43 protein-coding genes and 1 pseudogene (1 of these 44 cut by a window edge) are annotated in these 50,462 nt (G+C 73.1%); 22 read left to right on the plus strand and 22 right to left on the minus strand.

All coding sequences use genetic code 11. The features are described 5' to 3' along the window. The 6 genes from BMY61_RS23490 to ctaC all read right to left on the minus strand — a co-directional run. Positions 1–1,229 carry the 5' portion of an NCS1 family nucleobase:cation symporter-1 gene (locus BMY61_RS23490; RefSeq protein WP_042458699.1) on the minus strand. 301 nt of this gene lie to the left of the window's left edge, so the window shows 1,229 of its 1,530 coding nt (coding positions 1–1,229); the start codon lies at positions 1,227–1,229; its stop codon lies beyond the left edge, outside the window. An 81-nt stretch (positions 1,230–1,310) separates the two neighbouring features. Beyond that, positions 1,311–3,236, minus strand: a complete 1,926-nt coding sequence (locus tag BMY61_RS23495) for an MFS transporter (protein ID WP_052439452.1) — start codon at positions 3,234–3,236, stop codon at positions 1,311–1,313. Between the two features lie 70 nt (positions 3,237–3,306). Then, positions 3,307–4,587, minus strand: coding sequence for a L,D-transpeptidase (locus tag BMY61_RS23500; RefSeq protein WP_052439453.1), 1,281 nt, complete (start codon positions 4,585–4,587; stop codon positions 3,307–3,309). Between the two features lie 157 nt (positions 4,588–4,744). Next, the gene (locus tag BMY61_RS23505; protein WP_042458702.1) at positions 4,745–5,143 is read right to left on the minus strand and encodes a cytochrome c oxidase subunit 4; all 399 of its coding nucleotides are present in this window, start codon (positions 5,141–5,143) and stop codon (positions 4,745–4,747) included. After that, positions 5,140–6,879, minus strand: a complete 1,740-nt coding sequence (ctaD, locus tag BMY61_RS23510) for an aa3-type cytochrome oxidase subunit I (protein ID WP_042458705.1) — start codon at positions 6,877–6,879, stop codon at positions 5,140–5,142. The genes BMY61_RS23505 and ctaD overlap by 4 nt, the downstream gene beginning before the upstream one ends. Further along, positions 6,876–7,748: an aa3-type cytochrome oxidase subunit II gene (ctaC, locus tag BMY61_RS23515; RefSeq protein WP_042458710.1), complete on the minus strand. Its 873-nt coding sequence runs from the start codon at positions 7,746–7,748 to the stop codon at positions 6,876–6,878. The genes ctaD and ctaC overlap by 4 nt, the downstream gene beginning before the upstream one ends. A 394-nt stretch (positions 7,749–8,142) precedes the next feature. Here ctaC and BMY61_RS23520 point away from each other — a divergent pair, with 394 nt between their 5' ends. Continuing rightward, entirely contained in the window at positions 8,143–9,552 is a 1,410-nt protein-coding gene (locus BMY61_RS23520) for a cysteine desulfurase/sulfurtransferase TusA family protein (protein WP_042458714.1), read from the plus strand. A 141-nt stretch (positions 9,553–9,693) separates the two neighbouring features. Here the strand turns inward: BMY61_RS23520 and BMY61_RS23525 are convergent, their stop codons facing one another. Then, positions 9,694–10,668 carry a carbohydrate kinase family protein gene (locus tag BMY61_RS23525; RefSeq protein ID WP_042458717.1) on the minus strand — a complete coding sequence of 325 codons (975 nt, stop codon included), beginning with the start codon at positions 10,666–10,668 and terminating at the stop codon, positions 9,694–9,696. Between the two features lie 169 nt (positions 10,669–10,837). On the opposite strand from BMY61_RS23525, the gene BMY61_RS23530 reads away from it, so the two are divergent. Both BMY61_RS23530 and BMY61_RS46415 read left to right on the plus strand, forming a co-directional pair. After that, positions 10,838–11,056, plus strand: a complete 219-nt coding sequence (locus tag BMY61_RS23530; protein WP_042458720.1) for a hypothetical protein — start codon at positions 10,838–10,840, stop codon at positions 11,054–11,056. Between the two features lie 81 nt (positions 11,057–11,137). Further along, the gene (locus tag BMY61_RS46415) at positions 11,138–11,710 is read left to right on the plus strand and encodes a hypothetical protein (protein ID WP_042458723.1); all 573 of its coding nucleotides are present in this window, start codon (positions 11,138–11,140) and stop codon (positions 11,708–11,710) included. A 64-nt stretch (positions 11,711–11,774) separates the two neighbouring features. Here BMY61_RS46415 and erpA read toward each other — a convergent pair whose 3' ends face one another. Both erpA and BMY61_RS23545 read right to left on the minus strand, forming a co-directional pair. Further along, entirely contained in the window at positions 11,775–12,128 is a 354-nt protein-coding gene (gene erpA, locus BMY61_RS23540; RefSeq protein ID WP_042458726.1) for an iron-sulfur cluster insertion protein ErpA, read from the minus strand. Then, positions 12,125–12,772 carry a PadR family transcriptional regulator gene (locus BMY61_RS23545; protein ID WP_082015603.1) on the minus strand — a complete coding sequence of 216 codons (648 nt, stop codon included), beginning with the start codon at positions 12,770–12,772 and terminating at the stop codon, positions 12,125–12,127. Before BMY61_RS23545 ends, erpA begins: the two co-directional genes overlap by 4 nt. 88 nt (positions 12,773–12,860) lie before the next feature. Here BMY61_RS23545 and BMY61_RS23550 point away from each other — a divergent pair, with 88 nt between their 5' ends. The 3 genes from BMY61_RS23550 to BMY61_RS23560 are packed head-to-tail and all read left to right on the plus strand — an operon-like array spanning position 12,861 to position 17,229. Continuing rightward, the gene (locus tag BMY61_RS23550; RefSeq protein WP_042458793.1) at positions 12,861–13,559 is read left to right on the plus strand and encodes an ABC transporter ATP-binding protein; all 699 of its coding nucleotides are present in this window, start codon (positions 12,861–12,863) and stop codon (positions 13,557–13,559) included. Beyond that, entirely contained in the window at positions 13,556–16,348 is a 2,793-nt protein-coding gene (locus BMY61_RS23555; RefSeq protein ID WP_042458728.1) for an FtsX-like permease family protein, read from the plus strand. The genes BMY61_RS23550 and BMY61_RS23555 overlap by 4 nt, the downstream gene beginning before the upstream one ends. A gap of 32 nt (positions 16,349–16,380) precedes the next feature. Then, positions 16,381–17,229 carry a GNAT family N-acetyltransferase gene (locus BMY61_RS23560; protein WP_042458731.1) on the plus strand — a complete coding sequence of 283 codons (849 nt, stop codon included), beginning with the start codon at positions 16,381–16,383 and terminating at the stop codon, positions 17,227–17,229. Positions 17,230–17,245: 16 nt separating this feature from the next. Here BMY61_RS23560 and BMY61_RS23565 read toward each other — a convergent pair whose 3' ends face one another. From BMY61_RS23565 to BMY61_RS23575, 3 genes are all read right to left on the minus strand, one after another. Beyond that, complete coding sequence (locus tag BMY61_RS23565; protein ID WP_236656631.1) at positions 17,246–18,619, minus strand: pyridoxal phosphate-dependent decarboxylase family protein; 1,374 nt, start codon at positions 18,617–18,619, stop codon at positions 17,246–17,248. Between the two features lie 137 nt (positions 18,620–18,756). Continuing rightward, positions 18,757–19,221 carry an Lrp/AsnC family transcriptional regulator gene (locus BMY61_RS23570; RefSeq protein ID WP_236656632.1) on the minus strand — a complete coding sequence of 155 codons (465 nt, stop codon included), beginning with the start codon at positions 19,219–19,221 and terminating at the stop codon, positions 18,757–18,759. Positions 19,222–19,248: 27 nt separating this feature from the next. Continuing rightward, positions 19,249–20,418, minus strand: a complete 1,170-nt coding sequence (locus BMY61_RS23575; RefSeq protein WP_042458733.1) for a low temperature requirement protein A — start codon at positions 20,416–20,418, stop codon at positions 19,249–19,251. 196 nt (positions 20,419–20,614) lie between these two features. On the opposite strand from BMY61_RS23575, the gene nadA reads away from it, so the two are divergent. Beyond that, on the plus strand, positions 20,615–21,808 hold the full coding sequence (gene nadA, locus BMY61_RS23580) for a quinolinate synthase NadA (protein WP_042458736.1): 1,194 nt from the start codon (positions 20,615–20,617) through the stop codon (positions 21,806–21,808). A 90-nt stretch (positions 21,809–21,898) separates the two neighbouring features. Here the strand turns inward: nadA and pspAA are convergent, their stop codons facing one another. After that, the gene (pspAA, locus tag BMY61_RS23585) at positions 21,899–22,177 is read right to left on the minus strand and encodes a PspA-associated protein PspAA (RefSeq protein WP_042458739.1); all 279 of its coding nucleotides are present in this window, start codon (positions 22,175–22,177) and stop codon (positions 21,899–21,901) included. Positions 22,178–22,188: 11 nt separating this feature from the next. Further along, entirely contained in the window at positions 22,189–22,992 is an 804-nt protein-coding gene (locus BMY61_RS23590) for a PspA/IM30 family protein (protein WP_042458741.1), read from the minus strand. 266 nt (positions 22,993–23,258) lie between these two features. Between BMY61_RS23590 and BMY61_RS23595 the strand changes: the two genes are divergently transcribed. The 3 genes from BMY61_RS23595 (at position 23,259) to BMY61_RS23605 (ending at position 25,820) form a co-directional block, all read left to right on the plus strand. After that, positions 23,259–23,870: a DUF3043 domain-containing protein gene (locus BMY61_RS23595; protein WP_042458744.1), complete on the plus strand. Its 612-nt coding sequence runs from the start codon at positions 23,259–23,261 to the stop codon at positions 23,868–23,870. Positions 23,871–23,941: 71 nt separating this feature from the next. Further along, positions 23,942–24,775: a class I SAM-dependent methyltransferase gene (locus tag BMY61_RS23600; protein ID WP_174514573.1), complete on the plus strand. Its 834-nt coding sequence runs from the start codon at positions 23,942–23,944 to the stop codon at positions 24,773–24,775. 37 nt (positions 24,776–24,812) lie between these two features. Beyond that, positions 24,813–25,820: an aldo/keto reductase family protein gene (locus BMY61_RS23605; RefSeq protein WP_042458749.1), complete on the plus strand. Its 1,008-nt coding sequence runs from the start codon at positions 24,813–24,815 to the stop codon at positions 25,818–25,820. Between the two features lie 72 nt (positions 25,821–25,892). Here the strand turns inward: BMY61_RS23605 and BMY61_RS23610 are convergent, their stop codons facing one another. Further along, on the minus strand, positions 25,893–26,096 hold the full coding sequence (locus tag BMY61_RS23610; RefSeq protein ID WP_042458752.1) for a hypothetical protein: 204 nt from the start codon (positions 26,094–26,096) through the stop codon (positions 25,893–25,895). A 95-nt stretch (positions 26,097–26,191) separates the two neighbouring features. Here BMY61_RS23610 and cobU point away from each other — a divergent pair. The 7 genes and pseudogenes from cobU to BMY61_RS23645 form a co-directional block, all read left to right on the plus strand. Continuing rightward, a pseudogene (gene cobU / locus BMY61_RS23615) lies at positions 26,192–26,734 on the plus strand (bifunctional adenosylcobinamide kinase/adenosylcobinamide-phosphate guanylyltransferase); the annotation flags it as partial. Positions 26,735–26,750: 16 nt separating this feature from the next. Continuing rightward, positions 26,751–27,830: a nicotinate-nucleotide--dimethylbenzimidazole phosphoribosyltransferase gene (gene cobT, locus BMY61_RS23620; protein WP_042458755.1), complete on the plus strand. Its 1,080-nt coding sequence runs from the start codon at positions 26,751–26,753 to the stop codon at positions 27,828–27,830. Next, positions 27,831–28,655, plus strand: coding sequence for an adenosylcobinamide-GDP ribazoletransferase (locus tag BMY61_RS23625; RefSeq protein WP_236656633.1), 825 nt, complete (start codon positions 27,831–27,833; stop codon positions 28,653–28,655). It begins immediately after the preceding gene. A gap of 178 nt (positions 28,656–28,833) precedes the next feature. Further along, positions 28,834–30,342, plus strand: a complete 1,509-nt coding sequence (locus tag BMY61_RS23630; protein ID WP_042458758.1) for a leucyl aminopeptidase — start codon at positions 28,834–28,836, stop codon at positions 30,340–30,342. 350 nt (positions 30,343–30,692) lie between these two features. Next, positions 30,693–32,081 (plus strand): dihydrolipoyl dehydrogenase, encoded by a 1,389-nt coding sequence (lpdA, locus tag BMY61_RS23635; RefSeq protein ID WP_042458761.1) that lies wholly within the window; start codon positions 30,693–30,695, stop codon positions 32,079–32,081. Positions 32,082–32,136: 55 nt separating this feature from the next. Next, a complete protein-coding gene (gene sucB / locus BMY61_RS23640) occupies positions 32,137–33,918 on the plus strand; it encodes a 2-oxoglutarate dehydrogenase, E2 component, dihydrolipoamide succinyltransferase (RefSeq protein WP_075004032.1) in 1,782 nt (593 codons plus the stop codon). Positions 33,919–34,076: 158 nt separating this feature from the next. Continuing rightward, complete coding sequence (locus BMY61_RS23645; RefSeq protein WP_042460126.1) at positions 34,077–34,589, plus strand: DUF4240 domain-containing protein; 513 nt, start codon at positions 34,077–34,079, stop codon at positions 34,587–34,589. Between the two features lie 5 nt (positions 34,590–34,594). Here BMY61_RS23645 and BMY61_RS23650 read toward each other — a convergent pair whose 3' ends face one another. Beyond that, complete coding sequence (locus tag BMY61_RS23650) at positions 34,595–35,179, minus strand: GNAT family N-acetyltransferase (RefSeq protein WP_042460074.1); 585 nt, start codon at positions 35,177–35,179, stop codon at positions 34,595–34,597. 40 nt (positions 35,180–35,219) lie between these two features. On the opposite strand from BMY61_RS23650, the gene BMY61_RS23655 reads away from it, so the two are divergent. Beyond that, on the plus strand, positions 35,220–36,128 hold the full coding sequence (locus tag BMY61_RS23655) for a TIGR01777 family oxidoreductase (RefSeq protein ID WP_042460076.1): 909 nt from the start codon (positions 35,220–35,222) through the stop codon (positions 36,126–36,128). Positions 36,129–36,143: 15 nt separating this feature from the next. On the opposite strand, the gene BMY61_RS23660 is transcribed toward BMY61_RS23655, so the two are convergent. From BMY61_RS23660 to BMY61_RS23680, 5 genes are read right to left on the minus strand one after another with little or no spacing between them, the layout of a single operon-like run. After that, a complete protein-coding gene (locus BMY61_RS23660) occupies positions 36,144–37,481 on the minus strand; it encodes a nitrate/nitrite transporter (protein ID WP_042460079.1) in 1,338 nt (445 codons plus the stop codon). Continuing rightward, entirely contained in the window at positions 37,478–37,885 is a 408-nt protein-coding gene (gene nirD, locus BMY61_RS23665) for a nitrite reductase small subunit NirD (RefSeq protein WP_042460129.1), read from the minus strand. The genes BMY61_RS23660 and nirD overlap by 4 nt, the downstream gene beginning before the upstream one ends. A gap of 5 nt (positions 37,886–37,890) precedes the next feature. After that, a complete protein-coding gene (gene nirB / locus BMY61_RS23670) occupies positions 37,891–40,572 on the minus strand; it encodes a nitrite reductase large subunit NirB (RefSeq protein ID WP_042460082.1) in 2,682 nt (893 codons plus the stop codon). Further along, positions 40,572–41,804, minus strand: a complete 1,233-nt coding sequence (locus tag BMY61_RS23675; protein ID WP_075004033.1) for an NAD(P)/FAD-dependent oxidoreductase — start codon at positions 41,802–41,804, stop codon at positions 40,572–40,574. Before BMY61_RS23675 ends, nirB begins: the two co-directional genes overlap by 1 nt. Next, on the minus strand, positions 41,801–43,963 hold the full coding sequence (locus BMY61_RS23680; RefSeq protein WP_236656662.1) for a molybdopterin oxidoreductase family protein: 2,163 nt from the start codon (positions 43,961–43,963) through the stop codon (positions 41,801–41,803). Before BMY61_RS23680 ends, BMY61_RS23675 begins: the two co-directional genes overlap by 4 nt. A 305-nt stretch (positions 43,964–44,268) precedes the next feature. Between BMY61_RS23680 and BMY61_RS23685 the strand changes: the two genes are divergently transcribed. The 3 genes from BMY61_RS23685 (at position 44,269) to BMY61_RS23695 (ending at position 47,687) form a co-directional block, all read left to right on the plus strand. Then, positions 44,269–45,441 (plus strand): uroporphyrinogen-III synthase, encoded by a 1,173-nt coding sequence (locus BMY61_RS23685; protein WP_082015664.1) that lies wholly within the window; start codon positions 44,269–44,271, stop codon positions 45,439–45,441. Continuing rightward, positions 45,438–46,256, plus strand: a complete 819-nt coding sequence (locus BMY61_RS23690) for a sirohydrochlorin chelatase (RefSeq protein ID WP_042460085.1) — start codon at positions 45,438–45,440, stop codon at positions 46,254–46,256. Before BMY61_RS23685 ends, BMY61_RS23690 begins: the two co-directional genes overlap by 4 nt. A 153-nt stretch (positions 46,257–46,409) precedes the next feature. Beyond that, the gene (locus BMY61_RS23695) at positions 46,410–47,687 is read left to right on the plus strand and encodes an NAD(P)/FAD-dependent oxidoreductase (protein WP_042460088.1); all 1,278 of its coding nucleotides are present in this window, start codon (positions 46,410–46,412) and stop codon (positions 47,685–47,687) included. 28 nt (positions 47,688–47,715) lie between these two features. On the opposite strand, the gene BMY61_RS23700 is transcribed toward BMY61_RS23695, so the two are convergent. Further along, on the minus strand, positions 47,716–49,311 hold the full coding sequence (locus BMY61_RS23700) for an NsdA family TPR-like regulatory protein (RefSeq protein ID WP_236656660.1): 1,596 nt from the start codon (positions 49,309–49,311) through the stop codon (positions 47,716–47,718). Between the two features lie 426 nt (positions 49,312–49,737). Between BMY61_RS23700 and BMY61_RS23705 the strand changes: the two genes are divergently transcribed. Further along, on the plus strand, positions 49,738–50,462 hold a 725-nt coding region (locus tag BMY61_RS23705), incomplete at its 3' end, for a 3-hydroxybutyrate dehydrogenase (RefSeq protein WP_075004036.1).

The following is a 50,462-nucleotide window of genomic DNA, read 5'->3' on the forward strand; positions in this document are numbered from 1 at the left end:
TAGTCGGCGATGAGGATGCCGGCCACGGTGCCCAGCAGGCCACCCACCACGCCCAACCAGGTGAAGATGTAGACGTGCGGGTTGGCGATCAGCTTCCACGGCATGACGGCGATCCCGACCACACCCGTGATCAGCGCGCCGGTGCGGAAGTTCACGTACTTCGGCACCAGGTTGGACAGGTCGTAGGCGGGCGAGACGACATTGGCGGCGATGTTCACCGACAGGGTCGCCACCATGACGACCAGCAGCGCGAACAGCGCGCCCGCGACGTCGCTCATCCTGGCCGCCAGCGCGATCGGGTCCCAGATCGGCGCCCCGTAGACGGCCTGCGAGCCGGAGGTGACCAGCACCGACAGGACCGCGAAGAGCGTCATCGTGGTCGGCAGGCCCAGGGTCTGTCCCCACAGCTGCGCCTTCTGGCTGCCGCCGAACCGGGTGAAGTCCGGGATGTTCAGCGACAGAGTCGACCAGAAACCGATCATGCCCATCAGGGCGGGGAAGAAGACCTTCCAGAAGTCGGCGCCCCAGCCCAGCTTCGACGGCTGGTCCAGCAGCGGACCGAGGCCGCCCGCCTTGTCGACCATGAAGCCGAGCAGCACCAGCGCGCCGAGGATCACCAGCGGCGCCGCCCAGTTCTCCACCTTGCGCAGGGTCTCCATGCCGCGGGTGATCACGGCGATCTCGATCAGCCAGAACAGCAGGAACGAGAGCCACTGCGTCCACGGCGCGCCCAGCACCTCGCCCGCCGTCAGCCAGCCGTGGCCCGGGCCCTGTCCCAGCACCTTGCCGACCAGCAGGTAGATGCCCTCGCCGCCGATCCAGGTCTGGATGCCGAACCAGCAGCAGGCCACCGCCGCGCGGATCAGCGCCGGCAGGTTGGCGCCGCGCACCCCGAACGAGGCCCGCGCGAAGACCGGGAACGGAATGCCGTACTTGGTGCCCGCATGCCCGGTCAGCAGCATCGGCACCAGCACGATCACGTTGGCCAGCGCGATCGTCAGCACGGCCTGTTTCCAGTCCATGCCGAGCGCCACCAGCCCGGAGGCCAGCGTCCAGGAGGGGATGCAGTGGGCCATGCCGACCCACAGGGCCAGGTAGTTGTAGGTCCGCCAGGTGCGCCGCTCGACGGGGACGGGGGCCAGGTCGCCGTTGGTGAACCGGGGGTCGTCCAGGACGACCCCCTCGGCCAGGGCGACCCGGCCGTCCGGGTAGGTCTGCTGAAGGGACATCGCACGCCACCTCGCTTCGCTGCGCGGAGAGGCCGGAAACCGTCAGTAGAGCAGAGCCCTTGTCTCCGCGCATAGACAGCGTCAGCGAGGTTCGTGCACGGTCTCCAGGTGGGCGCCGACCCGGCCCAGGAACTCCTCCCAGCGCGCCACGAACTCCGGGTCGTGCGGGGAGAGCCCCGTCGCCATCCGGGTGACCTGTGGCAGCAGCGTCGGGTAGCTGGCCAGGCCGAAGCACATCAGTCGGAAGAGGGCCGGGTCCAGCTCCGGGTCGAGCCGACCGGCCGCCTGACGGCGGGCGATCTCGGCGATCTGGGCCTGGATGACGGGCGTGCGGTCCTCCTCGTGCGGGATCGGCCGGTCTCCGTAGGCGAGGGCCTCACGCTGCAGGTAGGCCAGCCACGTCGCGTCGGCCTCCTCCTGGTGGCGGTAGTGGAACGCGAGGAACTCCCCGAACGGCTCCGGCGCCTGCCCGGCCCGGTCCAGACGCTGGCCGCGCACCTTGGCCAGCAGCTCGTTGAAGAGCTGGTCCCCCACCCGGCCGCCGGTGGCCAGGAACATCGACCAGGCGAAGCCGCCCGCCCAGCCCGGCAGCCGCTCGATGAGCGCGTTCGCGGGCTGCCCCGGCGCCTGCGGCATCCGGTACACCAGAACGGCCGCCGCCAGCAGCAGCACCGCGCTGAGCGGCATCAGCTCGCCGAACGCGGTGGAGTAGGCGGCGCCGTGGGCCGCCCGGCCGACGAGGGTGAAGTAGCTCAGCCCGAACAGGGCGACGCCGAGCACGTTGCCCGTCTGCATCGAGGTGGTGACCACCCCGGAGGCGCCGCCCGCGTCCTTCGGCGGCACGCTGGACAGGATCGTGCCGACCAGCGGGCTCATGCCCAGGCCCTGCCCGACACCGGTCAGCAGCATGGTCGGCGCCAGCGCCCACACCGACAGCGTGGTGCCGGCCGCGGCGGCCGTCGCGGCCGTGCCCAGCAGCCCGAAGGCGGCCAGCACGTAGCCGATCGCCAGCACGTGCCGACCGAGCACCGGCACCAGTCGGGGCGCCAGCAGCGAGGTGCAGAAGAAGCCCACCGCGCTCGGGGTGTAGACCAGCGCCGACCTCAGCGGCGAGAAGTCCAGCCCCGTCTGCAGGTAGACGGCGAGGGTGAACAGGAAGCCCGCGTAGGACAGCTGGAACAGCACCGCGATCGGCACGCCGCTCGCGAAGCCCCGGTTGCGGAACAGGTCCAGCCGCACCAGCGGCTGCCCGCCCCGGGCCGCCACCGCCTTCTCCCAGCGCAGGAAGCCCCAGCCCACCGGGAGCGCCGCGACGAGCATCAGCACCAGCCAGAGCGGCCAGCCCAGGTCCCGGCCGAGCAGCAGCGGCACCGAGAGCAGCAGAAGCAGGGTCGTCACCAGGCCCGCTCCGCCGAGGTCCAGCCGGGTCCGCGACTCGTCGCGGTCGTCCGGCAGCCAGACCAGGGCGGCCACCGCCGCCACGATCCCGACCGGGACGTTGACCAGGAACACCGGCCGCCAGGTCCAGCCGAACAGGTCCAGCGCCAGCAGCGCACCGCCGATCAGCTGCCCCGCGATGGCCGCGATCCCGATCACCGCGCCGAAGGCGCCGAGTGCCCGGCCGCGCGCCTCGCCCTGGTAGCTGGTCTGGATGATGGCCAGCACCTGCGGGTAGAGCATCGCCCCGCCGACGCCCTGCAGCACGCGCGCGACCACCAGCACGGTGGTGTCCGGGGCCGCCCCGCACAGGGCCGAGGCGGCGGTGAACACCAGCAGCCCCGCGACGAACATCCGCTTGCGCCCGAGGATGTCCCCGAGCCGCCCTCCGGTCACCAGCAGCGAGGCGTAGGCGATGGTGTACGCGGACACCACCAGCTCCACCGCGCCGAAACCGGCGTTCAGGCCGGAGCTTATGGACGGGATCGCCACGTTGACGATCGCCACGTCCAGGATCGCCATGAACGTGCCGACCAGCACGATCGGCAGGACGAATTTTCTGCGCTCCACGCGCCCTCCCCCAAGATCAGGCCAAAGTGCCTATTCTTACCGGGAGTTGTGCGCGGGCGCAGAGATTTTCTCAGGCCCTGGGACGCAGGTACCCGACCGAGGACGCGACGCTCGCGGCGGCGCCGGCGGCGGGCGCGTTCGCGGGGTCCGTCGTGGCCGGCTGCGTGGTGACCGTCCTGCCGAGCGCGCTGCCCTTGATCCAGTCGGACCAGGCCAGGTTCCAGTCGCCGAAGCCGTTGCCGAACGGCTCCATCTGGTGGCCCAGGCTGTTGACGACCTGGACGATGTCGCCGCGCCGGAAGTTGTCGTAGAACCACTCCGCGTTGCCGGTGCTCATGCCGGTGCAGCCGTGGCTGACGTTGGACACGCCCTGCGAACCCTCCGACCACGGGGCGGCGTGCACGTACTCGCCGCTCCAGGTGACCCGGGTGTCCCAGTAGACGTCGAGGTGGTAGGCGTTGGGGCTGTCGGCGGCGATGCCGACGGTGGAGGAGTTCATGAACACCTCCTGCTGCTGCTCCAGGACGACCTTGATGCCGTTGCGGGTGGAGAAGCCGGGCTTGCCGGTGGTGATCGGGATCGAGCGGATCTTCTCGCCGTTGCGGTAGACCGACATGTAGTCGCTGCCCGCGTCGGTGAGGGCGAACATCTTGTCGCCCGTCCTGAACCCGACCGCGGCGGGGGCGCCGCCGTAGAGGCCGTCCTGCACCTTGGCGCCGCCGAGGTCGAAGGAGGCCTGGACCGTGGCGTGGGTCGGCCAGTAGTCCTTGGGCCGGAAGTGCAGGGTCGAGTCGTCCACCCAGTACCACGAGCCGGTGACGGACGGCGTGGAGCGGACGGACAGCCCGCGCTCGACGACCTGCCGGGCGGCCTGGTCGTGCACGGGGTGGCTGAGCGCCACCGTGATCGGCTCACCGACGCCGTACACGGCCTTGTCGCCGGGCGTCAGCGTCGCGGTGAGGGTCGCAGCCGCGGTGAGGGTCGTGAAGCCCTTCTGGACCCCGCCACGGCCCGTCCCGTCCCCGTCGGCCGCCTGCACCTTGACGGTGTAGTGCGTGCCGGCCGCCAGCGGGCCGGTGGAGCGCCAGGAGGCGCCGTCGGCGGCCAGCTTCCCGGCCACCTGGCGTCCGCCGTCGGCGACGACGGTGACGTCGGTCAGGTGCCCGCCGTGCTGGGCGGTGATCACGACCGGCAGCGCCGGGTCGACGTTCGTGCTGCCCGCCGGGGTGACCTGCACCAGCGCGCTCGCGTCGACCTGCTGCTCGGGCCCGACGTCGCCACCGCCGCTGCAGGCCGTCAGCGGAGCGGCGCTCAGGACCGCGCCCGCGACCAGAATCCTTGCCGACTTCATGTGCAGCCTCTCCGAAGAACCGACGCTCCGTCACATCGTAGGAAAGCTGCACATTCGGCACGCGCTACGTCACCCACCCGAGTGAGCCGGGCACGCCGAAGGGCCGAGTACCACGCCCGTAGGCGGGTACTCGGCCCCTCGTGCGGTCCGACTCAGATCACTGGGTCTGGTTCTCGCCGCGGTAGTACTCGAACGTCCAACCGAAGAGCCCCATGAGGATCACCGGCATGGCGAACATCATCAGCCACCAGCCGAAGATGACACCCAGGAAGGCGAGCGTGCCGCCGAGGCCCAGGGCCAGCGGCTGCCAGCTGTGCGGGCTGAAGAAGCCCTGCACGCCCGCGTCGTCCGAGACCTCGGCCTGCGGGTTGTCGCCCGCGCCCGTGTCCACGCGCTTGGCGGTGAACAGCAGGTAGAAGGCGATGAACGAGCCCAGGGCGAAGGCCAGGAACAGGCAGGTGGTGCCCGTCGGGTCCTTCGACCAGATGCCGTACCAGATCGCCATGCCCAGGACGAAGACCGCGAAGCCGGCGAAGATCTTGCCTTGCTCCCTCATCGGTCACCCGCCTCCTTCTTCTCCAGTGCGGCCTGCAGGTGGGCCGGCACCTCGCCGTGGTTCTCCAGGTAGTCGCGCGCCGCGATCTCCGGGTGGTGCAGGTCGAACGCCGGGGATTCGCTACGGATGCGCGGCAGCGTGAGGAAGTTGTGCCGCGGCGGCGGGCAGGAGGTCGCCCACTCCAGCGAGCGGCCGTAGCCCCACGGGTCGTCGACCTCGACCTTCTTGCCGTACTTGGCGGTCTTCCAGACGTTGTAGAGGAACGGCAGGATCGACGCGCCCAGGATGAAGGAGCCGATGGTCGAGATCAGGTTCAGCGTGGTGAAGCCGTCGGTGGGCAGGTACGTCGCGTAGCGGCGCGGCATGCCCTCCGCACCCAGCCAGTGCTGGACCAGGAAGGTGGTGTGGAAGCCGACGAACAGCAGCCAGAAGCAGATCTTGCCCAGGCGCTCGTCCAGCATCTTGCCGGTCATCTTGGGCCACCAGAAGTGGAAGCCCGCGAACATCGCGAAGACGACGGTGCCGAAGACCACGTAGTGGAAGTGGGCGACGACGAAGTACGAGTCCGAGACGTGGAAGTCGATCGGCGGGGAGGCGAGCAGAACGCCCGTCAGACCACCGAAGACGAAGGTGACCAGGAAGCCGACGGTCCACAGCATCGGGGTCTCGAAGCTGAGCGAGCCCCGCCACATGGTGCCGATCCAGTTGAAGAACTTGACGCCGGTCGGAACGGCGATCAGGAACGTCATGAAGGAGAAGAACGGCAGCAGGACCGCGCCGGTGACGTACATGTGGTGGGCCCACACCGTCACGGACAGACCGGCGATCGCGATGGTCGCCGCGATCAGCGAGGAGTAACCGAACATCGGCTTGCGCGAGAAGACCGGCACGACCTCGGAGATGATCCCGAAGAACGGCAGCGCGATGATGTACACCTCGGGGTGACCGAAGAACCAGAACAGGTGCTGCCACAGGATGGCGCCACCGTTGGCCGGGTCGAAGACGTGCGCACCGAACTTGCGGTCGGCCTCCAGCGCGAGAAGCGCGGCGGCGAGGACCGGGAACGCGAGCAGGACCAGGACGGCCGTCAGCAGGACGTTCCACACGAAGATCGGCATCCGGAACATGGTCATGCCCGGGGCACGCATGCACAGGATGGTGGTGATGAAGTTCACCGAGCCGAGGATGGTGCCGAAGCCCGAGAGGGCCAGACCCATGATCCACATGTCGCCGCCGACACCGGGGCTGTGGATCGCGTCGGACAGCGGCGCGTAGGCGAACCAGCCGAAGTCGGCCGCACCCTGGGGGGTGAGGAAGCCGCCGACGGCGATCAGCGAGCCGAACAGGTACAGCCAGTAGGCGAACATGTTCAGACGCGGGAAGGCCACGTCGGGGGCGCCGATCTGGAGCGGCATGATCCAGTTCGTGAAGCCGGCGAAGAGCGGCGTCGCGAACATCAGCAGCATGATCGTGCCGTGCATCGTGAACGCCTGGTTGAACTGCTCGTTCGTCAGGACGCCCGCGTTGGGCTGCGCCAGCTGGGCACGCATGGTCAGCGCCAGGATGCCGCCGACCAGGAAGAAGGCGAACGACGTGACCAGGTACAGGGTACCGATGGTCTTGTGGTCGGTCGTCGTCATCCACTTGATGATCGACGTACCGGCCTTCGTCTCCTTGGCCGGCCGGGCCGCGGCGGTACCCCCGCTGAGCCCATGGGGTTCATTGAGGATGGTCATTTCTGGAGGTTCCCCGCTCCCGTGGTAACGATGCCGGACGGAACGTTGCCGCCCTGACCCATGGCGCGAAGAGCCGCCAGGTGGGCCTGGTAATCCGCCGGAGAGACCACCTTGACGTTGAAGAGCATCTGCGAGTGGTCGACGCCGCAGAGCTCGGTGCACTTCCCGCGGAACGTGCCCAGCTCGGTCGGGGTGACCTCGAAGTGGTTCACCACGCCCGGGATGACGTCCATCTTCATGAGGAAGTCCACCGGCCAGAAGCCGTGGATCACGTCACGCGAGGTCAGGTCGAACTCCGTGGTCACACCCTCGGGCAGCCACAGCGTGGGCGGCTGGCCCGGCGTGCCGACGTCGTAGGCGCCGGGGCCGTTGGGGTTGTCCGCGGTCTGGTTGTGCGGGTCGACCTGGAAGCCGTAGTTGAACGCCCAGCTCCACTGGAAACCGACCACGTTGACGTGGTTGGTCGCGTTGTTGGTCTTGAGCAGGTAGTTCTCGTCACGCGCCGTGTAGAAGAAGAAGACCGACACCATGATCAGCGGGACCACGGTGAACAGTGCCTCGAGCGGCATGTTGTACCGGAACTGCGGAGGCACCTCGACCTTGGTGCGGCTGCGCCGGTAGAAGACGACAGCCCACAGGATCAGCCCCCAGACCAGCGCCCCGACCGCCAGCGCGGCGATCCAGGAGCCCTGCCACAGGAAGAGGACCGTGCGGCCCTCCACGTCCCGAGGGGTGGGCAGGCCGAGGCGCGGCAGGTCGTCGGACGAGCAACCTGTGGCGGTGGCAAGGACGAGGCCCAGCGTCAGCGCTGAAAGCAGCTTCCGCCGCATCGAGCGCCGCGGCGAGCGGTCGGAGCCGTTGGGACTCACTTAGCGCCTTCCCGAAGTCTCGCCCGCTCACCAGCCGACCGAAGAGCCGGAGAGCTCTCCGGGATTTCCAGTGGCATGGTCACGGGCAGGGTTTGGATGTTTATGCGGCCCAAACCCTACTCCAGCCCGATCGACGGTTCGCGGGCAGGTCCCACTAACGCGCCGATCATCACCCCGCACTGCGCTCGTTCGGGCGATTTCGCAGGTCAGAAGGGGTGCACGCGAGCCCGCCCGGGCACCTGCGACACGCCGGACGACGACCCCGGGGGGCGCCTCCTGACGCCGCATGAGGACGTAATACGATCAGGGGGCCGGACGGGCGACCGACGGCGCCACCGGCCGGCCGGCCCCGCAGCTGACATGCTGCCATCTCCGGTCTGGTTACCGTGGGGCCGTGCCGAATTTCGACGTCGCGTCCACCGCACCGCTGCACCCGCTGGCCAGGCAGGCCCTGCTCGCCGCGCTCGACGAGGGCTGGGCGGACCCGGCGCGGCTCTACCGTGACGCGCGCCAGGCCCGCCTGCTGCTGGACTCGGCCCGCGAGAGCCTCGCCGGCGACCTCGGCGTCCGTGCGGACGAGCTCGCCTTCACCGCGTCAGGAACGCAGGCGAACCATCTGGCGGTGCTCGGACTGCTCGCCGGAAATCACCGGAAAGGGCATCATCTCGTCCATTCCGCCGTCGAACACTCCTCGGTGCTCCACGCGGCCGAGCGATTCGAGGCCGACGGCGGCTCCGTGACGGTCGTCCCCGTCGACGCCGGCGGCCGCGTCGCACTGGACGCGTTCGAGGACGCCCTCCACTCCCCCGGCACGGCCGTGGCCTGCCTCCAGTCGGCCAACCACGAGGTCGGCACCGTGCAGCCGGTCGTCCGGGCGGCGGAGCTGGCGGCGGAGGCGAACGTGCCGCTCTTCGTGGACGCCGCCCAGTCCGTCTCCTGGGGCCCCGTCGAGGGCCCCTGGTCGGCGCTGGCCGCCTCCGCGCACAAGTGGGGCGGTCCCGCCGGCGTCGGCGTCCTCGCGGTCCGCAAGGGCGTCCGCTACCGCAGCCCGCTTCCCGCGGACGAGCGGGAGGGCGGCCGCGTCCCCGGCTACGTCAACGTCCCCGCGATCGTCGCCGCGGCGGTCGCGCTGCGCGCCGCCCGCCAGGAGGCCGCGGCGGCGTCCGCACGACTGCGGCCCCTGGTCCGCCTCCTGCACGAACGCGTCCCCGCGCTGGTCCCGGACGTCTCGGTGCTGGGCGACCCGGCGATCGACGACCCGAGCCGGCGGCTGCCGCACCTGCTGACGTTCTCCTGCCTGTACGTGGACGGCGAGTCGCTGCTGGGCGCCCTGGACCGGGCCGGCTTCGCGGTCTCCTCCGGCTCCTCCTGCACCTCCAGCACCCTGACGCCGAGCCACGTGCTGGCCGCGATGGGGGCGCTGACGGAGGGGAACGTGCGCGTGTCGCTCGGGCGCGAGGCCACGCGGGAGCAGGTCGAGGAGTTCCTCCGGGTCCTGCCCGCGGCCGTCGCCGAGGTCCGGGCATCCCTGAACCCGACGGCTGCCAGCCACACCGCTCAGGGTGCCATCGTCGTGGACGTCCTCGGCACGCTGTGCCCCGTCCCGGTCATCGAGCTCGCGAAGGCCTTCGAGGGCGTCCCCGTGGGCGGCCTGGTCGCCGTGCTCAGCGACGACGAGGTGGCGGCGGTCGACATCCCCGCCTGGTGCCACCTGCAGCATCAGTCCTACGAGGGAACGGCTCCGGCGAGTGAGTACCTCGCGGGAGCGCACGGAACCGCCTATCTGGTACGGCGGGAGGCATAGCAAGGGGCGCGAGGAACTGCGCGGGAAACCACCGGCGTGCGGACGGCCCTGCGCGTTGCGGACCATCCGCTCATCAGTGGCTGGTCGCGCCCGCGCGGCGGAGCCGCATATGGGCAGAGCCTCGCGCCCCTGACCGTGCGACTAGCCCAGGTGCGAACGGATCTCCGTCACCGCGTCCTCGCCGTAGGCCTGCGCGAAGCGCTCCAGGAAGTGGCCGCGGCGCAGTTCGTACTCCTGGGTCCCGAGCGTCTCGATGACCAGAGTCGCCAGCATCGCGCCCGTCTGGGCCGCGCGCTCCAGGGACACGCCCCAGGTCAGGCCCGCCAGGAAGCCGGCACGGAACGCGTCGCCGACACCGGTCGGGTCGACCTTCGCGGTCTCCGCCGCGCAGGAGACGTAGATCGTCGGCTCGCCCTTGCGGTCGATGCGCGCGCCCTTCGCGCCCAGCGTGGTGATCCGGACGCCGACGCGGTCGAGGACGTCCTCCTCGGACCAGCCGGTCTTCGTCTCGATCAGGGCCTTCTCGTACTCGTTCGAGAACAGGTACGCAGCGCCGTCCACCAGCGCGCGGATCGACTCGCCGTCCAGGCGGGCCAGCTGCTGGGAGGGGTCGGCCGCGAAGGCGTAGCCGCGGCTGCGGCACTCCTCGGTGTGGCGGACCATCGCCTCGGGGTCGTCGGCCCCGATCAGCACCAGGTCCAGGCCGCCGACCCGGTCCGCGACCGGCTGCAGCTCGATGCTGCGGGCCTCGCTCATCGCGCCGGTGTAGAACGACGCGATCTGGTTGTGGTCCTGGTCCGTGGTGCAGACGAAACGCGCGGTGTGGCGGGTCTCGGAGATGTGCACCGAGGAGGTGTCCACGCCGTGGCGGTCCAGCCACGAGCGGTACTCGGCGAAGTCGGCACCGGCCGCGCCGACCAGCACCGGGCGCAGGCCCAGCACACCCATGCCGAAACAGATGTTCGGCGCCACTCCGCCGCGCCGGACGTCGAGGGTGTCGACCAGGAAGGAGAGCGACACCGTGTGCAGCTGTTCGGCGACGAACTGCTCCGCGAAACGGCCGGGGAAGGTCATCAGGTGGTCGGTGGCGATGGAGCCGGTGACAGCGATACGCACGACGGCGTGCTCCTCGAGAGGACGGGGGCGGACGACGTTCTACCGTACCGGCCGTCGCCGCCGACGACACGCCCGCGTTACCGCGAGGTAGGGCTGGCCGGGCGACCATCGGGGTTCTAGTGTCGACGGTGTGACCGCCATGTGATGCGAGTCACGAGGAGGCCCGGAGATGATGCCCGAGCACAACCCCGTCCACGTTCCCGCATACCTGCGCGGTGAGGCGGATGTCGACACGCTGGCGGGTCTGGTGGAGCGCGGGCGCAGACTCGGCCGGTTCTGGCCGCAGCTCGCGGTGGAGCCCCCGAAGCACCCCGAGCCCCTGCGGCGGCACCCGGTGTTCCGGATCGGGGCCCGCGAAGCCCGCCTCTTCGGCGACGTCTCGGACTGAGACGCAGCGCCCCGGGGAACCGGTCGGGCTCCCTCCGCGTCCCATGCACGCACTGCAAGGGACAGACCAGGAGGCCGCACCGTGCACACCCATCGTCGTACCCGCGTCCGCGTCCGCGTTCTCGGCGCGCTGGCCGTGCTGGCGGTAGGCGCCGCCGGGCTGACCGCCTGCTCCTCCGGCTCGGTGGCGACCGGCACGCCGGCGAGCAGCGTGGCGAGCGGGTCCCCGTCCGGCGGGATCACCCCCGGCGGACCGATCCTGCACCCGTCGCCGACCTCGCCGACCTCGCCGACCTCGCCGACCGGCACGGCCTCGCACCCGGCGCCGGGCCACGGCGTCCCCGTCTCCGGCTACAGCACCCGCGGCACGGAGCTGACCGTCTACTACTTCGCCGGCGTCTGCGACAAGTACGGCGTGACGGCGGACCAGTCGCAGCCGGGCGAGGTGCGGGTCACCGTGGTGGTCACCCAGCACGCGCCGGTCGGGCAGATGTGCCCGCAGGTGATCACCGCCCAGCACGCCACCGTGGACCTGGGGCAGCCCCTGGGCGGCCGCAAGGTGATCGACACCAGCAACGGCCAGCCGGTGCCGGTGTCGACCGGCAACACCTACTCCGGGATGGAGTCCCACGGCCCGGTCGGCAACCAGAACTGAGCCAGGACAACGACGACGCCCCGGCCGTCGGCCGGGGCGTCGTCGTTCACGCGGGCGCGGGCGCTCAGCTGAAGGAGTCGCCGCAGGCGCAGGAGCCGGTCGCGTTCGGGTTGTCGATGGTGAAGCCCTGCTTCTCGATCGTGTCCACGAAGTCGACGGTGGCGCCGGAGAGGTACGGGGCGCTCATACGGTCGGTGACGACGTTCACGCCGTCGAAGTCGGCCACGACGTCGCCGTCGAGCGAGCGCTCGTCGAAGAAGAGCTGGTAGCGCAGGCCCGAGCAGCCGCCGGGCTGCACGGCGACGCGCAGCGCGAGGTCGTCGCGGCCTTCCTGCTCCAGCAGGCTCTTGACCTTCGCCGCGGCGGTGTCGGTGAGGATGATCCCGCTCTCGACGGTGGTCTCGTCCTGGACGGTCATCTGCTTACTCCCGGGTTTGACGACGTACTTCCACCGGCGGAAACCGCCGACGCCCCGGAGGTATTCCGGGAAAGGTCCGTAGCGTCCATGCTCGCACACTCGGCACCACGCATCACCGCTGCGTTCGCCACATCAGCCAGCCGCGCCTCGGCGCTGTCCACGATGGCCAGATCGGCCTTGGTGTGCGCGACCGCGGCGTCGATCAGCAGCGCGACCAGCGGCTCCTCGCCACGCTCGCGCCGCAACCGGGTGAGCGCGCCGATCTCGGCGAGGTAGGTCTCGCGCTGCGCGGCGACGAGCGCCGCCAGGGACTGCGGGCCGAGCCGGGCGGCGCCGAGCAGCTTGAGGAAGAGCTCGTCGCGGAAGCCGGAGGTGCGCACCCACGGACTGGTGGCCCACTCCTCCAGCTCCTGCCGGCCCTGCCCGGTGAGCTGGTAGGCGTTCTTGTCGGGCCGGTCGGACTGCGCCACATGGACCCGGGTGACGTGGCCGTCGCGGACGAGGCGGTCCAGTACCTGGTAGAGGTGCCCGATGTTCAGGCCACCCCACTGCGGGCCGATGGCCTCCTCGAAGCGTCCCTTGAGCTCGTAGCCGTGGCTGGGGCCGTCGGCCAGCAGCGCCAGCACCGCGTGGTGAAGCGGCATTTACACACCTCCTAGCTTGTGACAATGTACTCCTGCATTGTCACAATGCATGGCCGTGCACGGGGTGAGCCAGGGCAAGGGGGAGCAGATGCCGATCGGTCTGCGCGGCGTCAGCCGCGGCTATCCGGGGCTGACCGCGCTCGACGCGGTGGACCTGGAGATCGCGGACGGCACCGCCGTCGCCCTGACCGGGCCCTCCGGCGCCGGCAAGTCCACGGTGCTGCACCTGCTCGGCGGGATGGACACCCCCACCGCCGGCTCCGTCGAGATCGACGGAAAGCCGCTGACGGCCAAGGACCTGGACGCGCACCGGCGCCGGGTCGGCTTCGTCTTCCAGCGCTTCCACCTGCTGCCCGCGCTGACCGTGCTGGACAACGTGCTCGCACCGGTACTGCCGCGCCGGGTGGACTACGACCGCCGGGCCAGGGCGGCAGAGGTGCTGGAGGCGGTGGGCCTCGCCGCCCGGGCGCAGGCGCTGCCGGCCGAGCTCTCCGGCGGCCAGCAGCAGCGCGTCGCCATCGCCCGCGCCCTGGTCGCGCGCCCCCGACTGCTTCTCGCCGACGAGCCCACCGGCAACCTCGACAGCGTCACCGGCCGCGAGATCGTCGAGCTGCTGCTCTCGCTGCGCGAGCGCTACGGCACCACGCTGGTCCTGGCCACCCACGACGCCGAGGTCGCGGCGAGCTGCGACCGGGTGCTGCGGCTGCAGGACGGCCGGATCACCGCCGACACCACGATCGAGCCCGCCGGCGACGTGCTCGACCGGCTCGGAGGGCTGCGGCCGTGATCACGATCATCCTCGCCCAGCTGCGCCGCCGACGGGGCCGCGCGCTCGCCCTGGCCGCCGGCATCCTGGTCGCCGCCACCAGCTTCTCGCTGCTGACCGCGGCGGTGACCACCAGCCGCGCCGAGACCGTGGGCACGGTCTCCGCCAACGCCCGCTCCGCCTACGACCTGCTGGTCCGCCCGCCGGGCACGCGCACCGCACTGGAACGGCAGCGCGGCCTGGTCGAGGCGGACTTCCTGTCCGGCGTCTTCGGCGGCATCACCCTGGCCCAGTACCACCGGATCGCGGGCCTGGCCGGGGTGGACACGGCCGCGCCGGTCGCCAACCTCGGCTACCTCACGGTCAACAGCCACCTGCGGCTCGACCTGACCGGCCTGCTCGCCCCGGGCGTGCGCAACCAGCTGCTCCGCGTCCGCCCGGTGCTGACCGCCGGACCGAACCGGTTCACCCTGGCCGACCAGTACCTCTACGTCACCCGCGACCCGCTCACCGACGTCGACGCCCGCCCCCGGGGCGGCATCGAGCCGTCCGTCCAGGTGCAGCGGACCGCCACCGGCGAGCGGCCGGTGTGCTGGTACTACGACGAGGACTCCGCCGGGGTGCCCAGCACCGGCCCGTTCAGCCAGTGGGACCCGGCGGCCCAGGAGGGCACCTCCGGCACCCCGTTCACGATGCCCGCGCGGACCATGCTGAGCTGCGCCTCCGCGGGCGGCCGGACCTACGCGGACCTGCCGGTCGCCTTCCCGGTGATGCTCTCCGCGATCGACCCGGCCGCCGAGGCCCGGCTGGTCGGCCTGGACCGGGCGGTCACCTCCGGCCGGATGCTGCGCAGCACGGACCGGCCCACCGACGTCACCCAGGGCCCGGAGACCCTCGCCCGGGTGCCGGTGCTGCTGAGCGACCACGCGCAGAGCGCCGGCACCGTCTCCGCCACCGTCCAGCGCCTCGCCGCGGGTGACCCGGCCGCCCTGCCCGGCCGGCTCTCCTCCCCCGGCGCCCGTGCCTTCGTGGACGGCCTCGGCGGCACCACCGCGGGCACCCTCCGCGTCGATCTCGACACGGCCTTCCGCACCCTCGGCGCCGACGCCCCGTTCAGCTCCGGCACCTACTGGACCGTCGGGCCCGTCACCTACCGGGCCAGCGCCTCCGGCGACCTGGAGGCCGTGCCACGCGGCGCCCAGCCGCTGTCGACCTGGCGCGGCGGCGCCGAGCAGGGCTGGATCCGCGACGTGCCCGAGGAGAACACCGGCACCCAGTTCCGCGCCGTCACCGCCCGGGCCGAGGTCGGCTGCGCGGGCATCGAGGGCACCTGCACCGACGGCTCCGGCACGCCGACACCCGTCCTCGACTTCGTCGGCCGCTACGACAGCGCCGAGCTGGACCGGTTCTCCACGCTCAGCGGCGTCCCGCTGGACACCTACCAGTCCCCCGCCGTCACCGGGGCCGACGCCGCGAGCCGGGCCGCGCTCGGCGGCAAGCCGCTGCTGCCCGACCGCAACCTCGGCGGCTTCCTCAGTCAGCCGCCGACGCTGCTGACCACGCTCGACTCCGTCGGCGCGTTCTTCGCCAGCCGGCTCGTGCCGACCCCGCAGGCCGCCGCGCCGATCAGCGCCGTCCGGATCCGGGTCGCGGGCGTGACCGGTGTCGACGCCGCGTCGCGGGCCCGGGTGAACGCCGTCGCCGCGGCGATCCGCGCCGCCTACCCGGACCTGGTCGTGGACGTCACCGCCGGCAGCTCGCCCGCGCCGCAGACCATCGCGCTGCCCGGTGGCCTGCGGGTCAGCGAGGGCTGGACCGACAAGGGCGTGGCGCTGCGGATCATGTCCGCCGTCGACACCAAGAGCGCGGTGCTGTTCGTGCTGGTGCTGGTGGTCTGCGCGCTCTTCCTCGGACAGTCGGCCCTCGCCTCGGTGCGGGCCCGGCGCGGCGAGATCGGCACGCTGCGCTGCGTCGGCTGGAGCACCGGCGAGGTGTTCCGGCTGATCCTGGGCGAACTGCTGCTGATCGGCACCGTCGCGGGCGCGGCCGGGGCGCTGCTGGCCTACCTGCTGGCCGTCGGGTTCGGTCTGCACGCCTCCGCCGCCAAGGCCGCGCTGGTCCTGCCGACGGCGGTGCTGCTCGCCCTGGCCGCCGGGCTGCCGCCGGCCTGGCGGGCGACCCGGCTGGGACCGCTGGACGCCGTCCACGCGCCGGTCGTGGCCGCCCGGCGGGCCCGACCGGTGAGGTCCGTGCGCGGACTGGCGCTGCGCAACCTGATCCGGGTGCCCGGACGCAGTCTCCTCGGCGCCTGCGGGCTCGCCCTCGGCGTCGCGGCGTTCACCGTGCTGCTCGGGGTCACCCTGGCCTTCCGCGGCGAGGTGGCCGGCTCACTGCTCGGCGACGCGGTCGTGGCACAGGCCCGTGGCGTCGACTACGCGAGTGTCGTGCTCTCGCTGCTGCTGGGCGCCGCGGGCGCGGTCGACGTGCTGGTGCTCGCGCAGCGCGAACGCGCGGCGGACCTGGCCGTGCTGCGCGCCTGCGGCTGGAGCGGCGGGGAGCTGTCGCGGCTGGCGCTGCTGGAGGGCGTCTGGCTCGCCGCGTTCGGCGGCCTGCTCGGGGCGGGCGCCGGTCTCGGCACCCTGGCCCTGCTCGGACGCGGCCTGCTCGACGGCGGCCGGGCCGTCGGCCTCGGCGCGGCGGGCCTGCTCGCGGCCGGCGCCGGGGTGGTGCTGGTCTGCGCCGCCCTCGCCGTCCCGGCCCGGGCTCTGGGCCGCCTCGCCCCGGCCCGGCTGCTGGCCACGGACGGCTGACAAGCCCGGACGCTGCTGCCAGGATCGGGCACGTGCTGCTGCGACCCGTCCACGACTCCGCCGCCGACACCGCCGCCGTGCGGGCGATCGACGCCGCCGCGTTCGACCGGACGCTGGAGGGCCGCGAGGCCGCCCGCGCGGACGTGCGGACCAGACGCCTGGCCGGCGCCGACCAGGCCGGCTGCTGGTTCGCCGAGGAGGACGGGCAGGCCCTGGGCGTCGCGCTGTCGCTGCGACGCGAGGGGCTGTGGGGGCTGGCCCTGCTCGCGGTGCGTCCCGAGGCGCAGGGCAAGGGCGTCGGCCGCACCCTGCTCGACCACGCGCTCACCCACGCCCACGGCTGCCTGCGCGGCATGATCGTCGCCTCCGCGGACCCGCGGGCGGCCCGCCGCTACCACGGCGCGGGCTTCAGGCTCCACCCCACCATGGCGCTGACGGGCCGGGTCGACCGCGCCGGCCTGCCCGGTACCGGCGGCATCGCGATACACCTCGGCGACGCCACCCACTTCGACCTGCTGGACTCCGTCGACCGCCGCTGCCGCGGCGCCGCACACGGCGAGGACCACCTCGCACTGCTGCGCACCAGCGACGAACTGCTGGTCGCGGACACCCTCGCCGGCTCCGGCTACTGCTACCGCCTGGGCGGCCGGGTGATGCTGCTGGCCGCCACCTCGCGCCGGGTCGCCTCCGCGCTGCTGACGCAGACGCTGGCCCGGATCCCCGACGCGGAGACGGCGGACGTGCGCACCGTGACGGCCGAGCAGGACTGGGCCGTGGACGTGGCCATGGCCGCCGGGCTCACCCCCGAGACCCGCGGCTGGCTGGCCCTGCGCGGCATGAAGCCCCCGACGCACTACCTGCCGTCGGGGGCCTACCTGTGACCGTTCCGGGAACGGCTCAGACCATCGTGTCCAGGATCTCGCGGACCATCTCCATGGTCGTGCCCGGGTGCAGGAACGCGAAGCGGGCGACGACCTCGCCCTCCCAGCCGGTCGGGGTGACGAAGCCGGTCTGGTCGGCGAGCAGGCGCTCGGACCAGGCGTAGTAGTCCTTCGCCGTCCAGCCCTTGCGCCGGTAGACCACGCTGGACAGCTCCGGCTCGCGGACGACCTCCAGGTCCGGGTACTCGGCGCGGATCAGCGCGGCGGTGTCGCGGGCCAGCGCGATGCCGGTCTCGATCGCCTCGGAGTAGGCGTCGGTGCCGTGCACGGCCAGCGAGAACCAGAGCGGCAGGCCGCGGGCGCGCCGGGTGAGGTGGTAGGCGTAGTCGGTCGGGTTCCACTCCTGGTCGTGGTCGGCGGTGTGCAGCACGTCCAGGTAGGAGGCGTCCTGGGTGTGCACGGCCTTGGCCAGGCGCGGGTCGCGGTAGATCAGCGCGGCGCAGTCGAACGGCGCGAAGAGCCACTTGTGCGGGTCGACGACGAAGGAGTCGGCGTGCTCGATGCCGCGGTACTTCTCCCGCACCGAGGGCGCGAAGAGACCGGCGCCGCCGTAGGCGCCGTCGACGTGGAACCACAGGCCGTGCTCGCGGGCGACCTCGGCGATGCCGGCCAGGTCGTCGACGATGCCGGCGTTGGTGGTGCCCGCGGTGCCGACCACAGCGATGATCGTGCCCGGGTCCTCGTCGGCGGCGATGGCCGCGCGCAGCGCCTCGCCGGTCAGGCGGTGGTTCACCGTCGGGACGACGAGCTTCTCGACGCCGATGATGTTGAGGGTGTTGGTGACCGAGGAGTGGGTCTGGTCGCTGACCGCGACGCGCAGCCGCGCGCCGATGCCGACGCCGAGGCGCTGGCGGGCGACGTCACGGGCGACGACGAGCGCGGAGAGGTTGCCGGCCGAACCGCCGGAGACGAAGCAGCCGCCGGCGGTGGCGGGCAGCCCGGCCCGGTCCGCTATCAGGCGCAGCACCTGGTTCTCGGCGGCGATGGCGCCGGCCGCCTCCAGCCAGGAGATGCCCTGGAGCGAGGCGCAGGAGACCACCATGTCGAACAGCAGCGCGGCCTTGGTCGGCGCGCAGGGGATGAAGGACAGGTAGCGGGGGCTGTCGGCGGAGATGACGGCCCGCGACAGCTCGTGGTCGTAGAGCTTGAGCACGTCCGCAGGATCGTTTCCGCGGTCGCTGAGCAGGCCGTCCAGCGCGGCGCCCAGCTTCTCGCCGTCGCCCGGGTGGTCCAGCGGGACCGGGTCGTACTGCAGGCGCTCCCGCATGTAGTCGAAGACCAGGTCGACCATGCGGGCGTCGTACCGGTGCATGCGGTCGGCGTGGGGCACGGGAGTTCCTTCGGTGCACAGGGGGTGAGGGGCAATGCCACCCTAGGCACCACACCGCGCACGCCGCCTGTCGGAACCGTGCGGCCCGCGCACGATTCCTGCGCAGTCAGGCCACTCGGCGAAGGATTCCCAAGCGATCAACCGATCAGTCGGCTGAGGGCGACGGTGCTGCGGCTGCGCTGCACGCCGGGCTCGCGCCGGATCCGCTCGATGACCGCCTCCAGGTGCCGCATGTCCGCCGCGCGCAGATGGACCAGCGCGTCCGCGTCGCCGGTCACCGTCCAGGCGGCGACGACCTCGGGGAACTGCCGCAGCGAGGAGAGGATCTCCTCGGGCGGGGTGCGCTCACGGCAGAAGACCTCGACGAAGGCCTCCGTCGTCCAGTCCAGCACGCCCGGGTCGAGCACCACGGTGAAGCCGCGCACCACGCCGCGCTCGCGCAGCCGGTCGACGCGGCGCTTGACCGCGGTGGCGGAGAGGTTCACCAGCAGACCGATCTCCGCATAGGAGGCCCGTCCGTCCCGCCCGAGCAGTTCCAGCACCCTGCGGTCGACGTCGTCGAGGCTGGCGGCAGGACTGATCGGCGTTCTCGGTGCTGGCACACGCCCAGCCTTTCACAGGTCACGCCGTCACAGGTCGCCCGACGCCTCCTCGCCCTGGAGCTTGTGGATCACGATGCCGAGCGCCACCGAGGCCGCGCAGACGATGCCGGCCACCAGCACCGTCGGCGAGACCAGCACCAGCGCCGCGCTCACCGGCAGCACCCACAGCGCCACCCCGCGCTTGGTGTGGCGCGAGTGCAGCGCCCAGACCGTGAACAGGTAGACGGCGGCCGGAACCGTGACCGCCAGGGTGGCCGTGTGCGCCGCGACGTGCGCCTTGCCGACCGCGTGCTCGACGGCCACCTCCAGCCCGGCGCCGATCGCGGCGGCGGACAGGAAGACCAGGTAGTGGCCGTAGCCCCAGACGAAGGCCCGCCGGTTGCCGCTCAGATGCTCCTCCACCGACCGGGCGAAGTAGATCCACCAGGCGGAGAAGCAGATCAGCAGCCCGCCCGCCGCGATCGGCAGCAGCTGCCCGACCGCCTCGTGCTCGTCCACCGCCGACTGGACCGCGATGGTCGCCGCCGAGACCGACTCCCCCAGCACGATCAGCGTGAAGCAGCCGTACCGCTCCGCGATGTGCCCGGGATGCCAGGCCGTCGCGGCCGGCCGCTCCGCGAAGACCGGGACCGCCAGCTCGCCCACCACGCCGACCAGGAAGGTCGGCAGCTTCGCCTGGCCCGGGATGTCGAGCATCCACAGCACCCAGTAGACCTGCACCAGGGCGACCCCGGCCGCGTAGCGCAGCGCGACGGTGCGGTGCGCCCCGCTGTTGGAGGCGGCCGCCCGCAGCCACTGGGCGACCAGCGCGACGCGCATCACCACGTAGCCGGTGACGGTGACCCGGTAGTCGCCGTCCGCGAACGCCCGGGGCACCCCGGCGGCCAGGATCAGCGCGCCGGAGATCTGCACGAAGGTGGCGATCCGGTAGGGGACGTCGTCGGTGTCGTAGGCGGAGGCGAACCAGGTGAAGTTCATCCACGCCCACCAGATCCCGAAGAAGACCACGAGGTAGCCGAGGATCCCGTGCCGGATCTCCCCGCCGGCCAGCGCGTGGGCCAGCTGGGAGCCGGCCTGCGCGACCGCGACGACGTAACAGAGGTCGAAGAACAGCTCCAGCGGAGTCGCCGCCCGGTGCTGCTCCGCCCGCCCGCGCGGCCGCATCCGCCGCCCGTCCACTACCCTCTCTGTGGCCATGTCCCCAGACACTAGGGCAGGCCGGACGGCAGGGCAGGTCCGCGCGCCGGACCGGTAGCGCCGATGTGTCGAAGCGGGGTAGGTCACATTGCCCCGACGCCCATGGCCGGGGTGATCGGGGCGGGCTATCATAGATAGCGTCAGGTAGACGATAAGGCGTGGTCCCGCACCGCGCCGAGCAGGAGGGCAGCCGCCCGTGACCACCACCCCCGCGCCCGCGACGGGCGCCACCTTCGCCGAGCCCGGCGCCACGCCCCTCGCCCTGCTGCTGCTCGGCCGCGAGGCCGACACCGCGAGCGAGCGCGGCGTCGACTGCCCCGGCGACCTCCCCGCCGCCTCCGACCCGGACCTGGTCGCGCGGGCCGCCGCGGCCAAGGCCAAGCTGGGCGACAAGGTCTTCATCCTGGGCCACCACTACCAGCGCGACGAGGTCATCCAGTTCGCCGACGTCACCGGCGACTCCTTCAAGCTGGCCCGCGACGCGGCCGCCCGCCCCGAGGCCGAGTACATCGTCTTCTGCGGCGTGCACTTCATGGCCGAGTCCGCGGACATCCTCACCACCGAGCGCCAGCAGGTCGTCCTGCCGGACCTGGCGGCCGGCTGCTCGATGGCCGACATGGCCACCGCCGAGCAGGTCGCCGAATGCTGGGACCAGCTGGTCGACGCGGGCGTCGCCGACAGCGTCGTGCCGGTCGCCTACATGAACTCCTCCGCCGACATCAAGGCCTTCACCGGCCGCCACGGCGGCACCATCTGCACCTCCTCCAACGCCAAGCGGGCGCTGGAGTGGGCCTTCGAGCAGGGCGAGAAGGTCCTCTTCCTGCCCGACCAGCACCTCGGCCGCAACACCGCCGTGCGCGACATGGGCCTCTCCCTGGACGACTGCGTCGTCTACAACCCGCACAAGCCGAACGGTGGCCTGACGGCTGAGGAGCTGCGCGCCGCCAAGATGATCCTGTGGCGCGGCCACTGCTCCGTGCACGGCCGCTTCAGCCTCGACTCGGTCAACGAGGTCCGCGAGCGCGTCCCCGGCGTCACCGTGCTGGTGCACCCCGAGTGCAAGCACGAGGTCGTCGAGGCGGCCGACATGGTGGGCTCCACGGAGTACATCATCAAGGCCCTCGACGCGGCCGAGCCCGGCTCCAAGTGGGCCATCGGCACCGAGCTCAACCTGGTCCGCCGGCTCGCGAACGCGCACCCGGACAAGGAGATCGTCTTCCTGGACCGCAGCGTCTGCTTCTGCAGCACGATGAACCGCATCGACCTGCCGCACCTGGTCTGGGCCCTGGAGTCGCTGGCCGACGGCCGCGTGCCGAACGTCATCACCGTGGACCCGGAGACGGAGAAGTTCGCCAAGCTCGCCTTGGACCAGATGCTCGCGCTGCCGTAGGCAGCACTGAGGGGCGCGAGGAACTGCGCGCCCGACCACCCACTCACGTAGAGCTGTGGCTGGTCGCGCAGTTCCTCGCGCCCCTTCCGGTTATCCCGGGATGAGCCCGTCGTGCTGGAGCAGCTCGCGGACCTCGTCCAGCGTCGCGTCCTCGAACGGGAGCGTCGCGTCCGAGGTGCCGAGGTAGTCGTGCGCGACCGGCGTGCCGCCCGCGCGGACCGCGCCCAGCAGCGCGGCCAGGCTGACCCGGAACTCCGCCTCGTCACCGCTGTCCAGCGCGGCCAGCACCGCGTTGTCCAGCTCGTTGAGGTGGTCGACCAGCGTGTCGGGGACCTCGAACTGCCCCTCCGTCAGGATCCTGACGATCACCGCGCTCCCCCTCAGCCCTCGTGCGGGCGCTGGTCCTGCGGCGCCTGGTAGGGGTTCTGAGGGGCGGCCTGCGGAGCCGCATGCGGCTGCTGGCCCTGCTCGATCGCCGGGGTCGGCGCGCTGCCGCCGCCCAGCTCGGCCTTCATCCGGGCCAGCTCCAGCTCGACGTCCGAGCCGGCGGACATGCGGTCCAGCTCGGCCGAGATGTCGTCCTTGCGCATGCCGGACGGGTCGTCCAACGCGCCGCTGGCCAGCAGCTCGTCGATCGCGCCCGCACGCGCCTGCAGCTGCGCGGTCTTGTCCTCCGCGCGCTGGATGGCGAGGCCGACGTCGCCCATCTCCTCCGAGATCCCGGAGAAGGACTCGGCGATCTGGGTCTGCGCCTGGGCAGCGCTGTACTGGGCCTTGATGGTCTCCTTCTTCGTACGGAAGGCGTCCACCTTGGCCTGCAGGCGCTGGGAGGCCAGCGTGAGCTTCTCCTCCTCGCCCTGCAGCTGCTGGTACTGGACCTCGAGGTCCTGCACCTGCTGCTGGACACCGGAACGGCGCGTCAGCGCCTCCCGGGCCAGGTCCTCGCGGCCGAGCGAGAGCGCCTTGCGGCCCTGCTCCTCCAGCTTCGCGGACTGCTGCTGCAGCTGGGTGAGCTGCAGCTCGAGACGCTTGCGGCTGGTCGCCACATCCGCGACGCCGCGTCGCACCTTCTGCAGCAGCTCCAGCTGCTTCTGGTACGAATAATCCAGCGTCTCGCGCGGATCCTCCGCGCGATCCAAGGCCTTGTTGGCCTTGGCGCGGAAGATCATCCCCATCCGCTTCATGATTCCGTCGCTCATGGGCTTCGCGCGCCCCCTTCTTCGACCTGCCGGTTTCGCCGTCTTCTCGTCACCCAGCCTACGGGTCGCGCGGCGCTCGCCGCAGCGATCCGCGCTGCAACAAGACTGCTACAGCTGCGGCGGTCTCGGCCTCATCCGTGCGGCTGATCACGGATGTGCCGTTCTACACCGCTCGGTGGAGGGATGCCCTGACGCATCCCCGTACCCGGGGGGCTGGGGATTACACCCTCCCACCACGTACTCTTGCAGTTGTGTTCCGACGTAGCTCCCAGGATGCCCCCGCCGCCCCCGCCCTTGTCGAGGACGAGGCCGAGGCCGCGAAGAAGGCCGTGCCCGACGCGGAGGCCCCCAAGGGCCGCCCGACCCCGAAGCGCAACTCCGCGGTGACCAACCAGCGCGGCCGCGCCTACGTGGCGCCGGACCGCAAGGCTGCCGCGAAGCAGTCTCGCGAATCCGGCCGCGACGACCGCGCCCGCCAGTACGCCGCCATGCGCGGCCAGGGCGACGAGCGCGACCTGCCGCCGCGCGACGCGGGCCCGGTCCGCAAGTTCGTCCGCGACTACGTGGACTCGCGCTGGACCGCGCTCGAGTTCGCCATGCCGGTCGTCATCCTGATCTTCCTGATCGCGACCCTGCTGCGCAGCGCCTCCATCGTGGTCATGTCCACGCTGGTGCTCTACGCGGTGATCCTCGCGATCGTCGTCGCCACCTTCTTCTTCGCCCGCGGACTGAAGAAGGAACTGGCCCGCCGCTTCCCGAACCAGAACACCCGCGGCGCCGTCGCCTACGGTCTGCTGCGCTCGTCCAACATCCGCAAGATGCGTCTGCCCAAGCCGGCCGTCAAGCGCGGACAGAAGCCCTGAGCACCCACCAGGGATACCCCGGCTACTCGTACTCGCCCCTGGACCCCCGCCCGGGGGCGGACGAGTCGACCATGGTGCTGCCGGCGCAGCGCGCCGCAGCACCGACCCCGGCACCGACGCCGATCGGCTTCACGCCCGGCGCGCCCGCCTGGCTGGCGAAGCTCGGCGGGCTGCGCAACGTGGTCCGCCAGGAGCTCGTCGCCCGCCAGCTCGACGAGCAGCTCGGCGCGGTCGCCCGCGCGGGCGGGCCGCTGCGCGTCCTGGACGTCGGCTGCGGACAGGGCACCCAGGCGCTGCGCCTGGCCCGCCTCGGCCACCCCGTCACCGGCATCGACCCCGACCCGGCCACACTCGCCGCGGCGCGGCAGGCGCTCGCCCTGGAGACCCCCGACACGCAGGCGCGGGTGCAGCTGCTGCAGGGGTCCGGCGAGGACTGCGGCCGCTGGTTCGGCCCGGCCGCCTTCGACCTGGTGCTCTGCCACGGCGTGCTGATGTACCTGCCCGAGCCCGGCCCGCTGCTGGCGGCCCTGGCCCGGATACTGGCCCCCGGCGGGCTGCTGTCCGTGCTGGTCCGCAACGGCGACGCACTCGCGCTGCGCCCGGGGCTGGCCGGCGACTGGGCCGGCGCCGTCGCCGCCTTCGCCGGCGACGCCTACACCAACCGCTTGGGCCTGCCCACCCGCGCCGACCGCCGCGAGACACTGGCGCGCACCTTCGCCGAGCTCGACGTGCCGGTGCAGGCCTGGTACGGCGTGCGGGTCTTCACCGACCTCGCCGCCGACGACGCCCCCGTCCCGGCCGAGCCCGAGCTCGCCCTGCTGCTGGACGCCGAGGAGCGGGCCGGCCGCACCGACCCGTACCGGCAGGTCGCGGCCCTCACCCACCTGGTGGGCGCGCGGCCCTGAACGGCCGCTCGGCGCTCACGGCGCTAGGCTCGCCCCCATGGAGTTCCGTCACCTCGGCCGCAGCGGCCTCGTCATCTCCGAGATCGCCTACGGCAACTGGCTCACCCATGGCTCCCAGGTCGAGGAGGACGCGGCCACCGCCTGCGTCCACGCCGCTCTCGACGCCGGGATCACCACCTTCGACACCGCCGACGTCTACGCCGCCACCCGCGCCGAGTCCGTGCTCGGCCGCGCCCTCGCCGGGCAGCGCCGCGAGGGCCTGGAGATCTTCACCAAGGTCTACTGGCCCACCGGGCCCGGCAAGAACGACACCGGTCTGTCCCGCAAGCACATCATGGAGTCGATCAACGGCTCGCTGAAGCGCCTGCAGACCGACTACGTCGACCTCTACCAGGCCCACCGCTACGACAGCGCCACGCCGCTGGAGGAGACCATGGTCGCCTTCGCGGACATCGTGCACTCCGGCAAGGCCCACTACATCGGCGTCTCCGAGTGGACCGCCGACCAGATCCGCGCCGCGCACGCCCTCGCCCAGGAGCTGCGCATCCCGCTGGTCTCCTCGCAGCCGCAGTACTCCGCCCTGTGGCGGGTCATCGAGGCCGAGGTCGTGCCGACCTGCGAGGAGCTGGGCCTCGGCCAGATCGTCTGGTCGCCCATCGCCCAGGGCGTGCTGACGGGCAAGTACCTGCCCGGCCAGCAGCCGCCCGCCGGCTCGCGCGCCACCGACGACAAGGGCGGCGCCAACATGATCTCCCGCTGGATGCGGGACGACGTGCTGGAGCGCGTGCAGCTGCTGCAGCCGCTCGCGGCCGAGGCGGGGCTGACCCTCGCCCAGCTGGCCGTCGCCTGGGTGCTGCAGAACCAGAACGTGTCCGCGGCCATCATCGGCGCCTCCCGGCCCGAGCAGGTCGCCGAGAACGTCAAGGCCGCCGGCGTCCGCCTGGACGACTGGCTGCTCAAGGCGATGGACGAGATCCTCTCCCCCGTCGCCGAGTTCGACCCGGCCAGGACCGCGCAGAACGCGCCCGCCGGCCGCGTGAACTGACGGGCGGCCGCGTGAACTGACGAACGGACACGGCGGGCCCGGGGCGTTGCCCCGGGCCCGCCGTCACATCCGCTACTGCTGGTGCAGGCTCACCGGCCCGTAGATCTTCTCGCCGTCCTCCAGCAGCACCACCTGGTCGACGCCGTCGGCGAGCAGCTCCTTCCAGGTCTCGCCGATCCACGTCTCCGCGTCGCCCTGGGTCGGGAACTCCTCGGTCCCGTTCGGCGCCGGGACCACCGAGCCGTCGAGCTTCTCGTACCGCCACGTCCACACCATGCCGGGCTCCTCTCGCCCTCACCACCGGTCATCAGGACAGTACCCGGCACAATGGCCCGATGCGCCTCCCCTCCCGTCTCCGCCTCCGGCGTCGGCCCCGCCGCACGCTGCTGCTCGGCGGCGCCCGTTCCGGCAAGTCCTCGCTCGCCGAACGGATGCTGGCCGACGCCGCGGACGTGACCTACGTCGCCACCGCCGGACGCCGCGAGGGCGACAGCGAGTGGGCCGAGCGGATCGAACTGCACCGGGTCCGCCGTCCCGCCGGCTGGCGCACCGTGGAGACCTGCGACCTGGTCCCGCTGCTCGCCGAGACGGGCGGCCCGCTGCTGGTGGACTGCCTGGCGCTGTGGCTGACCGACGCCATGGACCGGGTCGGCGCCTGGGACGACGCGGTCTGGAACGGAGGCGGGGCGCAGGAGCTGCGCGCGCGCACCGCCGAGCTGGTCGCGGCGCTGGCGGCGAGCCCGCGCCGGGTGGTCGCGGTCAGCAACGAGGTCGGCAGCGGCGTCGTGCCCGCCACCGCCTCCGGGCGCCGGTTCCGCGACGAGCTGGGCCGGCTCAACGCGGCCGTCGCGGACGTCTGCGAGGACGTCCGGCTGGTGGTCGCGGGCCGCTCGCTGCGTTTGTCCGAGTGGTGACGGTAACGTTCGGGCGGTGACGACCTTCGACCTCGACGAGATCTCCGCGCGGCTGGCGCGGCCCGACGACGAGTACCGCCTCGCCGCGGAGGAGCGCTTCGCCGCGCTCGATGTGCCGCGCGGCTCGCTGGGCGAGCTGCAGGACCTCGCCGGCTGGCTGGCCGCGGTCCAGGGCAAGGTCCCCACCACGCCGTTGGAGCGGGTCAAGGTCCTGGTCTTCGCCGCCGACCACGGCATCGCCTCACTGGGCGTCTCCGTGCTGCCGCCGGGCACCACCGAGCGCCGGGTGCGCTCCGTCCTCGACGGCACCGCGCCCGTCAGCGTGCTGGCCCGTCAGTTCGGCGCACAGGTGCGCGTGGTGGACATGGGCGTCGACGCCGCCGAGGACGCCTTCCCGGCCGAGGTGAGCCGCCACCGGGTCCGCCGCGGCTCGGGCCGGATCGACGTGGCGAACGCGCTCACCCGCGAGGAGGCCGAGCGCGCCTTCGCCGCCGGTGTCGCGCTCGCCGACGAGGAGGCCGACTCCGGCACCGACCTGGTCGTCCTCGGCGACCTCGGGGTCGGCTCGACGACCGTGGCCGCCGTGCTGATCGGCGTGCTGTGCGGCACCGACGCCGCCGTCGTCACCGGCCGCGGCTCCGGCATCGACGACCGGATCTGGATGGTGAAGTGCGCGGCGATCCGCGACTCACTGCGCCGCGCCCGCCCGGTCCTGGCCGACCAGCTCGACCTGCTGGCCGCCGTCGGTGGTGCCGACTTCGCCGCCATGGCCGGTTTCCTGCTCCAGTGCGCGCTGCGCCGCCTGCCGGTGCTGCTGGACGGCGTGGTCTCCGCCGCCTGCGCGCTGGTCGCGCAGCGGATCGCGTTCCGGGCGCCGGAGTGGTGGCGCGCGGGCCAGCTGACCGGCGAACCCGCCCAGGCCAAGGCCTACGAGCGGATGGGCGTCACGTCGCTGCAGGACCAGCACGTCGCCGCCGGGGCGGGCGCCGGCGCACTGATGTCGCTGCCGCTGCTGAAGGCCGCCGCAGCGCTGCTCGCCGAGCTGCCGCTGCCGACGCCGACGCCGACGCCTGACGACAAACCCGCCGAGGACTGAGTGGTCACCCGGTACCTGAAGCGCGGCCTGGAACCGCTGCGCTTCGCCTTCGGCACGCTGTCCGTCCTCCCCGTTCGGGTGAACCGCTGGGACCGTCCCACCGCCGGACGGGCGATCACCCTCGCCCCCGTGGTCGGTCTGGTGCTCGGCGGCCTCGCCGCGGGCTTCGCGACCCTGCTGGCCTGGGCGCACGCCGGCTCACTGCTGGCGGCCGTGGCCGGTGTCGCGGCACTGGCGGCGCTGACCCGCGGCCTGCACCTGGACGGCCTGGCCGACGTCGCGGACGGGCTGGGCAGCAACCGCCCGCCGGACGCCGCCCTGAAGATCATGAAGGCCTCCGACATCGGCCCCTTCGGCGTGCTGGTCCTGCTGCTCACCTTGTTGGCGCAGGTCGCGGCGGTGGCGCGATGCTTCGACCTCGGGCTGCCCAAGGGCGCCTTCGCCCTCGGCCTCGCGGCCGTGACCTCGCGGGCCGCACTGCTGCGCGGCTGCGCCGACGGGGTGCCCTCGGCCCGCGCGGAGGGGCTCGGCGCGATGGTCGCCGGCACCGTGCCGCGGCTGCGGGGCGCCATGACCACGCTGCTGACCGTCGCCCTGCTGGCGCTGGCCGGCTGGGCCACCGCGCGCCTGGGCCAGGACCAGCTGCCGCTGGCGCTCGGCACCGTCGTCTCGGCCGCCGCCGGACTGGGTCTGGCCGCGCTGCTGCTGACGCACTGCCTGCGCCGCTTCGGCGGCATCACCGGCGATGTCCTGGGCGCGATGGTGGAGATCTCGGCAACCGGTTCGCTGATTCTCTGGACTCTTTTCGCAGCTGCCACCCCGTAGCGGGGTGCTGTCTCGAAATTTCGGCCACCGCGACGGGGCGAGCGCTCACCATGCGGACTACCATGCCTGGTGCCGGTCTGTTCACCGCCTCCCCGGCCGCGCCGTGCCCCGGTGCCCGCCCGCCCGCGCCCGAACAGACTTCTGCACCCCTGACTTTCGACAGAACAGGACGCATTCCGTGACTGCAGTGTCTTTGAGCACCTCCACGGCCGCCGCGCTGCGCGCGGACGCCGTCGTCGTGGCCGTGGCGAAGGGTCCCAAGGGCCTCGTACTCGCCCCGGGCGCCGAGACGGTCGACGAGGCGTTCGAGGGTCGCCTGGCCGAGGTGCTCGCGACCGTCGGCGCCACCGGCGCCGAGGGCGAGGCCGTCAAGGTCCCCGCCGCCGCGGGCCTGAAGGCCCCGCTGGTGCTGGCCGTGGGCCTGGGCGAGGCCGCCGAGGGCTACACCGCCGAGGCGCTGCGCTCCGCCGCGGGCGTCGCCGCGCGCACCCTGCACGGCAGCAAGAAGGCCGCCTTCGCACTGCCGGCCACCGACGCCGCCGCGATCGAGGCCGTGACCCTGGGCGCGCTGCTCGGCGCCTACACCTTCACCGCCTGCCGCAGCGACAACGGCAAGGCCGACACCAAGACCCCCCTCGCCGAGGTCGCCCTGGTCGGCGCCAAGCGCGGCGACAAGGCCGCCAAGGCCGCCGTCGAGCGCGGCACCGTCGTGGCCGAGGAGATGAACCGGACCCGCGACCTGGTCAACATGCCGCCGAACGACCTCTTCCCGAAGTCCTTCGCCGACATCGCCACCACGGTCGGCAAGGAGACCGCGGGCGTCAAGGTCGAGGTGCTCGACGAGAAGGCCCTGACCAAGGGCGGCTACGGCGGCATCCTGGGTGTCGGCGCCGGCTCGGAGCGCAGCCCGCGCCTGGTCAAGGTGGCCTACACCCACCCGAAGGCCAAGGCCTCGCTCGCCTTCGTCGGCAAGGGCATCACCTACGACTCGGGCGGCATCTCCCTCAAGCCGGCCGGCCACAACGAGACGATGAAGTGCGACATGGCCGGCGCCGGCGCCGTCTTCGCCTCGGTGCTCGCCGCCGCCAAGCTGGGCCTGCAGGTCAACGTCACCGGCTGGCTGGCGCTGGCGGAGAACATGCCGTCCGGCTCGGCCACCCGCCCGGGCGACGTGCTGCGCATGTACGGCGGCAAGACCGTCGAGGTGCTCAACACCGACGCCGAGGGTCGCCTGGTGCTGGCCGACGCCATCGTCCGCGCGGGCGAGGAGAAGCCGGACTACATCATCGACGTGGCCACCCTGACCGGCGCCATGATGATGGCGCTGGGCAGCCGCACCTTCGGTGTCATGGCCAACGACGACGCCTTCCGCAGCACCGTCACCGAGGTGGCCGAGGCCGCGGGCGAGCCAGCCTGGGCGATGCCGCTGCCGGCGCACCTGCGCGGTCCGATGGACTCGACCGTCGCGGACATCTCCAACATGGGCGAGCGCATGGGCGGCGGCCTGGTCGCCGGCCTGTTCCTCAAGGAGTTCGTCGCCGAGGGCATCACCTGGGCGCACCTGGACATCGCCGGTCCGGCCTTCAACGAGGGCGGCCCCTTCGGCTACACCCCCAAGGGCGGCACCGCCACGGCCGTGCGCACCCTGGTCGCACTCGCCGAGCGCGCCGCCGACGGCAAGCTCTGATCCAGAGGCACTGACCTACCAGTAGGTAACCCTTGATCGGACCCGCGCTCGTGTTCGCCTTGGGCGAACACGAGCGCGGGTCCTTCGGCGTTGCGCCGGAAACCCTTCTGACCTGGCCCCCTTCCCCGCACTGGAATTTGCCTCTCGACCTGCGGAAACAGACAATTCCTCGCGAGGCACCCACCCCGCCCCCGGGGCAGGGAGCCGTCCACACCTTGGCCCGGTCCCTCACCACCGCACGACAAGTGCGAGGATGTATCTCCGGCACGACGGGTCTCCCCACAAGGGAGCACCACACCCGGCCGGCGATCGACCGGGAGCATCCGCACCCTTTGCATGGAGGACGTGACGTGGCGAACGACGCCAGCACCGTTTTCGACGTAGTCATTCTCGGAGGCGGAAGCGGCGGTTACGCCGCGGCGCTGCGGGCGGCCCAGCTCGGCCTCCAGGTCGCGCTGATCGAGAAGAACAAGCTCGGTGGCACCTGCCTGCACCAGGGCTGCATCCCGACCAAGGCGCTGCTGCACGCCGGCGAGGTCGCCGACCAGACCCGCGAGGCCGCGGGCTTCGGCGTGAAGGCCGTCTTCGAGGGCATCGACATCAACGCGGTCCACGCGTACAAGGACGGCGTGATCTCCGGCCTGTACAAGGGCCTGCAGGGCCTGGTCGCCAGCCGCAAGATCACCTACGTCGAGGGCGAGGGCCGCCTGTCGTCCCCGACCTCCGTGGACGTGAACGGCCAGCGCTACACCGGCCGCCACATCCTGCTGGCCACCGGCTCCGTGCCGAAGTCCCTGCCGGGCCTGGCCATCGACGGCAACCGGATCATCTCCTCCGACCACGCCCTGACCCTCGACCGCGTGCCGAAGTCCGCGATCGTGCTCGGCGGCGGCGTCATCGGCGTCGAGTTCGCCTCCGTCTGGAAGTCCTTCGGCGCCGAGGTCACCATCATCGAGGCGCTGCCGCACCTGGCCCCGCTGGAGGACGAGAACTCCTCCAAGCTGGTGGAGCGCGCCTTCCGCAAGCGCGGCATCAAGTTCGAGCTCGGTGCCCGCTTCTCCGGCGTCGAGTACACCGAGACCGGTGTCCGCGCCTCGCTGGAGAACGGCAAGCAGGTCGAGGCCGAGATCATGCTGGTGGCCGTCGGCCGCGGCCCGGTCTCGCAGAACCTCGGCTACGAGGAGGCCGGGGTCGCCATGGACCGCGGCTACGTCCTGGTCGACGAGTACTGCCAGACCAGCGTGCCCACCATCTCCGCCGTCGGCGACCTGATCCCGACCCTGCAGCTGGCGCACGTCGGCTTCGCCGAGGGCATCCTCGTCGCCGAGCGCATCGCCGGTCTCAAGGTCGTCCCGATCGACTACGACGGCGTGCCGCGCGTGACCTACTGCAACCCCGAGGTCGCCTCCGTCGGCATCACCGAGGCCAAGGCCAAGGAGCTGTACGGCGACGACAAGGTCGTCACCGCCAAGTTCAACCTGGCCGGCAACGGCAAGAGCAAGATCCTGAAGACCGCGGGCGAGATCAAGCTGGTCCAGGTCAAGGACGGCGCGGTCGTCGGCGTGCACATGGTCGGCGAGCGCATGGGCGAGCAGGTCGGCGAGGCCCAGCTGATCTACAACTGGGAGGCCCTGCCCGCCGAGGTGGCGCAGCTGATCCACGCGCACCCCACCCAGAGCGAGGCCCTCGGCGAGGCGCACCTCGCGCTGGCGGGCAAGCCGCTGCACAATCACGACTGACAACCCTCGTCGCACGCCAACCATCCGCAACGCACCACAAGGAGCAACTGAAACCATGGCGGTCTCAGTAACACTGCCCGCACTCGGCGAGAGCGTGACCGAGGGCACCGTCACCCGTTGGCTGAAGGCCGAGGGCGAGCGCGTCGAGGCCGACGAGCCGCTGCTCGAGGTCTCGACCGACAAGGTCGACACCGAGATCCCGGCGCCCGCGTCCGGCATCCTGGCCTCCATCAAGGTCGGCGAGGACGAGACGGTCGAGGTCGGCGCCGAGCTGGCCATCATCGACGACGGCTCCGGCGCCCCGGTCGCCGCTCCGGCCCCGGCCGCTGCCGCCGCCCCCGCGCCGGTCGAGGCCCCGGTCGCGCCGGCTCCGGTCGCCGCCGCCCCGGCCCCGGCCGCCGCTCCGGCCGCCGCCCCCGCCGGTGCCGTCTCCGGCACCGAGGTCACCCTGCCGGCGCTCGGCGAGTCCGTCACCGAGGGCACCGTCACCCGCTGGCTGAAGGCCGTCGGCGACACCGTCACGGCCGACGAGCCGCTGCTCGAGGTCTCCACCGACAAGGTCGACACCGAGATCCCGGCGCCGGTCGGCGGCGTCCTGCTGCAGATCCTGGTCGCCGAGGACGAGACCGCCGAGGTCGGCGCGAAGCTCGCCGTCATCGGTGCCCCGGGTGCCGCGCCCGCCGCCGCCCCGGCTCCGGCCGCTCCGGCCCCGGTCGCCGCTCCGGCTCCGGTCGCTCCGGCCCCCGCGCCGGTCGCCGCCCCCGTCGCCCCGGCCCCGGTCGCCGCTCCGGCCCCCGTCGCGCCCGCGCCGGTCGCCGCTCCGGTCGCCGCGCCGGTCGCTCCGGTCACTGCGCCGGTCGCTGCCGCCGCTCCGGTCGCCGCTCCGGTCGCCGCCGAGGCGTCCGACGCCTACGTGACCCCGCTGGTCCGTAAGCTCGCCGCGGAGAACGGCATCGACCTGAACCAGGTCAAGGGCACCGGCGTCGGTGGCCGCATCCGCAAGCAGGACGTGCTGGCCGCCGCCGAGGCCGCCCGCGCCGCCGTCGCCGCCCCGGCTGCGACCGGTGCCGCGGCCGCGCCGAAGGCCCCGACCACCATCGCCGCCGCCTCCCCGCTGCGCGGTCAGACGGTGAAGATGACCCGCATGCGCAAGGTCATCGCCGACAACATGGTCAAGGCGCTGCAGACCGCCGCGCAGCTGACCACGGTCGTCGAGGTCGACGTCACCAACATCATGCGTCTGCGGGAGAAGGCCAAGGGCGGCTTCGCCGCCCGCGAGGGCGTCAAGCTCTCGCCGATGCCGTTCTTCGTGAAGGCCGCGGCCGAGGCGCTCAAGGCGCACCCGGTCGTCAACGCCTCCATCAACGACGCCGAGGGCACGATCACGTACCACGCCGTCGAGAACATCGGCATCGCGGTCGACACCGAGCGCGGCCTGATGGTCCCGGTCATCCACGAGGCGGGCGACCTGAACATCGCCGGCATCGCCAAGAAGACCGCCGACCTGGCGGCCCGTACCCGTGACAGCAAGGTCACCCCGGACGAGCTGTCCGGCGGCACCTTCACCGTCACCAACACCGGTTCGCGCGGCGCGCTGTTCGACACGCCGATCTTCACGCCGCCGACGGTCGCGATCCTCGGCATCGGCGCGACGGTCAAGCGCCCGGTCGTCATCGAGTCGGCCGAGCTGGGCACCACCATCGCCGTGCGCGACATGGTCTACCTGGCCCTGTCCTACGACCACCGGATCGTGGACGGCGCCGACGCCGCCCGCTTCCTGGGCACCCTGAAGGCCCGTCTGGAAGAGGGCGCGTTCGAGGGCGACCTCGGCCTGTAGTCCGATCGGGGCGTCGCCCCACCCGCAAGGCCCCGAAGGCCCCGTCCCCGCTCGCGGAGACGGGGCCTTCCCCGTGTGCGGCCGACCGTGCTGTCCCCGTGGTGTCCCGTGGTGTCCGCGTGCGTGGGGCTGCCGTGGCGTGGATGCTGGAGGGCGTGATGGACGAGACGGACTTCTGGCTGCTCATCGACGAGACCCGGGACAGCGCCGAGGGCGACCCGGTCGACCAGGCCGAACTGCTGCTCGGGCAGTTGGTCGAGAAGACCCCCGACGAGGTGCTCGACTTCGCGCGGCTCTTCGAGGCGCGCATGGGCCGGGCCTGGCGCAACGACCTGTGGGGCGCCGCCGACCTGCTGCTCGGCGGGGCCGGTGAGGACGCCTTCGAGGCCTTCTGCGCCTGGCTGATCGGCCAGGGCCGCGACGTCTTCGAGGGCGCCCTGGCCGACCCCGACGAACTGGCCGACCTGCTGCCGGACTTCGACGACGAGGAGGACGGCGACGCCGAGGAGCTCGGCTGGGTCGCCGACCGCGCCTACGAGCAGCTGACCGGCGCCCGGCTGCCGGACCTCGGCCGCCGCGCCGGCGACCCGCTCGGCGCCGAGTTCGACTTCGACGACCCGCGCGAGATGGAGAAGCGCTACCCGCGCCTGTGGGAGCGCTACGGCGCCTGACCCCGCTACGGCGCCCGGTCCGCCGCCTGCCCGGTGGCCTCGCGTTCCGCCGCGTCCAGGTCGATCCCCATCAGCACGTCGTCGGCGTACTCGCCCGCCAGCCAGAACTCCTGCGGCTGCACACCGGTGACCGTGAAGCCCGCCTGCTCGTAGAGCGAGCGGGCCACGATGTTGCCGCCCAGCACCCGCAGCGTCACCCGTCGCGCGCCCTCGGCGCGGGCCTTGGCCAGGGCGGCGTGCAGCAGCGCCCGGCCCAGCCCGAGGCCGCGTGCCTCGGGCGCGACCTGCAGGCCCATGATCGCTCTGATGTGCGCGTTGCTGGGCAGCGGGGTGGGCGGCAGCACCCGCACCCAGCCCAGCAGCTCCCCCTCCCGCACCGCGACCAGCATGTGCTCGGGCCGGTGCCGGTCGTCGTAGAAGGCGCTGCTGTCCGGCTCCGGCGGGTCCGGCTGCTCCGACACCTCCGTCGCCGGCGACCAGCACCGGTGGTCCAGGACGTACACGGCATGACCGTCGGCGGCCACCGCAGGCCGGATGACGACACGGACCGGGCTGTCGTCGGATGGAGTCTCGGGCTGCGGAGTGTCCATGGCCGGAGCCTACGCGGTCCTTACCCGCGCAACTGCTTGAATGTCGCGTATGCGCATCGCGGTCACCGGCTCCACCGGTCTCATCGGCTCCGCCCTGGTCCGCTCGCTGCTGGACGACGGGCACGAGGTGGTCCGCCTGGTGCGGCGCGAGCCGCAGGAGCGCGCCGACGGCAGCGTGGAGGCGCGCTGGAACCCTCCCCTGCGGGCGATCGACCGCAAGGCCCTGGAAGGCGTCGACGCGGCCGTCAACCTGGCCGGAGCGGGCATCGGCGACCACCGCTGGACGGCCGCCTACAAGCGCACCCTGCACGAGAGCCGCATCCTGTCCACGCAGACCCTGGCCGCGGCCCTGGCCGGCCTGGAGCAGCGCCCCAAGGTCCTGGTCTCCGCATCCGCCACGGGCTACTACGGCCAGACGGGTGACGCCGTGATCGACGAGGACGCGCCGGCGGGCGGCGACTTCCTCGCCCGGCTCTGCGTCGAGTGGGAGCAGTCCTGCGCCCCTGCGGCGGACGCGGGGATCCGCGTCGCCCACACCCGCAGCGGCATCGTCGTCGACGCCCACGGCGGCGCCTTCCAGCGGCTGCTGCCGCTGTTCAAGCTCGGCCTCGGCGGCCGCCTCGGCAACGGTCAGCAGTACTGGAGCTTCATCTCGCTGCGCGACGAGGTGGCCGCGATCCGCCATCTGATCGACACCGACCGGCTGTCGGGGCCGTTCAACCTCACCGCCCCCGTGCCGGTCACCAACGCCGAGGTCACCACCGCCCTGGCCAAGGCACTGCGACGGCCCGCGGCGCTCCCCGTTCCGGAGTTCGCGCTGCGGGCCGTGCTCGGCGAGATGGCGATCGAGGTGGTCGGCAGCCACCGCGTGGTGCCGCGACGACTGCTCGACTCGGGTTTCCGCTTCGCCCACGCCACCGTCGACCAGGCGGTGGCGACGGCGCTGTAGCAGCCGGACGCCGCCTCAGATGCCCTTGGGCCAGCGGGAGCCGGGGCGCAGGTAGACCGCCCAGGTGACCAGCGAGCAGACCGCGTAGACGGCCAGGAAGGCCAGGTAGGCGGCGTCGCCGTTCTTCGTCGTCAGGAACGACTGCCGGAAGGCCATGTTGACCAGCACCCCGCCGAACGCCCCGATCGCGCCCGCCATCCCGATCAGCGCCGAGGCGCGGCGCCGCGCCTCCTCACCGGTGGGAGCCTTCACCTGGAAGATCGCCGGGATCATCTTGTAGGTCGAGCCGTTGCCGATGCCGCTCAGCACGAACAGGGCGACGAAACCGGCGAGGAACAGCGGCAGCGACTTGGCCTGCGAGGCCAGCAGGACCGTGCCCGCCCCCGCCGCCATCAGCAGGAACGTCGCCAGGGTGATCCGCGCGCCACCGAAGCGGTCGGCCAGCCTGCCGCCGACGGGCCGCACCAGCGAACCCAGCAGCGGCCCGAGGAAGGTCAGGTAGGCGGCCTTGACGGGGGTGTCGAACTGCTGGTGGAACTGCACCTGCAGCACCTGGCCGAAGGCGAAGCCGAACCCGATGAAACTGCCGAAGGTGCCGATGTAGAGCAGCGACATCACCCAGCTGTGCGGCTCCTTGGCCACGTCGCGCAGCGCGCGCCGGTCGTTCCTGAGCGAGCTGAGGTTGTCCATGCGCAGGGCCGCGCCCAGCGCCGCGAGCACGATCAGCGGCAGGTAGACCAGCGGGACCAGCCGCGGGTGCGCGGCGCCGGCCGTGGCCAGCACGGCGAGGCCCACCAGCTGCACGACCGGGACGCCGAGGTTGCCGCCGCCCGCGTTGATCCCGAGCGCCCAGCCCTTGAGCCGTTGCGGGTAGAAGGCGTTGATGTTGGCCATCGAGGAGGCGAAGTTGCCGCCGCCGACGCCCGCGACACAGGCCACCGCCAGCAGCGTCCCGTAGGAGACGCCCGGGTGCAGCACCAGGCCGGCCAGGGCCGTCGGCACCAGCAGCAGCGTGGCGCTGAAGACGGTCCAGTTGCGTCCGCCGAAGCGCGCCACCGCGAAGGTGTAGGGCAGGCGCAGCAGCGCGCCGAGCGCCGTCGGCAGCGCGGTGAGGGTGAACTTGCCCGCAGGGTCGATGTGATACGCCGGGCCGAGGAACAGCACCAGCACCGACCACAGGCTCCACACCGAGAAGCCGACGTGCTCGGACAGAACCGAGTAGACCAGGTTGCGCCGGGCGACCTTGGCGCCCGCCTCCGCCCAGAAGTCCTCGTCCTCGGGGCGCCAGTCGGTGATCGCCCGACTTCTGGCGGGGGCCGCCGCGGCGGCCCCGGTGTCGACGACGGTGCTCATCGGGCTCCCTCCGCGGTGCCGTGCTTCTGCACGACCCGTACCGTCCACACCCGCAGCACGGCCGGGCGGCCGTCAGGCGTCGTCCTCTCGTCCAGGCAGCGTCCGTCACGGAGGTCGAAGACGTGCTTGTACATCGGCGAGGCGACGGTCGGCACACCGTCCCGACTGCCGACGATGCCGCGCGACAGCACGTAGGCGCCACTGAACGGGTCGCGGTTGTCCACCGCGTACAGCGCGCCCGACCGGTCCCGGAAGATCGCCACCTGGGCCCCTTCCGCGCTCAGGGCCGCGACGCCCCGCCCCGGGGTCAGCTGCTCGTACGCGCAGACCCGGGTCCACGACCGCCCGTCCAGGATCTCCACCGTGCCGGTCACCACCTCTGCGGCGACCGGCCTCGTCAACATCTCGGTCATGCGCTGTGCACCTCCAGTCGGGGACCGGCGACCAGCGCCGGGGTGAGGATCCGCCCGTCCTCGTCGGGGCGGGCGGGGCGGATCTGGCCGCGCTCGGGCACGAAGGTCACGGCCGGGTCGGGCGTTCCGGGGGCGTTCACGAAGGAGGTGAAGCGCCGCAGCCGGTCGGGGTCGGCGAGGACGGCGGCCCACTCGTCCTCGTAGGCGTCGACGTGGCGGGCCATCAGCGCGTCGAGCTCGGCGCAGATGCCCAGGGAGTCCTCCATGACCACCTGCCGCACGTGGTCCAAGCCGCCCTCGATCCGGTCCAGCCACACCGAGGTGCGCTCCAGCCGGTCGGCGGTGCGGATGTAGAACATCAGGAACCGGTCGATGGTCCGCAGCAGCGTCTCCTTGTCCAGGTCCGCCGCCAGCAGGTCGGCGTGGCGTGGCGTCATGCCGCCGTTGCCGCCGACGTAGAGGTTCCAGCCGGCGGAGGTGGCGATGACGCCGAAGTCCTTGCCCTGCGCCTCGGCGCACTCGCGGGCGCAGCCGGAGACGGCGGCCTTGAGCTTGTGCGGGGAACGCAGGCCCCGGTAGCGCAGCTCCAGCTCGATGGCGAGGCCGACGGAGTCCTGCACGCCGTAGCGGCACCAGGTCTCCCCCACGCAGGACTTCACCGTGCGCAGCGACTTGCCGTAGGCGTGGCCCGACTCGAAGCCCGCGTCCACCAGGCGCCGCCAGATCGCGGGCAGCTGGTCGACGGAGGCGCCGAACAGGTCGATCCGCTGACCGCCGGTGATCTTCGTGTAGAGGCCGTGGTCGCGGGCGATCTCCCCGATGGTGATCAGCCCCTCCGCGGTGATCTCGCCACCGGGGATCCGCGGCACCACCGAGTAGGAGCCGTTGCGCTGCAGGTTGGCCAGGAAGTGGTCGTTGGTGTCCTGCAGCGCGCCCTGCTCACCGTCGAGGATGTGCCCGTTGTCCAGGCTGGCCAGGATCGAGGCGACGGCCGGCTTGCAGACGTCGCAGCCCTCGCCGCCGCGCCCGTGCCGGTCCAACAGGTCGGAGAAGCTGCTGATCCCCGCCACCCGCACGATCTCGTACAGCTCCGCGCGCGTGTGGCCGAAGTGCTCGCACAGGCCCTTGTCGACGGTGACGCCGCCCGCCTCGAGCTCCTCGGTGACGATCTGGCCGAGCTGCTTCACGCAGGAGCCGCAACCCGTGCCGGCCTTGGTGCACTTCTTGACCTCGGGCACGGTGGCGCAGCCCTGCTCGTGGACGGCGGCGCGGATCTGGCCCTTGCTGACGTTGTGGCAGGAGCAGATCACCGCCTCGTCCGGCAGCGCGATCGGCCCTGCGGCCGGGGCCAGCCCGGCCGGCAGCACCAGCTGCTCGGGCGCCGTCTGCAGCGGCTTGCCACCCATCGCCAACGGGCGCAGCAGGCCGTAGGCCTCGGTGTCGCCGACCAGCACCCCGCCGAGCAGCTGCCCGTCGGCGCCGATGACCAGCTTCTTGTAGATCCCGGCGCGGCTGTCGCTGTACAGCACGTCGACCGCGCCCTCGGTGGCACCGTGCGCGTCGCCGAAGCTCGCCACGTCCACGCCGAGCAGCTTCAGCTTGGTGGAGGTGTCCGCGCCGGTGAAGTGGTGCTCCTCGCGCAGCTCACCCGCCGGCTCGTCGGCCAGCTCGTGCGCCAGCGAGCGGGCGGCCGTCTCGGCCATCGCGTAGCCGGGCGCGACCAGACCGTAGACGCGGCCGTCGGCGGCCAGGGCGCACTCACCGATCGCGTACACGTGCGGGTCGCGGGTGCGGCACCGCTCGTCGACGACGATGCCGCCGCGCTCGCCGACCGGCAGTCCGCACTCGCGGGCCAGCTGGTCCCGCGGCCGGACACCGGCGGAGAAGACCACCAGGTCGGCGGGGAGCTCACGGCCGTCGGACAGACCCATCGCCCGGACCCGGCCGTTCTCGTCGGTCAGCACCGACTGGGTGCCCGCACCGGTGTGGACGTGGACGCCGAGGTCCTCGATCTTGCGCTTGAGCAGCTTGCCGCCGCCCTCGTCGACCTGGATCGCCATCAGCCGCGGCGCGAACTCGACGACGTGGGTCGCCAGGCCGAGCGCCGTCAGCGCACCCGCCGCCTCCAGACCGAGCAGGCCGCCCCCGACGACCACGCCGATGCCGGTGCCTGGGCCGGTGCCGGTGCCGGTGCCTGAGCCGGTGCCGGTGCCGGTGGCCTGGAGGACCGCTGCCTCGTCGCGGATCCGCTCCAGGTCCTCGATGGTGCGGTAGACGTGGCAGCCCGCCGCGTCGTGGCCGGGCACCGGCGGCACGAACGGGTAGGAGCCGGTGGCCAGTACCAGCGCGTCGTAGTGGAGCACCGCGCCCGAGGCGCAGGTGACGGTGTGCGCGGCGCGGTCGATCCCCGTGGCCGGGTCCGCGAGACACAGGTCGATGCCGTGCTCGGCGAGGAACCCGGCCGGGGTCAGCGACAGCTCCTCGGCGCTGGTGCCGGAGAACCACGAGGTCAGGTGCACCCGGTCGTAGGCGGCGCGGGGCTCCTCGGCCAGCACCGTGATCCGCCACTCGGCGGCGCCCGGCTGCTCGACGAAGGCCTCCAGGAAACGCTGGCCGACCATGCCGTGGCCGACGAGGACCAGATCCTTGACCGGCCCGTTCGTGAGGTGAGTCGTCATCAGAAGGCTCCATGGGTGGTGGTGAGCAGGTGCAGCGGTGAGTCTTTGTGCGCGTCGTCGCGCTCCAGCGCCCGGGCGAGGTCGCCGACGGTGGCGAGGTCGCCGAGGAGGATCGCGCCGACCAGTCGGTCGCCGCGCATCACGAGCTTCTTGTAGCTGCCGCGGGTCGCGTCGGTGAGCCGCAGCTCGTCGACGTCGTCGCCGTCCGGCCCCGCCGGGTCGAGGTGGACCTCGCCGAAGGCGGCGTACTCGATCGGGCCGGCACTGAGCCGGGCCAGCGGGCGCGAGCCGTGGTAGCGGGCGTCCGGATCGGCACCGGAGAGCCGGGCGGCCAGCACGTCGGCCTGCTCCCACCCGGGACCGGCCAGGCCGTGGACCACCCCGGCGTGCTCCGCGCAGTCCCCGATCGCGTAGACGTGCGGGGCGGACGCCGCCAGGGTGTCGTCGACCAGGACGCCCCTGCCGACCGCGAGCCCCGCCGCGTGCGCGAGGCCGGTCCGCGGCCGCACCCCGCACGCCAGCACCACCAGGTCGGTCGGCAGCCGGTAGCCGTTGGCCAGCTCCACCTCACCCGCCTCGGTCAGCGCCCGGGCCCGGTTGCCCAGGTAGACCTCGACACCGAGCGAGCGCAGCGCGCCGCGCAGCGCTGTCGCGGCCTCCGCGTCGAGCTGGCGCTCGATCAGGTGCGGGCCCTGGTGCACGATCTCGACCTGCGGGCCGAGCGCCGCCAGCGCCCGCGCGGTGCTGACACCCAGCACCCCACCGCCGACGACCACGGCCCGCTTGGCGTCCACCGCCTCCTCGGCCAGTCGGGCGCAGTCGGCGAGCGTCCGCAGCGCGTGCACCCCGTCGCGCAGCCCCTGCGCCTGCCCGGCGCCCTCGACGCGGCGCAGGCCGCGGATCGGCGGCAGCACCGGGTTGGCGCCGGTGGCCAGGACCAGATCGTCGTAGGCCTCCGTGCTGCCGTCGGCCAGGGTCAGCAGCCGCGCGCCCAGGTCCAGGCCGACGACCTCGGTGCCCGGCCGCAGCTCCGCGTCGCCGAGCGGCAGCGCGATCGCCTCCGCGTCGTAGCGTCCGGTCAGCACGTCCGCGAGCAGCACCCGGTTGTAGGGGGCGCGCGGCTCGGCCCCGTAGAGGGTGACCCGGGCGGCGCCGCCGAGCGCCGCATACCGCTCGGCGAACCGCGCCGCAGCCATCCCCGCGCCGACGACGGCGACATGACGCTTGCTCACTTCGACTCCCCCACGGGCTCGGACACGGGCTCGGACAGGCGCTCGGACGCGGGCCCGGACACGGGCTCGGACAGGCGCCCGGACGCGGGCCCGGACGGCAGCGGCTCGACGCGGACGGCGCAGACCTTGAACTCGGGCATCTTCGAGGTCGGGTCCAGCGCCGGGTTGGTGAGCGTGTTGGCCCGGCCGGTGCCGGCCCAGTGGAACGGCATGAAGACCGTGTCCGGCCGGATCGTGTCCGTGATCCGCGCCGGGGCGACCACCCGGCCGCGCCGGGAGACCACCGCCAGCGGATCCCCCTCCGCGACCCCGAGGCGTGCCGCGAGCCGCGGGTGCAGCTCCACGAACGGCCCCGGAGCGGCGGCGTTCAGCTCGGCGACGCGGCGCGTCTGCGCGCCGCTCTGGTACTGCGCCAGCACCCGTCCCGTGGTCAGGTACAGCGGATACTCCGCGTCCGGCTCCTCGGCCGCCGGACGGTGGCTGACCGGCGCGAACCGGGCCCGGCCGTCCGGGGTGGCGAAGCCGTCCAGGAAGAGCCGCGGCGTGCCGGGGTGGTCCTTCGCCGGGCAGGGCCAGAAGACACCGTCCTCGGCGGCGATCCGCTCGTAGCTGATCCCTGCGTAGTCCGCCTGTCCGCCCGCCGAGGCCCGACACAGCTCCGCGAAGACCGTCTCGGGGTCCGTGTCGAAGCCGCCCTCCCCGCCGCGGCCCGTCGCCCCCAGCCGCTGCGCGAGCTCCCCCAGCACCCACAGGTCGCTGCGGACCCCCTCGGGCGCCTGCGTGGCCCGGCGACGCAGGAGGACCCTGCCCTCCAGGTTGGTCATGGTGCCGGTCTCCTCGGCCCACTGCGTGCTCGGCAGCACCACGTCCGCGAGCTGCGCCGTCTCGGAGAGCACCAGGTCGGAGACGACCAGCAGCTCCAGCGAACGCAGCCGCTCCACGACCCGCCCGGCGCGCGGCGCCGAGACGACCGGGTTCGACCCCATCAGCAGCAGCGCGTGCACGCCCTCCGGCCCGTCGGCGCCCAGGCTGTCCAGCAGCTCGTAGGCGGAGCGGCCGCTGCGCGGCAGCGCGTCGGGCTCCACGCCCCAGACCGCGGCCACGTGCGTGCGGGCGGCCGGGTCCTCGATCGAGCGGTAGCCGGGCAGCTGGTCCGCCTTCTGGCCGTGCTCCCGTCCTCCCTGCCCGTTGCCCTGGCCCGTGAGGCAGCCGTAACCCGAGTGCAGCCGGCCCGCCTTGCCGGACGCCAGGCAGAGGTTGATCCAGGCGCCGACCGTGTCGGTCCCCTTGCTCTGCTGCTCCGGACCGCGCGCCGTCAGCACCATGCCGGTACGGGCTCGGCCGAAGTGGTGGGCCGCCTCCCGCAGCCGGGCCACCGGCACGCCGGTGATCCGCTCCACCCGCTCCGGCCAGTGCGCCATCGCCGCGGCCCGCGCCTGCTCGAAGCCGCTGGTGCGCTCCGCGACGAAGTCCGCGTCGACCATGCCGTCGGCGACCAGCAGGTGCAGCAGGCCCAGCGCCAACGCCAGGTCCGTGCCCGGCAACGGCTGCAGGTGCAGGTCGGCCTGCTCGGCGGTGCGGGTGCGGCGCGGGTCGACGACGATCAACGTGCCGCCGTTCTCCCGCATTTCGCGGAAGTAGCGGAGCGCCGGCGGCATCGTCTCGGCCGGGTTGGCGCCGACCAGGATCAGGCAGTCGGTCTTCGGGATGTCCGCGAGCGGGAACGGCAGGCCGCGGTCCACACCGAAGGCGAGCTTTCCGGCGGCCGCCGCCGAGGACATGCAGAACCGGCCGTTGTAGTCGATCGTCGCGGTCCGCAGCGCGATCCGCGCGAACTTGCCGAGCTGGTAGGCCTTCTCGTTGGTCAGCCCGCCGCCGCCGAAGACACCCACCGCGTCCGCGCCGTACGCGTCGCGCACGGCCGCGAGACCGCCCGCCGCCCGGTCCAGCGCCTCCGTCCAGCTCGCCGCCCGCAGCTCACCTCGCGTGCCGTCCCGGCGGACGTCCCGGACGAGCGGCGTGGTGAGCCGCGCGCCGGGCGCCAGCAGCGCCGCCGCGTTCTGCCCCTTGCCGCACAGCGCGCCGCGGTTGACGGGGAAGTCCTCCCGGCCGCTCACCTCCACCGGCACCGGCCCGCCGGCGACCGGCACGAGCCGCATGCCGCACTGCAGCGAGCAGTACGGGCAGTGCGTCGCGGTCGTCACGGTCCTCGCGGTAGTCGCGGTCGTCGCGGTCGTCGCGGTCGTCGCGCCGGTGAGGGTGGTGGGCGTCATGGCATCGACGATGTCCGTCGGGCGTTACGCGGCCTTGTCCCGTGTGTTGCACCGGGGGTACACCTCCCTCACGCCGCCTCGGGGACGGGGTGGGTCCGCGGACACGTGCCGTAACACGAGCGGGCGTTTCGTTGACGCGCACGTGATCACCGAGCAACCTCCCGGTAACCGGCGGCAGTGAACCTGCGTCCATGGGCACCTCAGACACTTCCGACTCCCCTGGGAGCGGCTCCCCCGAGGGCGGCACCCACGGGGGTGCGCTCCTCCCGCTGACCGGGTTCACCGTCGGCGTCACCGCCGCGCGGCGCCGTGACGAACTCGTCGCGCTGCTCACCCGGCGCGGGGCTCGGGTCGTCGAGGCGCCGACGCTGCGCATCCTCCCGCTCGAGGACGACCTCGCGCTGCGCCGGGCCACCGAGCTGTGCCTGCAGGCGCCGCTGGACTACGTCGTGGCGACCACCGGCGTGGGCTGGCGCGGGTGGATGAGCGCCGCCGACGGCTGGGGCCGGGGCGCCGAGCTGGCCGCCGCCTGCCGGGACGCGGTCGTGCTCACCCGCGGCCCCAAGGCCACGGGCGCCGTGCGCGCGAGCGGCCTGGACGAGACCTGGTCGCCCGGCAGCGAGGCGACGGACGAGCTGCTCACCTGGCTGCTGGCCCGCCCGCTGGACGGTCGGCGCGTCGCGGTGCAGGAGCACGGCATCCCGCTCACCGCCTTCGCCGCCGCCCTGCGCGAGCGCGGCGCCGAGGTGATCTCGGTGCCCGTCTACCGCTGGGCACCACCCGAGGACCCTGCTCCGGTCAGACGCCTGGTCGAGCAGACCGCACGGCGCGAGCTGCACGCGCTCACCTTCACCAGCGCGCCCGCGATCACCGCCTTCCTGGCCACCGCGGCCGCCGACGGCCTGGACGGCCCGGTGCTGGAGGCGCTGCGCGGCGAGATCCTCTCCGTCTGCGTCGGCCCCGTCTGCGCCCGCCCGCTCGTCGAGGCGGGCATCCCCGTCGTCTGGCCGGACCGCGGCCGCCTCGGCTCGCTGGTCCGCACCCTGACCGAGGTGCTCCCTGCCCGCAGCCGGCAGACCCTCCGGGTGGCCGACCGCGAGCTGGTGCTGCAGGGCAGCGCCCTCCTGGTCGACGGCGAGAGCTACTGGCTCTCCCCGAAGGGCGCCACGCTGCTGCGGGCGCTGGCCGAGAACCCCGGCTGGGTGCTCAGCCGCGCCGAGCTGCTGCGCCGCGCCTGGGCGGACTCCGACGCCGACGAGCACGCCGTCGAGGCGGCGATCGCCCGGCTGCGGCAGTCCCTGGGCCGCCACAGCGACCTGGTCCGCACCGTCCCGAAGCGCGGGTACCGACTGGCGGCCGTGTGACGGGCCGCCGAGCACCGGACTCCGGCCCGCCCACCCTGCTGGCCGTCGCCCACGGCACCCGGGAGGCCGACGGGGTCGCAACGACCGAGGCGCTGGTGGCACGGGTCCGGGCGCTCCGACCCGAACTGCGCGTCGAGAGGTGCTTCCTCGACCTGGTCTCGCCCTCGCTGCCCCAGGCGCTGACCGGGCTGCGCGGGGAGGTGGTGCTGGTGCCGCTGCTGCTCGGCGCCGGCTACCACGTCCGCGTCGACATCCCCGCCGCCCTGGCCGACGCCCCCCACCTGCGGGCCCGGGTAGCCCGGGCGCTGGGTCCCGACCCGCTGCTGGCCGAGGCACTCGCGGACCGGCTCGACGAGGCCGGCTGGCCCAAGGAGGCCGGCTGCCCCGGGGAGGCCGGCCGCCCCGGGCCGGGTGCCGGTGCGCTCGTGCTGGCCGCGGCCGGATCGACGGACCCCGCCGCCAACGCCGGCACCGCAGCCATGGCGGAGCTGCTGCGGCGCCGACTCCCCGGGCTGCCCGCGGTGGTCCCGGCCTACCTGTGCGCCGCCGGACCGACCCCGGCCGAGGCGGTGGCCGCACTCCACGCGGAGGGGCACCGGCGGGTGGCCGTCGCCTCCTACCTGCTCGGCCCGGGGTTCTTCGCGCGCCGTGCGTCCGCCGCGGGCGCCTGCCTCACCTCGGCCCCGCTGGGCCCACACGACGCGCTCGCCCGTCTCGTGACGCTCCGCTACGACGAAGCTCTCGGCGACCGGCGCAACGGCCCGCCCGAGGGGCGTACGGGAGCACGCTCGGGGCGCATGCTCACGCCGGGGTGACCAGGGGCGCGCGAGTCCGACCCAGGGGTCACCGAGCGTCACAAAGAGCGGTCACGGGCCTGCGTATCGTCCTAACTTCCTTGTCTTAGGCGGCGCTTGAGGGGGCATCACTGAGAGAAGCCCCGGAAGCCTGGCACCCGGAGGGAGCCGTCCGTGCCCGCAACAGCCATCCCCACCCCCCTGCACCCGCGTCGCCGCGCCACCGATGTCGTCATCGTCGGCGCTGGACTGGCCGGACTGACCGCAGCGCGCAGACTCACCGCCTGCGGACTGTCCGTCACCGTCCTGGAGGCAGCCGACCACGTGGGCGGCCGGATGGCCGGGGAGGAGTACGACGGCTTCCGGCTCGACCACGGCACCCACCTGCTCAACACCGCCTACCCCGAGCTCGCCCGCACCCTCGACCTCGGCGACCTCGAGCTCCGCCCGCTCAGCCCCGACGTGCTGGTCCACACCGACGGACGCCGCCAGCGCATCGGCGCGCCCTCCCGTCTGCGGGTCGGCCGCCCCTGGGACAAGGCCCGCCCCGGCGTCAACCTCGCCCGGATCGCCGCCACGCCCGTCGACCGGCTCCTCGCCCGGCCCGAACAGACCACCGCCGAGGCGCTGACCGGACGCGGCCTCGCCACCGCCACCGTCGACGGGTTCCTGCGCCCGCTGCTCACCGCCCTGCTCGGCGACCCGACTCTGCGCACCAGCAGCCGCGTCGCCGACCTGGTCCTGCGCAGCTACGCCCGCGGCCGGCTCTGCCTGCCCGCCCAGGGCGTGGGCGCCGTCCCACTGGCGCTCGCCGAACGCCTGCCCGCCGGCACCGTCCGCGTCGGCGTCCGCGCCACCGCCATCGCCGCCGACGGCGTGGAGACCGAACAGCACGGCCGCTTCGCCGCCCGCGCCGTCGTCGTGGCCACCGACGCCCGCTCCGCCACCGAACTACTGCCCGGCCTGCACCAGCCGGAGCACCACCCGGTGACCACCTACTACCACGTCGCCGACGGCAGCCCGCTCGCCGAACCGCTGCTGCTGCTCGACGCCACCCCCGGCGCGCTCGTCTCCCACACGCTGGTGCTGAGCGAGGTCGACCGCTCCTACGCCCCCAGCGGCGCACTGATCGCCTCGACCGTGCTCGGCCACCGGGCGGCCGTCCCCGCCGAACCCGCCGTCCGCGCGGCGCTGGCACGCCTCTACGACACCGACACCACCGGCTGGCACTTCCTGACCGCCCGCCACTTCGCCGAGGCACTGCCCGCGATGCCGCCGCCGCACGTCTTCCGCCGCCCCGTCCGGGTGCTGCGCGGACTGTACGTGTGCGGCGACCACCGCGACACCAGCTCGGTGCAGGGCGCCCTCGTCTCCGGCCGGCGCGCCGCGGACGCGGTCCTGCGCGACCTCGGCGTCATCCGCCCGGCCGAGACCGCCGCCCTGGCGGCCTGACCGGCGACCCGTCAGATCGAACGACCCCTCAGATCAACCCGGCGGCCCGGGCAGCCTCCTCGAAGGCCCGGACCGACGGGTTGCCCCGGTACGGAGCCAACCTGCGGGCGAAATCCCGCAGGTACTCCACCGCCCGCAGCGACCGCATCTCGGTCACCCCGCGCAGCGCCTCCGTCGCCGCCGCGCACGCCTCGTCGAGCTCGCCGAGGCCGAGCCGGGAGGTGGCCAGCACCACCCGGCAGAAGACCCGGCTGCGCGCGTAGGTCTGCGGCCGGAGCCGCAGCGACCGCTCCGCGTGCTGCGCCGCGGGCCGCCACTGCTGCAGATCCCGGTAGCAGTGCGCGAACTCGTCGGCCAACTGGGCCTCGTCGAAGAAGCGGGCCCAGCTCGGCAGTTCGTCACCGCCGTGGGAGGCCTGGAGCGCCCGCTCCGCCCGCACCAGGGCCGCCGTACAGGAACGGGCGTCCCCGAGCAGCCCGTGCCCACGCGCCTCGGCCGCGTGCATCAGCGCCTGGGCGGCAGCCGGCGCCGTCGACCCGACACCCTGCTGCGCCACTCGTGCGAGCTGCACCGCCTCGCGCCCGTGCCCCAGGTAGACCGCCTGCCGACTCATCGTCACCAGCACGTAGCCCCCGTACAACCGGTCGTTCGCGGCCTGCGCCAGGCGCAGCGACTGCACGAAGTACCGCTGCGCCAGCCCGTGCGCACCGATGTCGTACGACGTCCACCCGGCGAGCCGGGTCAGATCGGCCACCGCGCCGAACAGCGCCCGGCCGATGGCCTCGTTGTAGCGGCCGCGCAGCATCGGCTCGGCCTCGCTCTCCAGGTACCGGATCAGCGCCTGGCGGGCGTGCCCGCCCCCGTAGGCGTTGTCCAGCGCCCGGAAGAGATCACCGACGGCGCGCATCGCCGCCACGTCACCCCGGCTGACCCGCGGCACCCCGCGCAGCGCTGCGGCCGCCTCCCCGCCCGCGCCCGCGCCCGCCGCTCCTGCCCCGTCCCGACGGGCCTGCGCCGGGATACCGCCCCGGCCGAGATCCTGCGGCGTCTCCCGGGCCACGCGGTCGTCGGTCCGGCCGATCAGCCAGTCCCGGCTCGGCACCACCAGGCCCGCCGGCGTGAACGCGATCCGGCGCAGCTCGCTGTGCGCGCCGGTGTCCTTGCGCCACATGCTCGCCACGATGTCGACGGCCTCGGCGGGGCTCTCCGCGAACTCCAGCCCCGCGTAGACCGGCGCGCACGCGTCCAGGCCCAGGTCCTGCGCCGTCAGCCGACGCCCGAGCCGCCTGGTGAACACCTCCGCGATCAGTGCCGGCGTCGCACCGCGCGGCTGCTGGCCACGCAGCCAGCGCGTCACCGAGGTCTTGTCGTAACGCAGGTCCAGGCCGTGCTCGCTACCGAGCTGGTCCACCCGACGGGCCAGGCCCGCATGCGAGAAGCCGGCCTCCTCGATCAGCGCCGACAGCCGCTGGTTGTACTGGAGGCGCTCGGCAGCGGCTCCGGCACCGGCGGCCGGGCCGGTGGGTGGTGGCTCCGGCGCGCGGCGCGGTCGGCCCTCGAGTTGGATACGGTCGAGCGGGGCGCGGTCGAGCTGCGGACGATCGGTCACAGGCCGTTGGGGCATCTGGCACACACCTTCCGGGGGCCCGCACCGCGGAACGCCGCGAGCTCCCTAGGGGAACGGCGTGAATGTAGCGAGCATTTGGCGCGAGCGGCCGATTCCGGGCGGACAATCGTCCGAACGGGTGAAGCCCGTCCCCCCTGCCGGGGACGATGCGACCCATGGGGCGACGCACCGGCCTTACGCTCCCGTCACCTTCACGCCGACCGATCCACCATCCCGCGCCCCGACCGATCCACCACCCTGCGCGCCGACCGGTCCACCGTCCCGCGTCCCGACCGATCCGCAGGTCGGCCGTCGCCGGCGGCGGGCGCGGGCCGCCCGGGGGCCGACGGTGACCGCCCTGGCTCCGTGCCCCACAGATCCGCTCCGGTCTGTGGCGGCGGCCCACATGGGAGGCCCCGCCGCCGCGGCCTAGCGTCTGCGGCCATGGAGAGCACCCACGCAAGCATGCTGGCCGGGCGGAAAGCCCTGGTCACCGGCGCGGCCAGCGGAATCGGCCGGGCCTGCGCGCACGCCCTCGCCAACGCCGGCGCCGCGGTCTACGTCGTCGACCGGGCCGCCGAGGCGGCCAAGGACGTGGCCGAGCAGATCGGCGGCACCGCGCTCGTCGTCGACCTCTCGGACGCCACGGCCGTGGACGCGCTCCCCGACGACGCCGACATCGTCGTCAACAACGCGGGGCTCCAGCACGTCGCCCCGATCCACGAGTTCCCGCCCGAGCGCTTCGCCCTGATCCAGCAGGTCATGGTCGAGGCCCCGTTCCGGATCCTGCGCCGCACCCTGCCCCACATGTACGCCGGACGCTGGGGACGGATCGTCAACATCTCGTCCGTGCACGGCCTGCGGGCCAGCGCCTACAAGTCCGCGTACGTGACCGCCAAGCACGCGCTCGAGGGACTGAGCAAGGTCGTCGCGCTGGAGGGCGCCCCGCACGGCGTCACCAGCAACTGCGTCAACCCCGGCTACGTCCGCACCCCCCTGGTCGAAGGCCAGATCGCCGCCCAGGCCCAGGCCCACGGCATCTCCGAGGAGGAGGTCGTGGACCGGATCCTGCTCGACCGCACCGCCATCAAGCGCCTCATCGAACCCGAGGAGGTCGCCGCCGCGGTCCTGTGGCTCTGCGCCCCGGCGGCCGCCGGGATCACCGGCGC

The sequence above is a fragment of the Streptacidiphilus jiangxiensis genome (assembly GCF_900109465.1).
Lineage (GTDB): Bacteria > Actinomycetota > Actinomycetes > Streptomycetales > Streptomycetaceae > Streptacidiphilus > Streptacidiphilus jiangxiensis.

Bases quoted from the DNA above. Each gene is read 5' to 3' on its own strand.
- BMY61_RS23500 (WP_052439453.1), bottom strand. From the start codon at position 4,587: ATGAAGTCGGCAAGGATTCTGGTCGCGGGCGCGGTCCTGAGCGCCGCT.
- BMY61_RS23505 (WP_042458702.1), bottom strand. From the start codon at position 5,143: ATGAGGGAGCAAGGCAAGATCTTCGCCGGCTTCGCGGTCTTCGTCCTG.
- ctaD (WP_042458705.1), bottom strand. From the start codon at position 6,879: ATGACCATCCTCAATGAACCCCATGGGCTCAGCGGGGGTACCGCCGCG.
- BMY61_RS23530 (WP_042458720.1), top strand. From the start codon at position 10,838: ATGATGCCCGAGCACAACCCCGTCCACGTTCCCGCATACCTGCGCGGT.
- erpA (WP_042458726.1), bottom strand. From the start codon at position 12,128: ATGACCGTCCAGGACGAGACCACCGTCGAGAGCGGGATCATCCTCACC.
- BMY61_RS23545 (WP_082015603.1), bottom strand. From the start codon at position 12,772: ATGCCGCTTCACCACGCGGTGCTGGCGCTGCTGGCCGACGGCCCCAGC.
- BMY61_RS23550 (WP_042458793.1), top strand. From the start codon at position 12,861: ATGCCGATCGGTCTGCGCGGCGTCAGCCGCGGCTATCCGGGGCTGACC.
- BMY61_RS23575 (WP_042458733.1), bottom strand. From the start codon at position 20,418: ATGGCCACAGAGAGGGTAGTGGACGGGCGGCGGATGCGGCCGCGCGGG.
- BMY61_RS23590 (WP_042458741.1), bottom strand. From the start codon at position 22,992: ATGAAGCGGATGGGGATGATCTTCCGCGCCAAGGCCAACAAGGCCTTG.
- BMY61_RS23600 (WP_174514573.1), top strand. From the start codon at position 23,942: ATGGTGCTGCCGGCGCAGCGCGCCGCAGCACCGACCCCGGCACCGACG.
- BMY61_RS23605 (WP_042458749.1), top strand. From the start codon at position 24,813: ATGGAGTTCCGTCACCTCGGCCGCAGCGGCCTCGTCATCTCCGAGATC.
- BMY61_RS23610 (WP_042458752.1), bottom strand. From the start codon at position 26,096: ATGGTGTGGACGTGGCGGTACGAGAAGCTCGACGGCTCGGTGGTCCCG.
- sucB (WP_075004032.1), top strand. From the start codon at position 32,137: ATGGCGGTCTCAGTAACACTGCCCGCACTCGGCGAGAGCGTGACCGAG.
- BMY61_RS23645 (WP_042460126.1), top strand. From the start codon at position 34,077: ATGGACGAGACGGACTTCTGGCTGCTCATCGACGAGACCCGGGACAGC.
- BMY61_RS23650 (WP_042460074.1), bottom strand. From the start codon at position 35,179: ATGGACACTCCGCAGCCCGAGACTCCATCCGACGACAGCCCGGTCCGT.
- BMY61_RS23655 (WP_042460076.1), top strand. From the start codon at position 35,220: ATGTCGCGTATGCGCATCGCGGTCACCGGCTCCACCGGTCTCATCGGC.
- BMY61_RS23660 (WP_042460079.1), bottom strand. From the start codon at position 37,481: ATGAGCACCGTCGTCGACACCGGGGCCGCCGCGGCGGCCCCCGCCAGA.
- nirD (WP_042460129.1), bottom strand. From the start codon at position 37,885: ATGTTGACGAGGCCGGTCGCCGCAGAGGTGGTGACCGGCACGGTGGAG.
- nirB (WP_042460082.1), bottom strand. From the start codon at position 40,572: ATGACGACTCACCTCACGAACGGGCCGGTCAAGGATCTGGTCCTCGTC.
- BMY61_RS23680 (WP_236656662.1), bottom strand. From the start codon at position 43,963: ATGCGGCTCGTGCCGGTCGCCGGCGGGCCGGTGCCGGTGGAGGTGAGC.
- BMY61_RS23685 (WP_082015664.1), top strand. From the start codon at position 44,269: ATGGGCACCTCAGACACTTCCGACTCCCCTGGGAGCGGCTCCCCCGAG.
- BMY61_RS23700 (WP_236656660.1), bottom strand. From the start codon at position 49,311: ATGCCCCAACGGCCTGTGACCGATCGTCCGCAGCTCGACCGCGCCCCG.